Here is a 57,134-nt window from a genome sequence, read left to right as displayed (position 1 = left end):
AGCCAATACAGGCGTTGCTCCCGGGCTTGGCAATAACAGCATGCAGTCCAGCGGTTTCAACAACAATTTCAGCAGTGCCAGCAACCGCTTCGGTTCAAGTGCAGGTTTTGGTGGTAGCTCATCGTTTGGGAATACTGGAACCAACAATAATCAGCAAAATACCATTAATACATCACCTGTAGCGATGGACTTAGGCACCGCAAGGGTGATTGCAGATCCTTTGAACAATGCGATTTTGGTCTGGGGAACACGACCTGAGTTTGAACGCATAGAAGCCACGCTGAAGCGTTTGGACAAGCAACCGGTTCAAGTGCTACTTGAAGCCAGCATTGTGGAAGTCAAATTAACAAACGACTTGCAATATGGATTACGATGGGCGTTCAATGGGGGGGTTGAAGGATACCGAGGAGAAGGAGGCTCACCCAGTTTGGCTGGTCTCGCCCCAGCAGCTGCAGTCCAGCAAAGCTTAGGGGGAGGTGCTTTCACCTATGCCTTATCAAAAGGGGAACGCGTTGCTGCCATGCTCCAAATGCTAGCGTCTCGATCTCTTGCAAAGATGTTATCTAGTCCTTCATTGCTAGTTCTGGACAACCACACTGCAGCCATTAATGTTGGGGATCAGATTCCCGTTGCAGTACAAACAAACCAGTACAACAACACAACCAACGGAAACACCTCTACCAATTACCAGTATCGAGATACAGGTCTTGCGCTACAAATCACTCCATCTGTGAATGCCGGTGATCTGGTAACACTAACTGTCGATCAGAACCTCTCTGATATTGGCTCAAGCAACTATGCTGGAGGCAACCCAAGCTTCACGCAGCGACAAGTCTCAAGTAAAGTGGCTGTTAAGTCTGGCGAACCTATTGTCTTGGGCGGGCTGATTAAAGAAAACACAAACAATAACAACGAAGGTATTCCTGGCCTTGTTGACATTCCGGTTGCGCGCCATGCTTTTGGCTCAACCACCAATAAAAATGAGCGCACAGAACTTTTAGTCATCATCACGCCAACCGTCATTCGCTCTAACGATGAACTGCGTGATGCTGGCAACGAACTACGGGACCGTATGCAAGACTTGATGCGCACCCGGGTTGAAGAAATCAAGCGTGGAGGCCCTGTGCTGCCCGGCGAAGAAGACTTGGTTGATTTGATTCAATCTAAATAATTGACCCGCCCACAGCAATCGATAGCTGCATCATGCACTCTTTATATTGATCCATTTTGGGAGAATCCCATGAAGTTATTTTCAACAAAACATTTAACCGTGGCTACAGCAATCGCAGCAGCCTTATTGGCAGGCTGCACCACTCAGCAAACAGATGACAGACCACCAGAAGACATCGTCAAGACTCGCTCTACCGAGCACTGGCAAGCTTTGATGAATCTAGATTTTGATAAAGCCTACACATACTTGGCGCCCAGCGTCAAAACAGTATTGTCTGCAGATGGTTTCAAACGTCGTTTTTCAATTAACCCTCGTCAAAAAGGCAGTCCTTGGAAAAAAACGGAAGTCCGCTCTGTAACCTGCGCAGATAAAGAAACTTGCCAAGCCAAGGTGTTTGTTGAAGCACAGCCATACATCCCCCAATTCAAAGGCATGTCCACAACCACCGTGACGGATGAACAGTGGGTTTACCAAGACGGCCAATGGTGGCTATATATGAAGTAAGAAAAGTCTATTTTTTAGCCATCTTAGAAACAGGCGATGCTATTTTCACTTGCATCGCCTGTTTTTTTATGATGCCTACATACGATTCACATCAAATGCTCAGATGAGCCAATAATGTGTTCAATCACCATTCCTATACCTTTATTGTGTTTGCTTGACGTCAACAAAACAAAATCATTGCAACATACGCAATGATCAACAACAATTAATTCATTGGACGCACCAATCAAACTTTTGCAGAATGTCTCTTACCACGATAAAGCGATAGGAGACAAACATGACGCAGGTAACACCGCGTCCAGAGACTACGCTGGAAGACAAATACACCGCGCAAGACCAGTGGGTGTATATGACAGGCATGCAGGCGCTGGTGCGTCTGCCTTTGCAGCAGCGCTCTCTTGACGAAGCTAAAGGCTGGCATACCGCTGGCTATATTTCAGGCTATCGCGGCTCCCCCATGGGCCGCTATGACATGGAACTGTGGGCAGCGGAGAAAACCTTGCAAGAAGCGAATGTGGTTTTCCGCCCTGGTTTGAATGAAGATCTAGCGGCTACTGCGATTTGGGGTAGCCAGCAAGTGGGTAATTTTGCTGGTGCGCAAGTTGACGGTGTATTCGGAATTTGGTACGGCAAAGGGCCGGGCGTTGATCGTTCTGGCGATGTATTGAGGCATGCCAACTTGGCAGGTACATCACCAAAAGGGGGCGTAATCTGCCTAGCTGGGGATGACCACGGCGCAAAAAGTTCTACGGTTGCGAACTTCTCCGATCCGATTTTCATGGCCGTAGGGATCCCGATTCTGTATCCCTCCAATACACAAGAGCTACTGGACTATGGGCTGCACGGCATTGCCATGAGTCGCTATAGCGGTTGCTGGGTGGCACTCAAAGTGGTGACCGATGTCGTTGAAGGTGGCGGCACTGTACGCGTGAGTCTGGATCACCCCAACATTCAAATACCAGAACATGCGCCGATGCCTGCTGATGCCCATGGCAAAGGGGTGCATATCCGCGCAGTAGACATGCCTCTACAGCAAGAAGCTCGGCTCTACAACTTCAAAATACGGGCTACGCTGGACTACGCACGCGCCAACGGCCTTAACCGGATTACGGTCCATCCTCAAACTGCACATGCCACGATTGTGGCTGCAGGGAAAGCTTGGCAGGACGTTCAACAAGCCTTAGCCCAACTGGGCTGGAGTGCCTCGGTCTTAGAAAGCGCAGGCATTCGCCTTGTGAAGATTGGCATGATTTGGCCGCTGGATTCAGACATCATCCGCGCGGCAACTGCAGGCGTTAAAACCATCGTCGTGGTCGAGGAAAAGCGGCCGATTTTGGAAGACCAGATACGCACGATTTTGTACGGACAAGCCAGCGCCCCTGTTGTGATTGGCAAGCACTTCTCTGGCAGCGTTTTCGATTCGCAAAGAGGTCCTGTAGCATTTCCTGATATGGGCGAAACATCACCGCCAATGGTGGCCACCGTGTTGGAACAAGTGCTTGCCGCTTATGTCACAAACACTACATCAACACCATCAACGCCACCTCAGTCGCAAACCAGCCCAGCGGAGGCGCACGCATGAACAAACCACAACGCAGCCCCAGTTTTTGCTCAGGCTGCCCCCACAACAGATCCACCAAAGTTCCACAAGGCAGCCGCGCTTTAGCAGGCATTGGCTGCCACACTATGGCGATGTTGGCCGATCCTTTGACCACGACTACCGTGTCGCACATGGGAGCAGAGGGTGTCATGTGGCTAGGGCAACAGCCTTTCACTTCAGAAAAACACGTTTTTGCCAATTTGGGCGATGGCACTTTTTCGCATTCTGGCTTTTTGGCTGTGCGCCAAGCCATTGCTGCCAAGGTCCCCATCACCTACAAAATCCTGTACAACGGATTTGTTTCCATGACTGGGGGACAATCGGTTGAAACAGGTTTAAGTCCGCAGCAAATTCTGGCTGGTCTCGCCGCAGAAGGCATTCAGAAAATGGCCGTTGTGACCGATGAACCAGAGAAATACAAAGAGGTGAACTTGCCTGCAGGTGTCCAAGTGCACCATCGCTCTGAGCTTGATGCGGTTCAGCGCACATTTCGCGAATACCCTGATGTCTCTGTCATTTTGTACGACCAGCCTTGCGCCACGGAACGCCGCCGCTTGCGCAAACGCGGCAAGTGGCATGACCCGGCCAAGCGCAGTTTCATCAATCCAGCTGTGTGCGAAGGCTGCGGCGACTGCGGCAAGGCCTCCAACTGCATGTCCATTGAGCCGCTGGAAACACCGCTGGGTCGTAAGCGCCGCATCAACCAAGGCACATGCAACAAAGACTTCACCTGCATGGAAGGCTTTTGCCCCAGCTTTGTCTCAGTTGAAGGGGGACAGCTCAAGAAAAATGCCTCACAAAAAGCGGCTCCGTCCCTCGCTGTTGGACGCGAATGGCAAGGAGACTTACCACTACCCACCATTACAGCCTTACAGCAACTGCATAGTGTGCTGATTGCCGGTATTGGCGGCACTGGCGTTGTCACCATCGGACAAACACTGGCGATGGCAGCGCACATCGACGGTTATTTCAGCTCGAACCTGGATGTCACAGGGTTAGCTCAAAAATATGGCGCAGTGCATTCACATGTGCGCTGGGCACCAGCCCCCGAGATGCTGCATGCCACGCGCATTGCCAAAGCAGAAGCGCATTCGCTCATCGGTTGCGACTTGATTGTGGCGGCCTCAGATGACTCCATCACCAAGCTCCATCCACAAGCAGGTGCCGCCGTTGTTTGCACCGATGTGATTCCGACTGCTGAATTTGCGCGCAACCCAGATTGGGCCGTCAATACACAGCAATTGAGCCAACTGTTCGATGGGCAGTTTGGAGAACGTGCGTTGCTGCTTGAAGGACAACGTCTGGCAACAACGCTGATGGGAGACCCGATTGCAGCCAATATGTTCATGCTCGGCGCAGCATGGCAACTCGGGCATATTCCGCTGAGCCTGCAGGCCATTGAACGGGCCATCGAACTCAATGGCGTAGCAATCGCGATGAACAAGGAATCCTTCACATGGGGACGCCGCGCTGCGCATGATCTGGCCCAAGTGGAAGCGATTGCGCTATCTAAAACCCCTCGCAACGTGATTCAATTTGTTCCTAGGCAACAGCAAACCTTGGAGCAGACCTTAGCACACCGCCGCGAACACCTGAAAGCGTATGGCTCGCCAGCCTTGCTGCAACGCTACGAAAACATGCTGGCGCAAGTGCAATCTGCTGAAGCTCGCCTAAACATGGGCAATGCTCTGAGTGCGGCAGTAGCGCACAGCTACCACCGCTTATTGGCGGTTAAGGATGAGTGGGAAGTTGCTCGCCTATACAGCCACCCAGACTTCAGCGCAGCATTGAACGCACAATTTGAAGGTGACTATCGACTGAAAATTCAACTGGGTGTATGGCCGTTCGCGCGCCGAAATAAAGCCACCGGCGCCATCGAAAAAGGCGAAGTGGGAGACTGGATCCTGCACGTATTCAAGTGGCTATCTAAAAGCCGTAACCTGCGTGGCTCATGGCTCGACCCTTTCCGCTGGAGTGCTGAGCGCAAGCTCGAACGTGCGTTGCGTGCCGAATACGAAGCAGATATTCAGCGCCTACTTTCTGAGCTTGATGCAGACCGCTTGCCACTGGCTATTCGCATTGCACAGTGGCCAGACGCAGCCCGAGGTTATGGCCATGTCAAGGAAGCACAAGCACGCATTGCACGCAGCAATCGCGAGCAATTCTGGCAACAGTGGCACGCCAATGCACAAACGCAGCCTATAGCAGCCAAAGCGGCATAACACGATTGAGCGGGAGAAAAGCACCAGTAAGCTTCCCTCCCTGCATTGGCCATGATAGGAAAACCGCTGGCGTGATGCCATGTCACCAATGCAGCAGCGGTCCCTGTTGCACGTTGCTGTTTGAGGTTTAAATGACCCGGCCGCACTGTGGGGTGTGCGTTCATGCCAATGAACAGTTCTCAAGACTGAATCGCTTACGCATTTGTGAAAAGAAAAAACAAGGAGACAACCTATGCCCTATGCCAGCATCAACGGCCAACGGCTGTATTTCGAGGATACCGGTGGAGACCAACCTGCGATTATTTTTTCGCATGGTCTGCTCATGGACGGCGATATGTTCGCACCACAAATAAATGCTTTACATGAACAATGGCGCTGTATCACTTGGGATGAGAGAGGCCATGGCAGAACTGCCAACGGCCAATCCGAGCCGTTCACTTACTATGACTCAGCCAATGATGCAGTCGCATTGCTTGATCATCTTGGCATCGAACAAGCCGTCTTTGCAGGTATGTCCCAAGGAGGGTACCTTTCGCTGCGCGCCGCACTGCGTCACCCCTCCCGTGTGCGTGCATTGGTGTTGATTGATACGCAAGCACTCCCAGAAGAAGCCCACAAAATGGTGGGGCACAAAAAGCTGATTGAACAGTGGGCTACAAGTGGCCTCTCAGACCCAGCAGCTCAAACCATTGCGCATCTCATTTTGGGCGATGGCTGGCCCTCTTCTGGGGAATGGATGGACCGCTGGAAACGCATGCAAGTGGGCGATCTTCTGCAGTGTTTTCAAACCTTGGCTGCACGCGATGACATCAGTGACGCCATTCATGCAATCCAAGTACCCGCGCTAGTCATCCATGGCACGCAGGATTTGGCCATCGACATCACCCGTGCGCGCACCATGGCCCAATCGCTCAGAAATGCAGTCTGGGCTCCTATCGAAGGAGGCGGACATGCCCCTAACCTGACGCATCCAGAACCGGTCAACCAAGCCATTTCTGATTTTCTCAAAACACTTTAAAGAAACAGGGGCGGCGCATGCAACCAACCATTGCCATTGCATTCAAAATTCCCGAAGACATTCTCAGTGGCCTGCGCACTTGGGCTCATGTTGTTGAACACCAGGATGCAACAGCATTGCCTGCATCTCAGTGGCAAACGCGCCTCAACCAGGCTGATGGTGTGTTGATCAGTGTATTCAATCCAGTTTCTGCAGATCAGTTGACCCATACTGCGGCTCTGCGAATGATTTCATCTGTAGGCGTGGGCTTGAACCACATCGACCTGAAGGCATGCCAAGAAGCCAAAGTGCATGTCGCCAATACCCCTGGTGTGATCAATCACCCAACAGCAGACCATGCATTTGCACTGCTGCTGGGCGCCTCACGCAATGTCGTTGGAGCCGATCGCCTGGTACGCGCAGGTCAATGGACGCAACCAATCGCCCCCATGATGGGTATGGATGTGCATCATCGTCGCATCGGTATTGTGGGCTTTGGAGGCGTTGGCCAACAAATTGCCCGCCGAGCGATTGGTTTTGATATGCGCGTGCACTATCACCAACGCCATCGCTTACCTACAGCGCAAGAGCAGGCACTTCAAGCCACATACACGCCACTAAGCGAACTACTTCAAATATCTGATTTTGTGGTTCTACAGGTGCCCTACAACCCTTCTACCCATCATATGATCGGCGCGCGCGAACTTGCATTGATGCCAAAGCACGCGATGCTGGTCAACACGGCACGAGGAGGCGTGTTAGATGAAGACGCTCTGGCCGATGCTTTAGAGCAAGGCCGCATTGCTGGAGCGGCATTGGATGTCTTTGAAAATGAACCCCATATCAACCCGCGTTTGCTACAGGCACCCAATCTGTTATTGACCCCCCACTTGGGTAGTGCAACGGCAGCAACCCGTCACGAAATGATCAGCATGGCCGCGAACCATTTGCATCAATTCTTCAACGAGTAATTTCAAATACGCAAAAAAACTACCGGCAAGTACGCGGCAAAACAGTACAAACTGCGCATGTGCAGTGGGGGTGCAGTCTTAATAGCAACCTAGTACCAACATCTACGTAACCTCATGAAGCTGAGTGCAGCAGCCACTTACGCGACAGTTCTCCGATGCGTTTTATGAATTAATTCATGGTTAACCATGCAATTAATTCATAAGCATCCATGCACCCCACCTTAAAAGAACTGCAGCATTTAGTGCTACTAGCCGAAGAGCAGCACTTTGCCAGAGCTGCAAAGCGTGCGTTTTTATCGCAGTCTGCATTCAGCCGCAGCATCAGTGCACTGGAAGAAACGCTCGGTCTCAAACTATTTGACCGTGGTTCACGTCATGTTCAGATTACGGCAGATGGAACCCGAATCGTTGCCATTGCAGCACGTCTGCTGTCCACTGCCAATGATCTCAGCCACGAAGCCGAACTCCTTCGCTCAGGCGAAGGAGGCGACATAGTGTTAGGTGCAGGCCCCTACTCCAGTGTTCTGGTCATGGCCCCTGTATTGGCGCTAGCACAGCAACAGTTGCTGAAAGTGCGCATTCGCTTAGAAGTTGACCACACGCAAGCGTTAGTGCACAAATTGATAGAAGAACAAATTCATTTCTTTGTGTCTGACATCAAAGAGGTTCCCCAAGAAGGCCCCTGTGTAGTGGAACCATTAGGCAGTTACCATGGCGCCATCTTGTGCCGCAGCAACCATCCACTTGCCCAGCAAAAACAGATCACACTGCATCAACTGCTCCATGAGCGACTCGCATCGGTGCACCTTCCTAGCCCCATTCGCACGGCACTAGAAAAAGCCTTCAATGCCGCAACAACAAAACCACTCAATATCGCATTTGAATGTGAAAGCGTGGCGGTCTTGAAGGAAATCACGCTGGCCTCTGACTATCTGCTCATCGCACCACCAGCACTGTTTTCTCGTGAAATAGAAAACGGTGACATTGTCGAATTAAAAGTGGTTGAATTTGAGCAACAAGCAATAAATCCGCTGCAAGTCAATATAGGTCTTGTGCAACTAGCTGCCAGAACGCCCACTTCAGCCATGCGCATGCTTTTGAACATTGTTCAAACCCACGTAAAAGCAACACTTAGTAATGGAGGCCAGCAATCCTTATGATCTGCGCCACAAATCTTGAAGTATTTTCTGCTCAAGCATGCCATTGACTTCACAGCCCGCTTCCTGCATGTGATCATGGCAAAAGAGTATTGAGAGCAAGCTACCCATGGCTGGATTTAGGAGTCATATGACACGCCGAGAACGTTACAAATGGCCGGTCTCAGAAGCAATTACACGCCGCCTTGGAGCGGCCAGTTTTGGTGCACAACGCGCCATCTTTGAAGACGGTCAGTTGCTGCTGGTACTGCACGCACCACCACAGGCAAGCAAAGCCCGAGACCATGAAATATTTTTGCGCCTGCCTGACAATGAACCACAAGGCCAATGGCTCTACAAAGGCCAAAAAGGTGGCCAACGTGTGCTAGAAGAACTGCTATTGCGCTACGAGAAGGAGCTCAGTCGCCTAAGCAATGCGCTCGATATTGCAGAGAATGCAGCCGCGCTTTTTTCGATTATTGGTGACTGCATACCTATAACACGCGCAGCCGTTAACCTGCAAAAGACCATGGAAGCAGGGCGCAATGCAGTAAAAGAAGACCAATGGTTGATCGACCAACGAGACAAAGCAGTAGAAATTGCACGTAACTTCGAGTTGTTGCTTGCCGATGCAAGACTGGATCTCGACTACAAACTCGCACAAGCTGCAGAGCAGCAAACACGGGCTACAGAAGCAGTTATCCGCGCACAGCGAAAGCTCAATACGATTGCTGCACTGACCTTCCCGGTCATGGCACTTGGGGCCGCATGGGGAATGAATTTACAGTCTGGCTTGGAAGCGGCAAACCCAGCGCTGTTCTGGCTGGTCATTGTCATCGGCATTTTATTGGGTCTCGTAGTGCGTCTGTGGATTAAACAAGACGAGAAATAAGCCACATCACACCTGCCAAGAAGATCAGAAACTCACCTTTGGCCCAATAAGCCTGAATCCAATTAATTTGAATTGGAAGACATTAAAAAAGCCCGCTAAAGCGGGCTTTTTTATATTTGGTTGCGCGAGGAGGATTTGAACCTCCGACCTTTGGGTTATGAGCCCAACGAGCTACCAGACTGCTCCATCGCGCGGTAAGCCGTTAGTATAACACTAAATTCAGACTTCAGCGGAAGTTTCTGCTGTATTTTCAGTTTCTGGACGATCAACCAATTCCACCAGGGCCATTGGCGCGTTATCACCAACACGGAAACCCATTTTCAAGATACGTGTGTAGCCACCAGGACGTGTATTGAAACGTGGGCCCAGCACGGTAAAGAGTTTGGTCACGGAATCACGATCACGCAAACGATCGAAAGCCAAACGGCGGTTAGCAACGCTATCAACTTTTGCCAAAGTGATCAGCGGCTCCACCACACGGCGCAGCTCTTTTGCTTTAGGCAAAGTAGTTTTGATCAGTTCATGCTGAATCAAAGAGTTGCTCATGTTGCGCAGCATCGCCAAACGGTGTGAGCTGGTGCGGTTTAATTTACGTAAGCCATTACGGTGTCGCATAGTGTTTCCTTTTTAAAAATAACCACGGGCCGTATCAGGTACCCGCAGGTGCAACAAGAATTGTTTTTTGGTACAAGCGTTGCCTACACCAAAATGTGATTATTCCAAACCAGCTGGTGGCCAGTTTTCTAACTTCATACCCAAAGTCAAACCACGAGAAGCCAAAACTTCTTTGATTTCGTTGAGCGACTTGCGGCCCAAGTTAGGCGTTTTGAGCAACTCGTTGTCAGTGCGTTGAATCAAGTCACCGATGTAATAGATATTCTCTGCCTTCAAGCAATTGGCCGAACGCACAGTCAACTCCAATTCATCAACCGGACGCAACAAAATCGGATCAAAGGCAGCAGCATTGCGACCACTAGATGGCGCTTTGTCAAACTCAGACAAATCGTTGTCATCCAACTGCGCAAACACCGCCAATTGTTCAACCAAAATCTTGGCTGAGGTACGAACAGCATCTTCTGCCGTGATAGCACCATTGGTCTCGATTTCCATGACGAGCTTGTCCAAATCGGTACGCTGCTCAACACGGGCATTCTCAACGGTATAGTTCACGCGCAAGACAGGCGAGAAAGACGCATCTAAAACAATACGGCCAATCGATTTGGTCGACTCATCAGCAAAACGGCGGATAGTACCAGGAACGTAGCCGCGCCCTTTCTCCACCTTGATTTGCATATCCAATTTCGCACCTTGAGACATGTGGGCGATCACATGCTCAGGATTCACAATTTCCACATCATGCGGAGTTTGGATATCAGCGGCAGTAATTACACCTTCGCCTTCTTTACGCAGGCTCAAAGTCACTTCATCACGGTTGTGCAGTTTGAAGACTACACCTTTGAGGTTGAGCAAAATGCTGACAACATCTTCTTGAACACCATCAATGCTCGAGAATTCGTGCAACACCCCAGCGATGGTCACCTCTGTCGGCGCATAACCAACCATAGAGGAGAGCAACACTCGGCGCAACGCATTACCCAAGGTGTGACCGTAACCACGCTCAAAAGGCTCGAGTTCCACTTTCGCGCGATTAGTGGTGATTTGTTCAACGCTGATTGTCTTGGGCTTTAGCAAATTGGTCTGCATATGTACTTCCTATCAATACCCCCGGCTCGTTACACCGGTAAGGCTGGTGAAGCGAATAAACCGCGAGCAAGTCGCGGTTCAATGAGGAGAATGAAAACCCGATCAACGTGAATACAATTCAACGATCAGAGATTCATTGATGTCTGCGCCGTATTCGTCGCGATCAGGAGACTTCTTGAAGGTACCTTCAGCTTTGTCAACAGCCACTTCAACCCAACCTGGGAAGCCAACTTGTTGAGCCAGTTGCAATGCTTCTTGCACACGCGCTTGACCACGTGATTTCTCGCGCACAGCAATAACGTCACCCGCCTTGACTTGGTAAGATGGGATATTGACTTGCTGGCCATTCACCAAAATAGCTTTGTGAGAAACCATTTGACGCGCCTCGGCACGTGTAGAGCCGAAACCCATGCGATAAACCACGTTATCCAAACGCGATTCGAGCAAAGACAACAAGTTAGCGCCTGTATTACCACGGCGACGGTCGGCCTCGGCAAAGTAACGACGGAATTGTTTTTCCAGCACGCCATACATACGACGTACTTTTTGCTTTTCACGCAACTGCAGACCGTAATCAGATGTACGGCTACCTGAGGTACGACCATGCTGACCTGGCTTAGTGTCGAACTTGGCTTTATCAGCGATAGAGCGACGTGCGCTCTTCAAGAACAGATCGGTGCCTTCGCGGCGGGACAGTTTGGCCTTAGGCCCAATATAACGTGCCACTTGATTTCCTTTGATTCAACTACTGCACATTGAAAATGCAGGAGCCGCCGATGTCATACAACACCGGCGGCGGTGGTCTTGCAACGATTAGATACGACGACGCTTTTGAGGGCGGCAGCCGTTGTGAGGAACAGGCGTCACATCTGCAATAGATGTAATGCGAATACCCAACGCACCCAACGCACGAACAGAAGATTCGCGACCTGGGCCTGGACCTTTGATTTCAACGTCCAGATTTTTAATACCATGTTCAATAGCTGCACGACCAGCCACTTCAGACGCTACCTGAGCAGCAAATGGAGTGGATTTACGTGAACCCTTGAAACCCTGACCACCAGAAGAAGCCCAAGACAACGAATTGCCTTGACGATCAGTAATGGTGATGATGGTGTTGTTGAACGACGCATGGATGTGAGCAATACCGTCAGCAATATTCTTGCGAACTTTTTTGCGCACACGCTGCGAGGCGGAAGAACCTTTAGCCATTGTTATCCTTCAATGCCACTTACAGTGATTTATTTGACGCCTTTGCGCGGACCCTTGCGAGTACGAGCATTGGTACGTGTGCGCTGGCCACGCATAGGCAAGCCACGACGATGACGGAAACCGCGGTAGCAACCAATATCCATCAAACGCTTGATGTTCATGGTTGTTTCACGACGCAAATCACCCTCAATCGTAAACAAGGCGATTTGATCGCGGATTTTCTCGAGATCCGCATCAGTCAAATCTTTGACTTTTTTGGAGTACTCAATCCCAGATGCTTCGCAAATCTTGCGAGCACGGGTGCGACCAATACCATAAATTGCCGTCAAGCCAATTTCTGCGTGCTTGTGCGGCGGTACGTTAATACCAGCAATACGTGCCATATACGTCCTTTAATCCTCAACCTTGGCGCTGCTTGTGGCGCAGGTCTGTACAAATCACACGCACGACACCATTGCGGCGAATGACCTTGCAATTTCTACACATCTTCTTTACAGAAGCCGATACTTTCATCACTAACTCCCTAAACTTTCAATACAAACTGTTAGCGCCCCGCAGGCTTGAAATTGGTTTTCTTCAAAACCGACTCATACTGCTGCGACACCACATAGTTCTGTACTTGCGCCATGAAGTCCATAGTTACAACAACCAGGATCAACAACGAAGTGCCACCAAAGTAAAACGGAACGTTGTACTTTAGAGTTAAGAACTCAGGAAACAAACAGACTGCAGTGATATAGATTGCGCCAGCCAATGTCAATCGGGCCAGAATTTTATCAATATATTTTGCAGTTTGCTCACCAGGGCGAATACCCGGCACAAATGCTCCACTTTTCTTCAGGTTATCTGCTGTCTCGCGGCTATTAAAAACCAAAGCGGTATAGAAGAAACAGAAGAAAATAATGGCAGAAGCCAGAAGAAGCACATAGATCGGTTGACCTGGTGTCAACTTCGCTGCGATATCCCGCAACCAACGCATCGAGTCGCCTGTACTGAGCCAACTCACCAAGGTTGCCGGCAACAGGATAATCGATGAAGCAAAGATTGGAGGAATCACCCCCGCCATGTTGAGCTTCAAAGGCAAGTGCGAAGATTGCCCCGCATACACCTTATTCCCAACCTGACGTCGCGCATAGTTAACCAAAATGCGCCGCTGACCTCTCTCGACAAAAACCACAAAGTAAGTCAAGGCCACAACCAGTAAAGCAATAATCAACAAGGTGACAATGCTCATTGCTCCGGTACGAACCAACTCCAAGGTTCCTGACAATGCATTAGGCAAACCAGCAGCAATACCAGCGAAGATCAGTATGGAAATACCATTACCGATACCACGCTCAGTGATTTGCTCACCCAACCACATCATGAACAGTGTGCCAGCAGTCAAAGAAACCATAGTAGTCACTTTGAAACCAAAACCCGGCGTAAAGACCAAGCCTGGCTGACTCTCCAACATGACCGCAATCCCCATGGACTGGAACAAGGCCAAAACCAAGGTCAGATAGCGTGTGTACTGGGTAATCTTACGGCGCCCCGCCTCCCCTTCTTTCTTCAGTGCCACCAAGGTAGGCACTACATAGGTCATTAATTGAATAATGATCGATGCAGAAATATAGGGCATGATCCCCAAGGCCAGCACGGAGAACCGCGACAAAGCACCACCGGAGAACATGTTAAAGAGATCAAGAATACCTTGCCCACCCGAGAACATTTGTTCCAGTTGAGCAGGATTGATCCCTGGGACAGGAATATGCGTGCCGATCCGATAAACCACTAGCGCAAGCAATAAAAAGACAAGCCGGCGACGCAAGTCGCCAAACTTGCCTGACTTTGCCAATTGAGCAGTGTTTGTTGCCAAAATCAAGCCTCATTCACAAAGGTTAGCGGTGCAATTGCATCCATTAATACTTTAAGCCAAGGAGCCGCCAGCAGCCTCAATAGCCGCCTTTGCACCAGCAGTTGCACCAATACCTGTGAGCTTAACCGCTTTGGTCAATTCACCGGATTTGACAACTTTCACGACTTTCGCAATAGAGCGCACCAAGCCTGCTTCCTTCAAAACCAGAAGATCCACTTCAGCCAAACCCAAACGATCGAGCTCAGACAAAGTCACTTCTGCATTGAATTTCAGCGTTGTGGATTTGAAACCACGCTTAGGCATGCGACGCTGCAAAGGCATTTGACCGCCTTCGAAGCCCACTTTGTGGTAGCCGCCTGAGCGAGATTTCTGCCCCTTGTGACCACGACCTGCGGTCTTACCCAAGCCAGAGCCGATACCGCGACCAACGCGGCGTTTAGCGTGCTTGGCACCCTCTGCGGGTTTGATGGTATTGAGTTGCATCATCTACCTCTTACAGAACTCGGACCAGATAGCTGATCTTGTTAATCATGCCACGCACTTCTGGCGTGTCTTGGAGTTCGCTGACGCTATTGAGTTTGCGAAGACCCAGGCCACGAACAGTCGCGCGATGCGATTCCTTCGTACCAATAGGGCTGCGAACCAGTTGGACCTTGACGGTTTGGTTTGTAGACATCTTTACACCTCTCAAGCCAACAGATCTTCTACCGACAGACCGCGCTTAGCAGCGATTTCTGAAGGAGTAGTAGAGCGATTGAGCGCATCCAGAGTTGCACGAACCATGTTGTAAGGATTGGAAGAGCCATGGCTTTTGGCCACGATGTCTGTAATACCAACCACTTCAAACACAGCGCGCATTGGACCGCCGGCGATAATACCAGTCCCCTTGGGAGCTGGAGCCAACATCACGCGAGCTGCGCCATGCTGACCATGTACACCATGGTGCAATGTGCCATTCTTCAAAGACACTTTGATCAGGTTACGACGGGCTTCTTCCATGGATTTCTGCACTGCTGCAGGCACTTCCTTGGATTTGCCTTTGCCCATGCCGATGCGGCCATCGCCATCACCAACCACAGACAGGGCAGCAAAACCCAGAATACGACCACCCTTAACCACTTTTGTGGTACGGTTCACGGAGATCATTTTCTCCTTGAAACCATCGTCACGGGCTTCTTCTTGCGCTCTCGCTTGGTTTTTAGTAGCCATTGTTAGCCTCAATCAGAACTGCAGGCCTGCTTCACGAGCAGCCTCTGCCAATGCTTTAACACGGCCATGATATGCAAAACCTGCACGATCAAACGCCACCTTTTCGACGCCAGCAGCCTTAGCCTTCTCAGCAATACGCTTGCCTACTGCAGATGCACCATCAGCTGTACCGCCTTTGATGGAACCACGCAGTTCGCCTTCCAGCGAAGAAGCGGATGCGACAACTTTGGCGCCATCTTCGGAGATGACAGTCGCGTAAATATGCTGATTGGTACGATGCACAGTCAAACGTGCCACGCCTTGCTTGGCAATGCGGATACGAGTTTGACGGGCACGGCGCAAACGCTGTTCTTTTTTGTTCAACATCTTGCAGCCCCTTATTTCTTCTTGGTTTCCTTGATCGTGACGACCTCATCCGAATAACGGATACCTTTACCTTTGTAAGGCTCAGGAGGACGCACTTCGCGCACAACAGCAGCAAACTGACCCAGAACCTGCTTATTCGCGCCCTTGAGCACGATCTCTGTAGGTGTTGGTGTTGCAGCCGAAACGCCTTCAGGCAATACAAATTCAACAGGGTGAGAGTAGCCAACAGCCAGATTCAACTTGTTGCCACTAACAGCAGCCTTGAAACCCACGCCGACCAAATTGAGCTTACGCTCAAAGCCCTTGGTCACGCCGATCACCATGTTGTTAACCAATTGGCGCAATGTACCTGCCAGAGCATCAGCTTCACGCGAATCATTCGCTGGCGCGAATTTCACTGCACCAGCTTCTTGACTCACAGTAACCAAAGCGTTTTCAGCAATAGCCAGTTGGCCACCAGTACCTTTGACTGCGATCTGACCATCTTTGATGGCCACTTCTACACCAGCGGGAATCACCACTGGCAATTTTGCAACTCGAGACATTTCAGTATTCCTCCAATCCCGAATTACGCAACGAAGCACAAAACTTCACCACCGATACCGGCAGCGCGCGCTTTGCGATCAGTCATTACGCCTTGCGGTGTAGTCACAATAGCCACACCCAAACCATTCATCACTTGAGGAATAGATTTGCTTGGCTTGTACACACGCAGACCAGGTTTACTAACACGTTCGATGCGCTCAATCACAGGACGACCAGCGTAATACTTCAGATCAACACTGATATCTGCTTTAGCACCATCACGCACCACCTCGAAACCGTCGATATAGCCTTCATCCTTCAACACTTGAAGAATCGCCAATTTCAACTTCGAAGAAGGCACAGACACTTTTGCCTTATTGACCATTTGCGCATTGCGAATGCGTGTCAACAAGTCAGCAATAGGATCACTCATACTCATGATTAATATCTCCTACTTGCTTACCAGCTTGCCTTGATGACACCAGGGATGTCACCAGACATGGCCAACTCACGCACTTTTGCACGAGCCAGACCGAATTGACGGAACGTGCCACGTGGACGACCAGTCAACTCGCAACGATTGCGCTGACGAGTTGGATTGGCATTACGAGGCAACTTTTGCAGCTCCAAACGAGCAGCATAGCGCTCTTCTTCACTGCGCTTGGCGTCATCAACGATCGCCTTCAGCTCTGCACGTTTAGCGGCAAACTTGGCCACCAACTTCTCGCGCTTGAGTTCTCTTTCAATCAATGCTTTTTTAGCCACATTGCACCTCAATTCTTGAACGGGAAGCGGAAAGCAGCCAGAAGCGCCTTGGCTTCATCGTCCGATTTCGCTGTTGTGGTGATACTGATATTCAGACCACGCAGAGCATCCACCTTGTCGTACTCGATCTCAGGGAAGATGATCTGTTCTTTGACGCCGACGTTGTAGTTACCACGACCGTCAAAAGATTTGCCAGAAATACCACGAAAGTCACGAACACGAGGCAAAGCCACTGTCACGAAACGATCCAAGAATTCGTACATACGAACACCACGCAGTGTCACCATGCAACCGATTGGCTGACCTTCACGGATTTTAAAACCCGCAATCGCCTTACGTGCCTTAGTGACAACAGGCTTTTGACCAGCAATTTTGGTCAAATCAGCCACAGCGTTGTCCATAATTTTCTTGTCAGCAACCGCCTCACCAACACCCATATTCAGGGTGATCTTGGTAATGCGAGGCACTTCCATTACAGACTTGTAGCCAAATTTTGTTGTCAGATCGCCGACAACTTTCTCACGATAGAAATCTTGAAGACGAGCCATTTATGCCACCTTGATCGCTTCGCCACTAGAGCGGAATACACGCACGCGACGCTGACCTTTGTCAGCAGCGAGATCTACCTTGAAACCTACGCGATCAGCTTTGCCAGTCGCTTGATTGAAGATAGCCACGTTGGATTGATGGATTGGCATGGTCTTGCTGACGATACCGCCAACTTCACCCTTCATTGGATTAGGACGCACGTGCTTTTTCACCACGTTCACACCCTCGATCACCAAGTAATTCTCATCCTTGCGAGACAGAACCACACCACGCTTGCCTTTATCGCGACCGGCCAACACGATGACTTCATCGCCTTTGCGAATCTTGCTACTCATGCCACACCTCAAATCACTTCAGGAGCCAAGGACACAATTTTCATGAAGCGCTCAGTGCGCAATTCACGAGTGACCGGGCCAAAAATACGGGTTCCGATTGGCTCAAGCTTGGCATTGAGCAAAACTGCTGCATTGCCATCAAACTTGATCAGCGAGCCATCTTGACGACGAATGCCCTTGGCAGTACGAACCACCACAGCGCTATACACTTCGCCTTTTTTAACGCGACCACGAGGAGCCGCCTCTTTGATGCTCACTTTAATAATGTCACCGACGCTGGCATAACGGCGCTTGGAACCACCCAACACCTTAATGCACAACACAGACTTAGCACCTGTATTGTCGGCAACCTCTAAACGAGATTCTGTCTGGATCATTTGATTTAATTCCCAACTTAACCTGCGCTCATGAACAACAGCCATTTCAACGTGAACGCCAAAATACCATTGCCACACAGTCAGTCTTGGACCCGTCGCTTTTGCGCGCTCACCCAAAGCAAGCACGCATCCACGTTTGGGCAGAAAACTTCGCCCGATTTAGACGAAGCTGCATATTGTCTACGAGCAAAAGAACAAAGTCAACAAATAATTAGGATGCCTTGTCCCATCTCGGCAACATTCCAATGCATCCTTCCTCAAGAATGCTTCTCTTTTTGCTTTATTGATACCACCAGGTTGACATCGCCCAGACATCAAAACGCACCACATATGCAGGCATAGGGGAATGAAATTGCAATAGTCGAGCGTTGTAGACCGCCCGAAATGTCGCGGCATACCACTGTGGTATCAATATCGCCTCGGCTACAACGATCCGCTCGAGCGCCCTACACCCAGCCAAAAACTCTTCATGTGTTTGCGCACTGCTCATGTGGTTGATTACGGCATCAATGGCGGGATTATTAATCCCTGCAAAATTGTATGACCCCTCCGTAATCGCAGCTCCAGTGCCAAACAAATCAAGATACTCTTGCCCGGGGTTATGCGTCAGGCCACCAAGATTCAATGACGTGATATCAAAATCAAACTGCTGGGTTCGCTGCAAGTACAAAGCATAGTCCACCGCACGGAAGCGCAAAGTAATTCCCAGCTTTTCCAAATTGCGAATCCAAGGGGCAACTGCCCGAATAGAAGAGGCATTGCTATCCATCAACTCCAGTTCAAGCACTTGATTGTCTGCATTACGCAACACTCCTTTAGCATCCAGTCGCCAACCTGCTTGTGCCAGTAGTGCTTGTGCCTGTCGCAAATTAGCCCTGAAGCCGTCTGGTGACGTATCCGTACGAGGAGGAGGCTCAACGGGCTCGAACACCGCAGCCGGCAGGCTCTTACGCCACGGCTGCAGCAACGCCAACTCCTGCGCCGAAGGAGCTCCTTCTGCCTGACACTGCGTGTTTCCAAAGATCCCACGTACGCGCTGATACGAACCAAAAAACAAACGCTGATTGAGCCACTCGTAATCCAGCGCGAGATTCAATGCCTTGCGCACACGGGCATCCTGCAAAAGCGGACGCCTTAAATTTAAAAAATAACTCTGAAACCCTGCAGGGTTATGGTGTTCAAACTCCGCCTTGACCAACTCACCCGAATCAAATTTGCGCCCCTTGGTGCGCCGCGCCCAATCCCCTGCGCTAAAAAACTGCATCGCATCGAACTCCCCCGCCTTTAATGCCTCAAGCCGCGCTGTTGCATCTTGGTAGAGTCGAATGGTGACGCGATCGAAGTTGTAACTGCCCACGTTGACATTCAAATGCGCCCCCCAGTAATTCGGATCACGCACATATGTAATGTCACGACCAAAAACCACCGGGCCGATGGTATAAGGACCACTGCCAATCGGCGTATCCATCACCACTTCATCGAATGGCTTGCGCACACCATCAACAACGCCCCAATCACGACTGAAAACCGGCATTCCACCAACCGTTAATGGCAAGTCACGGTCGGGGCGTTTGAATTCAAAACGCACAACGCGCTCATCCACAACGACCACCCGCTTGACCTGAGCAAAGACAGACGCATACAGTGGAGCAGCCTGAGAACTAATCAAGGTCTCATAACTGTATTTCACATCTTCAGCCAGAACTGGCTTGCCATTATGGAAGCGAGCCTCTTGCCGAATCACAAAGGTGGCAGACAACCGATCTGCAGCCACATCGACACTCTCAGCCAGCAGCCCATATCCCGTGGCGGTCTCATCCATAGACAGCGTCAACAAAGACTCGAACATCAACTCCAGCAAGTTCGACGGCGCAGAACCACGCATGGTAAATGGGTTGTACTTGTCAAAACTCGAACGAGCCAAGCCACTGATAAGCCGAATCTCACCGCCTTTGGGCGCGAGGGGGTTGACGTAATCAAAGTGCGTAAAACTGGATGGATATTTCGGCTCTCCCCACTGCGCATAGGCATGCGCCGCCCAGGATGGTGCAGAGCCAAGCAAACACACCAGCGTGGCAAGCGCTGCAAAAAGCCTAGAGAATGGGGTATGCGTGTCCATGCGACAATTCTGCCTGAGTTGCGCGGCCCGCTCATATTGGTAGCGTATTGAACGCTTAGGGTCAACGCACATTACAAACAACACAAGAAGGAGTGTTTCATGGGTTTTCTCAGTGGCAAAAAGTTGCTGATCACGGGTGTTTTGTCCAACCGCTCTATTGCCTACGGCATTGCCAAAGCCTGCCATGAACAGGGCGCCGAACTGGCGTTCAGCTATGTGGGTGAACGCTTCAAGGATCGCATTAGCGAGTTTGCCGCTGAATTCAACTCCACACTGGTCTTTGATTGCGATGTGGCCGATGATGCGCAAATTGACAAGCTCTTTGCCGATCTGTCTGCACATTGGCCCACATTCGACGGCTTTGTGCACAGCATTGGCTTCGCCCCACGCGAAGCCATTGCCGGCAACTTTCTGGAAGGCCTCTCACGCGAAGGCTTTCGCATCGCGCATGACATCAGCGCTTACAGCTTTCCAGCTTTGGCCAAAGCTGCGATGCCATTTCTGAATGAACGCGCATCACTCATCACCCTGTCGTATCTTGGCGCCATTCGTGCGGTACCGAACTACAACACAATGGGCCTAGCCAAAGCCAGTTTGGAAGCAAGCGTGCGCTATCTGGCAGAAGCCGTTGGGCCACAAGGCATTCGCGTCAACGGCATCAGCGCAGGCCCAATCAAGACATTGGCTGCTAGCGGCATCAAGGACTTCGGCAAGCTGCTCTCCAATTTTGCCGATACATCCCCACTGCGCCGCAATGTCACCATTGAAGACGTGGGCAACGCAGCAGCATTCTTGTTCTCGGACTTGGCCTCCGGCATTACATCGGAGATTTTGTATGTCGACGGCGGGTTTAGCCACACCATTGGCATGCCATCGCCTTCAGCCTAAGCAACTCAACGCCACACTAGCCAAGCGCGTCAGCTGCAATCTGACGCGCGCGCAGTCCCGCCTGCATACCAACGCACACCATGCAAGCCTATCTCATCAAGCGGCTCATCACCTTGCTGCTATCTCTTATAGGCGCCTCGGTATTAGTCATGCTTGCGCTGGAAGTGCTGCCAGGCAATGCAGCCCAAGTCATATTGGGTCCTGATGCGTCACCCGAAGCAGTTCAAGCACTCACTCTTCAATTGGGTTTAGACCACCCGCTGTGGGAGCGCTACGGGCTGTGGATTTTCCACCTTCTCCAAGGCGACATGGGGCAGAGCTATGCCTATGACGTTCCGGCCAGCGGCTTGATTTGGGAAAGCCTGCAACTAACCATTCCGCTGGCTGTGTTGGCGATTGTTCTGACCATTAGCATTGCATTGCTGGCTGGCATTTACGCCGCAGCCAGGCACAACAAAACCGGAGACATCGTCACCATGGGGCTCACCCAGATCGGAATGGCGGTGCCCAATTTTTGGTTTGCTATCTTGCTGGTCATGGTCTTCGCCGTGCATCTGAAATGGTTTTCCGCAGGCGGTTTCCCGGGTTGGGGTGCCGCCGCAGGCGGGGGCTTGTGGCCTGCCATCAAAGCCCTGACCCTACCAGCCTTGTCCCTTGCCATGGTCCAGGCAGCCATGCTGGCACGTATCACCCGATCGGCCATGCTGGAAGTGCTGCGTGAAGACTACATCCGCACCGCACGCGCTAAAGGACTCTCGCACACGCAGGTACTGTTTGGACACGCGCTGCGCAATGCCTTGATCCCAGTGGTGACTGTTGCTGGCCTGCAATTTGCAAACTTGCTCGCTGGCACGATTGTGGTCGAAAGCGTATTCCAACTCCCGGGGCTTGGACGACTAATTTTCCGCGCCATTGAAAACCGCGACATGGTCGTTGTGCGCAATTGCGTACTGCTGCTGGCGGCGCTGGTCATCGTCGTGAATTTTCTGGTGGATGTGCTGTACGCCTGGATCGACCCCCGCATACAAACAGCGCATCTGCGCAATGCCCAAGCTTCGCCATGACGCTCTCAACCCCACGCCAGGCCCCTTTGCCAAGCGCAGGCACCCGCATCTTTCGCTCCCCCACGCTGGTGATTGGAGGGGGTTGCACCGCCCTCTTGCTTGCCTGTGCACTGCTCTCGCTGATCTGGACACCCCATCCACCGGGAGAGCAAAACTTCCGCCTTCGCCAAGCACCACCGAGCATGCAGCACTGGCTTGGCACCGACATGTACGGGCATGACACTTTTTCTCAACTCATGGTCGGTGCCCAAAGTTCTGTATTGGTAGGAATCATTGCCGTCTCTATCGGGCTGCTATGCGGAGTTGCCTTGGGATTGCTAGCTGCTTTGCGCAAAGGGTGGATGGAAGAAATCATCATGCGCGTGTCAGATTTGACTTTTGCATTTCCAGCCATCTTGACAGCCATCATGCTGCGCGCCACCTACGGCACAGGCTTGACCACCAGCATACTGGCCATTGGGATTGCCAGCATCCCGGTCTTTGCGCGGGTCACCCGCGCCTCTGCCAACGCATTGTGGCAGCGCGACTTTGTCATGGCAGCGCGTGCATGCGGTAAAGGCCCCTGGGCTATCACGCGTGAACACATTGTTCCCAACTTGCTACCGATTCTGATCGTGCAAGCCACCATCCAATTTGCCATTGCCATCCTGGCTGAAGCGGCATTGTCCTATTTGGGGCTTGGCACCCAATACCCCACCCCATCTTGGGGCAGGATGCTCAGTGAAGCGCAATCCAAACTGTTTGATGCCCCCATGCTGGCGGTTTATCCTGGACTGGCCATTGCCTTGGCAGTGATGGGGTTGAATCTACTGGGGGACGGTCTACGAGATCGCCTCGATCCTCGCCTGACGGGGAGTGCGCGATGACCTGCACCATCGCGCATGCGCCCTTACTGGTCGTTAACGATCTGTGCGTGGAACTCAAGAACCATCCGCACCAAACACCACTGGTGCAGGATGTGCATTTCATCCTTAAAACAGGGCAAACCTTGGGCCTGGTGGGCGAATCCGGCAGCGGAAAATCCCTTACCGCGCTCGCGCTGCTCGGCCTGCTCTCTCCTAACGTCCAAGCCAGCGGTAGCGTTCGCATGCAAGGGCAGGAATTGATAGGCGTGCGTGACAAAACACTGCAAACACTGCGAGGCAATCGCATCTCTATGGTGTTTCAAGAGCCTATGACAGCACTCAATCCGGTACACACGATTGGTGATCAGGTGGCCGAACCGCTGCGCTTGCACAAACGACTCAGTCGGCAAGAAGCACTCAGTCAAGCAACAGCGCTGCTCGACCGTGTCGGCATTGCGCGTGCGCGTGAGCGCCTATCCGCCTACCCGCACCAATTCTCAGGCGGGCAGCGCCAGCGTATCGTGATTGCCATGGCCCTAGCCTGCCAACCCGCCCTGCTGATTGCCGATGAACCAACCACCGCACTGGATGTAATCGTGCAACAACAAATTCTCGATTTACTCGATGAACTTGTGCGGGAACAAGGCATGGGGTTGCTGCTGATTTCACACGACCTAGCGGTCATTTCAGACTACACCGACCACGTTGCCGTCATGACCGAAGGACGCATTGTCGAACAAGGTCCCACAGCCAGTGTTTTTGCAGCCCCCCAGCATGCGTATACCCAGCAGTTGATGCAATCTCGCCAACGCTTAATGGCCTTTAGCTTGAGCGATGAGGGCAGCCCTGCGCCAGAGGAGAGCCCAGCATGAGTGCTGCCTTCACCGCACGCAGTGCCTTACTGGAGGTGCAGCACATATCACACCACTACAAGCTTCCCCGGCAACGGCTGTTCGGTCCGCCCCCCCAAACGCAGGTGCTCGATGACATTTGCTTTAGTGTTCTTCCTGGTCAAAGCTTGGGTATCGTGGGTGAATCGGGCTCAGGAAAATCCACACTTGCACGCATCATCATGGCCTTAGAACGCCCCAGCAGTGGCCGTGTTCGCCTACTCGGGCGTGACCTGAACGCGATGGAGCCGCACCAACTCCAATTGGCACGTGCAGACTTTCAAATGGTCTTCCAGGATCCATACAGTTCACTCGATCCGCGCCAGCGCATTGAACGCATCGTCACTGAGCCACTGCATGCGCTGGGCCACCGCGATCGTGCCACCCTGCGCGAAAAAGCCGAAAAAATGCTGCAACGGGTTGGCCTGCACAGCCGTGATCTGGACAAATATCCGCACGAATTCTCTGGCGGCCAGCGCCAGCGCATTGCCATTGCGCGTGCCCTGATGACCCACCCGCGTTTGATCGTAGCCGACGAACCTGTCAGCGCATTGGATGTCACCATCCAAGCACAGGTGCTGGATTTGATGCTGGAGCTCAAAACCACCTATGGCATTTCCTTCTTGCTCATCAGCCACGACATGGCCGCCATTCACCATTTGTGTGAAGACATGCTGGTCATGCACCAAGGCAAAGTCGTAGAAAAAGGCAGTCCAAGCAAGCTCTTTCACGAACCCACGCACCCTTACACACAAGCATTGGTCTGCGCCCTTCCCCAGCTCGGGCAAGGCCGCAGGCGCCTGCGTCTTCAACAACAGGCAAAGCGCAGTCAAGCCTCCCCCCTCCCGCCGCCAGTGACAACGACAAACGATGCCTGAAGGACACATTGCACAACCATGACAGCCTCATTCGATTTGTTTGCCAACGAACCGCAGGCCTTGCAACTGCGGCTTGGCCCGCAAGCGATGGTACTGCGCCAGAGGGCTTTGCCCTATGCTCAGCAATTGTTCGAAGGCATTCAATCGGCACTCCTGCAAGCACCGCTATGCCAACTGCAAACACCCGGCGGCCACCGGATGTCGGTGCGCACCAGCAGTTGCGGGCCGCAGGGCTGGGTATCTGATGAAAGGGGCTATCGCTATGCCACTGCACATCCTGACACAAACAAGCCATGGCCTTCCATACCTGTTGCATGGCAGACACTGGCCATCGACGCGGCCAGTGAAGCTGGTTTTAACGGTTTTATGCCTGACTCGTGCTTGATCAACCAATACACGCCCGAAAGCAAGATGTCGCTGCACCAAGACCGCAACGAAAGCGACTTCACACAGCCGATCGTGTCTATCTCGCTCGGAATGAGCGCGGTGTTTTTATGGGGCGGCATGCAGCGCAGTGACCGACCATCACAGGTGCTGCTACACCATGGGGATATAGTGGTCTGGGGCGGGACGGATCGCTTGCGCTTTCATGGTATCAAGCACCTCACTGGCGCGCCCCACAGCGAATGCGGAGCGATGCGCTACAACCTCACGCTGCGCCGGGCGCGGTAAAGCGAACAAAGGGCCGCCCCACGCACAACACCACAACCGCGCCCCACCAACACATCAGTAGGATTTGTATGGCAAGAACTTGCCTGACAGGACCACGTTGACGCGATCTCCATTGGGATTGGATTCGCGCTGGATATCCATGCTGAAATCAATCGCGCTCATAATGCCGTCGCCAAACTCTTCATGGATCAGCTCTTTGATTGTGGAGCCATACACACTCACCACTTCATACCAGCGGTAAATCAGCGGATCAGTGGGAACTGGGCCAGATAAAGATCCTTTGTAAGGCACCACTTGCAACCACTTGGTTTCTTCTTCCGTCAACTCAAACAAACCTGCCACCGCTGCGGCTTGTTCTGCATTGAAAGTCATTTGCCCCAGACATCCTGCGGTCACCCATTCTTTGCTCATACCCACCACCCGAGCGATCTCATCCCACTTCAAACCTTTGCTGACTTTGGCGGTGATGATTTTTTCAGTAACGTCGTTGCGATTCATAGAGTTGCTCCTGTAAAAATAAATGGGCATTACGCCGCATAGAAATAAAACAAAAAAACTGACTGCCCCCATGCCACCAGAGCAGACTGGGGTGCTGCGGCCATTAATGGGGTTTGGCGCGAGAGACCAAAAAATCGACGATGTGGTTACGCAGTGGGTAATAGCCCTCCAAATGGTGCAAAGCGGCGCGCGTGCGCTGCCTTGGCAATGGATTTACCACCACTTCAGCAATACCTCCGGGCACGTAACCTTGTGCCGTGTCAGCACCATTGCTCATCAGCAAAATACGGTCTGCCAACAAAATGGCTTCATCCACATCATGGGTGATCATGAACACCGTTTGCTGCGTTTGCCGCACGATGGCCATCAACTCATCCTGAATCGTGCCGCGCGTGAGCGCATCCAATGCGCCAAAGGGCTCATCCAGCAGCAGCATCTTGGGTTGAATTGCAAAGGCTCTGGCAATCCCAACGCGCTGTTTCATCCCGCCAGAAAGCGCAGAAGGCTTCTTGTCGATTGCGTGGGACAAGCCCACCAAGGCCACATTTTTCTCAACATGGGCATTGATTTGCGCGGCAGTCCAATCGGGGTAGCGTGACTTCACTGCAAAGGCGATGTTTTTACGCACAGTCAACCAAGGCATCAGCGCATGGCTCTGGAACACCACGCCGCGGTCAAGACTGGGCCCGCTGACCTCCCGTCCGGCCATGATCACGTGCCCGCCAGAGGCGGTATCCAAGCCTGCCAATACATTCAAGATGGTGGTTTTCCCACACCCCGAATGGCCAATCACACACACAAACTCCCCACGATCGAGGCTGAAGTTCACATGGTCAAACACCGGCTTATCTTCTTGATAAGCCTTGCGCAAGCCTTCCACTTTCAAAAAGCCTTGATCGCTGCGGCCAAGCGCAGTTGCCCCGCCCTCTATACCCACACCTGATGCGGGCGGCGCAGAGAAATCGCCTTCTACAGTCATTGCATTCATATCTATTGAGCTAAATTGAACAGGGGTGCCATACAAGTGGGATTGACGGCAAACAACAGGTGCCTTGCACTGCTTCTTTTTTATGTCTTGCGCGGCTGGGGCGAGATCGTAAACACGTGCTTAGCTCACTCCACATAGGTGACTTTCTTTTGCAACAGCGCAAAGGCCTGATCGAGCAGCATGCCAACCACCCCAATCATCACAATCGCAAAGAGCACATTGGTCAACGACAGGTTGTTCCATTCGTTCCAAAGGAAGTAGCCAATACCAGTGCCGCCCACCAGCATTTCAGCAGCCACAATCACTAGCCAGGCAATGCCCATGCTGATGCGCATGCCCGTCAAAATGGTGGGTGCAGCTGCAGGCAAAATCACCTGAAACGCTTTGCGTATGGGGTTGACCTCAAGCGTCATGGCCACATTGAGCCATTCGCGCTTGACTGCTGCCACACCAAAAGCGGTATTGACCAACATAGGCCAGACCGAGCAAATGAAGATCACAAACACCCCACTGATGTTGGAGTCCTTGATGGTGTAAAGCGCCAGCGGCATCCATGCCAATGGCGAAATTGGCTTGAGCACCTGGATAAAAGGGTCTAAAGCGCGTCGCAGCAAAGGTGACATGCCAATCACAAATCCCAGTGGAATTGCAACCAAGCAAGCCAGCGCAAAGCCGGCGGCCACACGCATAAGCGACCATCCCAGTTGAATGCCAATGCCTTTGTCATTCGGGCCGTTGTCATAAAACGGGTGACTCAATTGCTGCACAGCGGCATGCCAGAACTGCACAGGTGTGGGAAAGCCGCTGGCATTGCTACCTGCTCCTGTGGCTTGCGTAGGGTCCTGTCCCATCAGTTGCATGTACTCGATTTGTTCGGGCGTGAGATTTGCCGCAGCCGCGCCCCCTGCTGGTGCAGAGGTCGCTGCTGCCCATAGCACCACGATCGCAGCCAAAATGACCAACGAGAGCAGCGCTGCTTTGAATGACAGACGTGGTGCCATGTGCATCCCCTTCCTTACGCGGTTTTGCGAATCGCAAAACTATCAAGGTACGCCTGCGGCTGGCTCGGATCGAACTCCTTGCCCATAATGGTGAACTTGCGTGTGCTCTCATCAGGCACTGGCATACCCAGCTGGGCCATTTGCTTTTTGGCATCTGTGGTCAGAAAAATTTTCTCGGCCAGTTGCTGGTAATTCACATCCTCTTTGATGTAGCCCCAGCGCTTCATCTGCGTGAGAATCCACACCGCCATAGATTGCCATGGCATGGGATCAAAATCCGCGCGATTGGGCACGTTCTGCACATTCCCCAAACCATCTGCAAAGCGGCCTGTTAACACCTGCGCAATCACTATCTCAGGCTGATTCAAATACTGTGCGGGCGCAATGGCTTTGGCAATAGCAGGCCGATTGGCAGGATCACGCGCGAACTGCGACGCCTTGAGCACTGCACGGTACAGCGCCGCAAAGGTATTGGGATTTTCTTGAATGAATTTGGCCGAAGTGCCAAAGGTGCAACAAGGATGGCCGTCCCACAGGTCTTTGGTCAGCAAATGGATAAAACCCACCTCTTCAAAAACGGCGCGCTGGTTGAATGGGTCTGGGCCCAGATACCCATCGATGTTGCCTGCCCGCAAATTGGCCACCATTTCAGGGGGTGGAACCACTCGAATCTGAATATCCGTATCCGGGTTCAACCCCGCTTCTGCCACGTAATAGCGCAGCAAGAAGTTGTGCATGGAAAAATCAAATGGCACCGCGAACTTCATTCCTTTCCAGTTTTTGGGATCGCGGTTGTTCTTGTGCTTGTTGGCCAGCGTGATGGCCTGGCCATTGGTGTTCTGGATCGTGGCCACGCGCATATCAGCTTGCGTGGAACCTACGCCCATGCTCATGGCAATTGGTTGGGGGCTTAGAAACTGTGACGCATCGTGCTCGCCATTGATCATCTTGTCGCGAATCAAGGCCCAATTGGCGGTTTTAATCACATCAACCTGCAACCCCTCAGATTCATAAAACCCCATCGGGTGCGCCATGATCAATGGGGTAGCACAGGTAATCGGAATGAAGCCAATCTTGAGGTTTTTCTTCTCCAGATTTCCCTTTTCCTGAGCCATGGCCTGCATAGCTCCCAAAGGCACAACCGAGGCAATAGCTGCCCGCGCAGCCCCCACGCCAACGGCTTTAAGAAAATTGCGACGCAACTGGTCGTTAGGAAACAGCGCTTTGATCAGGCTGGCTTCCACCATGTCATGACTGGCCTCTTCTGTGCGCGTTTCCAAACTTTGGCAAGCATTCCACTCGCCCTGACTGCTGTGGCTTTGCCCACAACGGCAGTGCAAGGCCAAAGGGCGGTCGGCATCGTAGGCCGCATCGGATTTGGGCGTCGTGGTGCTAGAAAACGGTTTCTTGAACATGGCGTACCTCTGTGTGGATGAACGCCAAACACCATGCAAGCGACGGGCCAAAAATCCCCTTTTGCGTGCCAACTCCACGTGCACCATGCAAATCGCACACCAAGCTTCAACCTCCTTGTAGGGATAGCACTACAAGGGCTATGAATAGCGGCAGTCGGTGCCACGAACAGCCATTACGCAGACACCCCAGCCAGCCTATCGCCATGCACAACGAATTCGAATACAAACGAAAACGCTGCATTCCCATCCCATTCAAACCCGCACAGCGCCTATGCACCCGTACAGTGCAACCACGGCAAGCCGCCTATCCAGTATGTCCATGGCGCTGGGCATACAAGGTCAGTTCCACGTCATTTTTGGTGGCTGTTTTCTCCAGCACGCGCATGCGGTAGGTGCTCACGGTATTGGGCGCCAGTTTGAGTTTGGCACCAATTTCGGTCACCGTCATGCCGCTAATCAGCAAGCGATACACCTGATGTTCACGGTGCGACAGCGCCTCTGTTCCGTCTGTGCGGCCCACCGCCATGGCCAGTGCTTGTGCAGCCTCTGGTGTTACGTATAGCCCGCCTGCAGCCACTTGGCGAACGGCGGCCACCATCTCATCTGGATCGGCACTTTTAGACAAGTATCCCTTCGCCCCTTGGCGTATGCAATGCACCGCATATTGGCTTTCCGCATACGTGCTCAAGACCAACACAGGCAAAGCAGGCCAACGCTGGCGCAATTGCAGCAAGGTCTCCACGCCGTCTAGCTTGGGCATGGCAATATCCAGCAAGACGACGCTCAGCTGCGCATGCATCTGCTCGACCATCGCCAACGCGGCAAAACCGTCATCAGCCTCAGCAACAACCTGAATTTCTGGCGCATCAGCCAAAACCTGCTTGACCCCTTCACGCACAATGCGATGGTCATCCGCAATCAAGACACGAATGCTCTGCGCTACAGGTGCAATCGGCATATTGCTCATGCAATCCTCCCTTTTGGCTGCCCAGCAGGCCCCGCTGTGTGAGTGCAATGCTTCAGTGGCACTACTAATGCGCAGCAAGTTCCTTTGCCCAGTTCAGTCTCCAGCATCAGAGATCCCCCCATGTGCCTGGCGCGCTCGTGCATACCCCGTACACCATACGCGTTGGGCGCCTGAAACACTTGCGGATGGGCACCACGGCCATCATCACAAACCCGTAAATGCAGTTGCACCTGCGTGGCCTGCAAAGCAATGTGAATGCGCGAAGCATGTGCGTGACGCGCAACGTTACTGAGCATTTCCTGAAAGATTCTAAAAACAGCCACCGCTTGGTCATCTTCAGGCGGCTGCGCATCAGGGCTAATGTACGCACTCCATTGCAAATCCATTTCCGTGGATTCCACCAAGGTGCGCGCCTGCCATTCCAATGCGGCCCATAACCCCTGGTGGTCCAAGATGCTGGGACGCAAGTCGGTGATGATGCGCTCGACGTTGTGCACCGCCTCGTCAATATGAAGCCCCATCGTGGCGCATTTTTCCTGCATACGCAGGCGCATGCATTGCGCATCATCGACACTGCGTTCGGCTTGCTCGGACAGGCGCTTCTCCATCCACCGCAGCTCCATTTTCAAGGCCACTAAGAGACTTCCCAACTCATCGTGAATCTCACGGGCAATACGCGTGCGCTCTTCTTCACGTACTCTCTCAAGGTGGGCTGCCAACTCGCGTTGCTGGCGTAGCGCCTCACTCAGGTCCAGCGTACGCTGAGTAACACGCGCCTCCAACTCTTCGTTGGTACGTTGCAAGGCCAACGCAGCCTCTCTGCGTTCGGTGATATCTACAAAGGTAACGACTGCGCCACGCAAAACACCGCGATCCATGATGGGGTGGCTGGTGTACTCAACCGGAAAGGCACGGCCATCGGCACGCCAAAACACCTCCGTATCAATACGACAAGGCTGCGCGCGACGGAACGCATTGAAGATGGGGCACTCGTTGTCAGAGTAAGGTCTGCCATTCGCGTGGCTGTGGTGCGTCAACACATGCATGTTGCGACCCAGTATCTGATGCGGCGGCAAACCAATCATCTGCGCGCCAGCTGTATTGATGTAATTGCAATTGCCAAAATTGTCTACACCAAACACGCCCGAACCCGTCGACTCCAGCAACAAAGACAGATGCTGTTGCCATAAGATAGGCGGCGAAGGTGGCAAAGCCGCCGATGGTTGGCTTTGCCCTGGCTTGGAATGAAAGAACATGTTCAAGATTGAGCAAACTGCATGCCAATTTGCACCAACTTGGACCTATCGCGACGCAGCGCCCTTTCTGCGCAGCCTTTTGGATTGACGTCTATATGAACACCACCGCACATGATTGGCTACGTACCTTAGTAGCGTTTGACACCACCAGCAGAAACTCCAACCTCCATCTGATTGAAACGGTGCGCGATGCGCTGAACCAGCATGGTCTGCCCAGCACCTTGTACTACAGCAGCGATCGCACCAAAGCCAACTTGTTCGCAACGCTACCCGCCCAAAACGGGGGCACACAGGGAGGTATCGTGCTGTCAGGCCACACCGATGTGGTGCCTGTGGATGGACAAGACTGGCACAGCGATCCGTTCACACTGACAGAAAAAGACGGCGCCTGGTATGGCCGTGGCACAGCCGACATGAAAGGCTTTATCGCCACGGCCTTGTCATTGGTGCCAGAGTTCTTGGCCATGCCGCGCCAAAAGCCACTGCACCTGGCGCTTTCTTATGATGAAGAGGTCGGGTGTCTAGGCGCACCTGTCATGCTCAAAGCCCTGCAGGAGCAAGGGCAGCATATCGATGGCTGCGTAGTCGGTGAGCCCACAGGCATGCAAGTGGTTGTGGCACACAAAGGCATCAATGCCTACCAGTGCCATGTGCACGGGCACGCGGCCCATTCCTCACTCACTCCACAAGGCTGCAACGCCATTGAGTATGCCGCCCAGTTGATTTGCCGTATTCGCGAGATTGCCGAGCAATTCAAACAGCAAGGCCCCTACGACCGCGCCTTTGATGTGCCCTACACCACCATGACCACCAACATGATTGCTGGCGGCATTGCTCTCAACACGATTCCCGATACATGCCAGTTCTCTTACGAATTCCGCAACTTACCTGGCATGCGAGCACAAACCATCGCCGAGCAAGTCGAACACTATGTTCAAGAGGTGCTTTTGCCACGCATGCGAAGCGAATACCAAGATGCCCGCATTGAAATCACCAGCCTAGCCAGTGCGCCGGCACTTGAAGCCAGCGAGCAAGACGCCATTACGGCATTGGCACGCGCACTGACAAAAGACACCACCACACGCAAAGTAGCCTACGCCACAGAAGCGGGCCTGTTTCAGCAAGCGGGCATCCCCAGCATCATTTGCGGTCCTGGGCATATCCAAGTGGCACACAAAGCTAATGAATATGTGGAAATGGCGCAAATACAAGCTTGTGCGGTGTTCCTGCGCCAATTAAGCCACTCACTATGCCCTACTGCATAGCGCCAAAACGCGTTAGCGTTTGCGCCACAAAAGCAAACCGACAGTCACTGCAACCAATAGCACCGCAGCGGCGCAGCTGACCACCACGAAAGCGTGGTCAAAAGCATCTGAGGCCAGTGCAATCAGTTGCACTGCCTGCTCTGTCGGAAGTTGCTCCGCAATCAAACGCGCCTCATCCAGGCTATCCAAGGCTTGCGGGTAGGCCATCAAGGTCGCGGGCAACTCAAGGTGACTTGCATACACAGCAGTCATCAAGCTTCCCATCAGGGCCACTCCAAATGAGCCGCCCAACTCATAAGACACCTCCTCGACCGAGGCGGCCATACCGGCCTTGTCTTGGGGTGCATTGAACATGATGGCAGAGGAAGAGCCGGTGACGGCCACACCAAAACCGGCGCCAAACAACACCAGAAAAGCCAGCAGTGCCCAGCCCATCGGCTGGTACGTCAGTACAACGCCCACCAGTCCAATAATTGCCATCCCCATACCAGTCAGAATGACTGCACGCGTGCCAGCCCGCTCAATCCAAGAACCCGCCAGCGGGCCTGACACGAACGAGGCCAATGCAATCGGCATGACCTGCAAACCCGCTTGCAGTGGTGTCAATTCCCGCACCAATTGCAGCCATTGGCTGAACACCAGTTGAAAACCGATAAAAGCGATTGAGCAAGACACAGCCGCAATCACGCCCACGCTAAAAGACTGGTCGCGCAGCAAGTCAAAATCGAGCAAGGGGTGCTCGATGCGTCGCTGCCGTCGCACAAACAGCGCCAAGAAGAAAAAACCAGCCACGGCAGCCAGCACAACCTGACCCCAATCAGCGCGGGCCTGGGCAGCTGCTTTCACGGCATAGGTCGTACCAATTAAGCCCAGCAGGATCCAGATAGAGCCCAAGGCATCCCATCGTCGCGTCGCGTCGCCTGGCCGAGGAGCAATCAACACCAGCACCAACACGATGCTGACTAAGACCACCGGCACATTGATCAAAAACACGGATCCCCACCAGAATTGGGTCAGCAGCAGACCTCCCAGGACAGGACCCAACGCAGCCCCCCCAGAGGCCACTGCAGCCCAAATACCGATCGCAATGCCACGCTCACGCCCCTGCGTAAACGTCTGGCGAATAATGGCCAATGTTGCTGGCATCATCAATGCGGCTCCAACAGCCAAGGCTGCACGGGCTGCAATCAACGCATTGGCGCTGGGCGAGTACGCGGCCCATAGCGAGGCCAGTCCGAACACCACCAAGCCAGCCAAAAAAGTACGCCGATGGCCGTAACGATCACCCAACGTACCGGCACCGGGCAAGATGCCTGCCACCACCAACGGATACATATTGACGATCCACAACTTCTGCTTGGCAGTTGCATGCAGTTCATGCGTGAGCACGGGCAGTGCGGTATAGAGTACCGTCATGTCGATCACAATCAACAACAACGCCGCAGACACCACGGCCAGTACCAGCCAGCGATTAGCTGGTGGTTCCCCTGCGTCATGAGGATTTGAAACAGATTCCACAAACATTACTTTCCTCACTCAATCCATTCAAAATAAAAATGGCTGCCCCTGCAGCCAGCCAGTCAGTCAGTCAGTCAACCTTCATCATTAATGGCACAGGCCTGCGTCTTTTCACAGATGCATTACTGAAATTACGCGCCCAACACGCACCAGCTTGGTGCCGTCATTATCCTTATCAGGACAATTCCTTTGCCTGCAACAGGCCATGGCATAGACCACTGAGCCCTGCGCCATTTCCTTGAAACTCAAGAAAAAGACTTGACCTTCCCATCATGGCAAGGTTCATCATGCAGCCTTCTGTCACAGTCAATACCTGTTCTTGTTGACCCTGTTCTCAAGCAGGCCCGGAGTCTTTTATGCAAGTGCAACCGATCACCTCTTCTCCTAACGCAACAGACGCCTTGCCTACTGCAGCGCCGACCTCAATAGCCGATGATGGAAGCATGCGGCTGTCGCTGGATGGTCTGCATTGCGCTTCATGCGTCGCGCGAGCGGAAAAGGCTTTACAAAAAGTCGCAGGTGTTGGCTCAGCGCAGATCAATCTTGTCACCCAAGAGGCGTTGATTCGCCCCCAAGAGGCTAAAACAACGATCGATCGTGCAGCATTGGTGCAAGCCATTGAGAACGCAGGCTATACGGTGCTTGACCCTATCCCCCCGCAGCCAAGCAATAGCATGGAGTTACTGGTTGAAGGTATGACCTGCGCTTCTTGCGTGGGCAGAGTCGAGCGCGCGTTACAGCGGGTGCCTGGCGTGCAGAGTGCTCAAGTGAATCTGGCTACAGAGCGTGCCAACATTGTCGGTGCAGCCCGTGCACCTGAGCTGCTGGCGGCCATTGAACAAGCAGGCTACAAAGCCAGTGTGGTTACACAAGACCAAACGACCCATGCAGTGGAGCAAACCCAGACCCGAGCACGACAGGAGCAGCAGACCCTTCGGCGTGACTTGCTGATAGCCGCAGCACTGGCCCTGCCAGTTTTCGTTTTGGAAATGGGCGCGCACCTCATTCCGGGCATGCACCATTGGATTGCGTGCACCATAGGTACACACACCAGTTGGTTGATTCAATGGGCTCTTACTACGTTAGTGCTGCTGGGCCCGGGCTTGCGTTTTTACCGCCATGGCATCCCTGCCTTGCTGCGCGGAGCGCCCGACATGCACTCGTTAGTTGCCGTAGGTACCCTGGCAGCCTACGGTTATTCACTGGTCGCGACATTCACTCCACAAGTGCTGCCTGCGCATACCGTCAACGTGTACTACGAAGCGGCAGCAGTCATTGTGGCTTTGGTGTTACTGGGCCGGTATCTGGAAGCTCGCGCCAAAGGTCGCACCTCTGCAGCAATCCAACATTTAGTCGGGTTACAAGCCAAAACAGCACGGGTCGAACGCGGAACATCGATCGAGGAAATTGCCATCGGCGAGGTTGCAGTTGGCGACGTTGTACACGTGCGTCCAGGTGAGCGCATTCCTGTAGATGGAGAGATTCAACAAGGCAGCAGCTATATCGATGAGTCGATGATTTCAGGCGAGCCCATCCCCGTGCAAAAACAGCCAAACGACAAGGTGATTGGTGGCACCATTAACCAAACCGGGGCGTTCAGCTATCGAGCCACCGCCGTGGGTTCTTCTACCGTATTGGCACAAATCATCCGCATGGTGCAAGAAGCCCAAGGCGCCAAACTGCCCATTCAGACCTTGGTAGACAAAATTACCCTGTGGTTCGTACCAGCAGTCATGGCTGCTGCCTTGCTCACCTTTGCCGTGTGGATGGCATGGGGCCCTGAGCCGGCCTTGACGTTGGCTTTGGTCAATGCCGTTGCCGTGCTCATCATCGCCTGCCCATGTGCCATGGGGCTGGCCACGCCAACCTCCATCATGGTCGGTACTGGGCGCGGCGCTGAATTGGGCATTTTGTTTCGAAAGGGACAGGCACTGCAGTTACTCAGGGATGCGCGCGTTGTGGCTGTGGACAAAACCGGCACTCTCACTGAAGGCAAACCGGTTTTGACAGACTTAGAGATCACCGCAGGTTTCGACCACGACACCGTGTTGTCTGCCATGGCAGCTGTTGAATCGCACTCAGAACACCCCATCGCCCGTGCCATTGTGCAAGCGGCACAGGCAACGCAATTTCCCATGCCAGCGCTGGAGGCATTTGAATCGGTGACTGGATATGGCGTGCGGGCCATTGTGCGTAGCACTGAAAAGCCCGATCGTGCTTCAAGGCCGCTACGCGTTGAAGTTGGTGCAGACCGTTTCATGGCAAAAATCGGCGTATCGGTCGCCCCTTTTGCAGAAACCGCCTCTCGCCTTGGACAAGAAGGAAAAACTCCTTTGTACGCTGCCCTTGACGGCCAACTAGCAGCCATCGTGGCGGTAGCAGACCCCATCAAACCCAGCACGCCCGCAGCCATTGCCGCGCTGCATGCGCTAGGACTGAAAGTAGCCATGCTCACCGGCGACAATGCACAAACCGCACAGGCTATTGCCAATCAGCTAGGTATTGACGAAGTGAAAGCCGAAGTGCTCCCAGAGGGTAAAGTGCAGGCGCTTAAACTGTTGCGACAAACGCATGGGCCTGTTGCATTTGTAGGCGATGGCATCAACGATGCCCCTGCATTGGCCGAGGCAGATGTAGGGTTGGCCATTGGCACTGGTACGGACATTGCGGTCGAGACAGCTGACGTAGTGCTCATGTCAGGCAATTTGCAAGGCATTCCCAATGCGATTGCGCTGTCCAAAGCGACGATAGGCAATATCCGGCAAAACCTGTTCTGGGCATTTGCCTACAACACCGCGTTGATTCCAGTTGCCGCAGGCGTGCTGTACCCAGCTTGGGGCCTACTGCTCTCGCCCGTATTTGCAGCCGGTGCGATGGCGCTATCGAGCGTCTTTGTCTTAGGCAATGCCTTGCGTTTGCGCCGCTTCGCGCCAGCAGCGCATTAACGCAAACGAAAAATGCAGGTGCATGCTTGAAAGGGGCTCTTGGATGACGATGACTATCGGCCAGGCAGCAAAAGCCAGCGGTGTTTCAGCCAAAATGATTCGCTATTACGAGGACAGCGGTTTGCTGCCAGCAGCCATCCGCAGCCAAGCGGGCTATCGCCACTATATGGATGCAGACATTCACCGACTGCAATTCATCCGCAGAGCTCGTGATTTGGGCTTTTCAATGCAGGAAACAGGCAACTTGCTCAGCCTCTGGGCAGACCGCAGTCGCCAAAGCGCTGACGTCAAACGCATTGCACAGGAGCACATTCGCGCACTGGAGCTGAAAATCATGGATCTGCAGCAAATGGCGCAAACACTGCAATCACTCGTACACGCCTGCCACGGCGATGGCAGGCCAGACTGCCCCATCCTGGCTTCATTGGCGGACAACAAAACCGCTCACACAGAGCCTGAGCAACGTGCCTGCCCGCATTGCCCATGATGGAGACACAAGGTCAATTCAACGGGCATTAAAAATCAGCGGCAAAACGGTTACCAGCCAGGCAAATTCCCCACACCAGCTCCACCAGTGCCAGACTATTTAACAGCGGCTCACCAGCAATAGCCAGCCAATAGCCCGCCCCATCAACCCAGATCGGCACAAAGGACCAGCTTGGCAGCAACAGATGGGGGTCGTCGTAAAACGAGACATAGCGGTTGGCACCTTGCCAACCACGACGCGACTGGCGTTTGGCGTATTCAGAAAAATCGGCGGCAGCAGCACTGACTGCTTCGGCTTCATCCTGCTCAACACCAACGCGGTCTAGGCAAAATCCCGAATCCGAAGCCAATACGGCCTGGCGTTGGCCTGACAATGGAGCAATCACATGGCGGATAAAGTCAGATAAACGAGTATCAGGCCCAGACACCGCACTGGACATCAATTGAACCCATTGCCGCTCTTGCGCCTGCTGCAAATTGGCATTTTCCAGGTTGGAACGGCCCCATTCACTTTTACTGACAGCCTGTTCATTGCGCAGCAATGCTTGCAAGGCCTTTTGTTGTGCATCAGGCTCAGGAGAGCCAAAGGCATACAGAACCCCCTGAGGGGTCAGCGTGTACCAAGTCTCAAAAAGACCTGAAGATCCCTGGCGCTGGCCAGAACGTGTAGTAGACGTATTCATGAACGTTTAAGTGATGACGAGACATCAATGAAAAGAGGCACATCAAGCAACCCCATGCCCAATCAGGTGCTGGACATGGCTTCTTGCTCCAACTTCAGGGCCACAGCCTGCCATTGTGGATTCAACTCAGGATGGTTGCGCAGCCATTCTCTTCGCGCAAGCATGAATGCCAATCGATCATGACAAGCCAGACAATGGGCCAAAAATTCCTGTTCCACCAGCTCAGCCGTCTGGCCTCCTTCTTGTAGCGCCGCCAATACGCGTTGCGCCAGCCGGCGCGACTCATCTCCACTGGCACGGCGCATCCGCGCAGGCACAGCAGCGGAGGGTTGCACCAAGACACTCCAGCGCGTGGCCAGCACATGGATGGACTCAATCGCATCGCCTTGCGCAAATTGTTGCAAAAAGGCTTGTGCCACATGGGGCTGTAACTGTGCGCTGGCCATGTCACATGCCTGCTCAAACAGCGGTGTGGCATGGCGCGGCTCAATAGCGTGAAACAAGTCCACCAAACAACCTTGCAATGGCTCATCACCAGCAATGCCCATCGCCGCCTCTAAACGTTTGCGGTGGGTTGTTGTATGGCGTGGCTGCGCCATGACTCTGCGGCTCAACTGCCGTAACCGCTGCCGCGCCTGCCAGGCTTGATCAAGCACCGAGCCAGCCGGTGTTGTATTGTGTTCAAGGCGACTCATGCGCACTTTCCTTGTGTTTGGATATTGCCCTTCTTTTCAGCCGGCAACATACACGGCATTCAGTCACGCAATGTGTCCATCAAGTCGATCATGAACTCCGCATCTTCTTGTTCCATGCCTTCGAGCCCTTCATCCAACCCCATGGCCTGCAGCACATCGGCATCACCGGCCTGCGCCCCAACTCCAAGCATGGCCGTCTTAATCACGGCGATGTCATTAGCAACGCGCGGATGTGCGATCAGCACGTGAGAGATATTTTTGAGAGAGCTCTCAATCAAAGGCTTGAGCTGGCTCTTAGTGAGCTTGGATAAAGAGTGGTAGGCCGTTGCCAAGAAAAAACCCGCATCGACTTTGCCTTGAATCACTAAGCGCGCCGCCGCTTGGTAACTGTCCACCAATTCCCACTGCACATCTTGCTCAGTCACATCTGCCGGCTCAAGCAACCGCAGCCCAATCAGCTTGACATCATGGTTGGCTGTTAAAGCGATCTGTACGCCCGACTTGAGGTCCTCGACGGTATTGACCTGATCAGCCTTTGCCGAAGTGGCGATCACCATCTCATTGGAGCGATTGACAGGCCTGGCAAACGGGATAAAGCCTTGGTCGCGAATCAGCTCGGCGGCATCAAAAGGGTTGGCATAAAGCACATCCACAGCACCACTGGCCAATTGTTCTGACTGCTCCGTCGCATTTTGTGGCATCAGTAAATGCAAGCGCAGGCCAGAACGCTTTTGCAACACCGTATTGAACATGTGCCAACCCGCAAAGTTTTGCGGCGGGAAATCTGGTGCCACCAAAAAATTCAATGTCATGCGGCACTCCCTTGCTCAGCCAACCATGTTGTGTACAACGCAACAACCTCCTCAATGCGCTTGCGCGATGGCTTGCGCCGCACTGATGTGTAGCCCACCACCTCACCATGCCGAATGTTGGGCACGACCGTGGCATACACCCAGTAAAAACTGCCATCCTTGCGCAGGTTTTTGACATAACCATGCCATTTGCGTTTGGCCTGCGCATCACCCCACAGACTGGCAAAAGCTTTGGCCGGCATTTCAGGGTGGCGCAAGATGTAGTGCGGCGCGCCGAGCAACTCCTCGCGCGTGTAGCCACTCATCAACACAAACGCATCGTTGGCGTGGGTAATGATGCCTTGCAAATCGGTACGAGAGACGATCAATTGCCCTTCAGGAAACGAGACCTCTTCGTCTGTCCAGTAGACCTGCCTAGAGCTGCCATCGAAATAGTGAAGGCGGCACGATTGGCTGGCCCCTTGCGGTGCAGTCATATCTGGCATTGCCATAACCGGACTCCTTACAACTGGCTGGCCAAAGTTTGGGCCGCACGTTTGATATCCAAAAACAACAATCCCAGTTTGGCATTGGCCTTGGCAGTGACTGTGAGTACAGCCTCCTCGCCTGCAGACGTCATGATGATGCTGCCTTGTTCGCCCTGAATGAGCACTCGCTCCAAAGCGCCTCTGGCCAATTCACGCGTCACTCGTTCGCCCATCGACAAAATGGCGGCAGACATTGCCCCCACACGGTCTTCATCCATGCCAGCAGGCATGGCAGATGCCACCAAAAGGCCGTCGATAGAAATCAACGCGGATGCTTCAATATCTGCGGTGGAGCCATTGAGCTCCTTGAGGGTGTTTACCAGTTCATCAATTCGCATTGCAATTCCATACTCGGGCTAAAAACTGTGAGAAACAGTCGACTTATTCACCCAAAACTATTATTTTCAACAAAATGTTAATTGCTGTAGACAGGTTATAGCAAACCCTTAAGCCATAAGCTGACGAAAATGCACAACCATCATCCCAATCATTCACCCAATAGGTTAGGAGAAACACAGGATCTGAGTGGGTAGCGTACATGCTACGATTGCCGGCCTTTATCGCATGGCATATTCAACCTGGCCGCTTGCACGCATCCCTCCACCGATCCAGCAAGTGATAACACGCATGCCTCAAAGGCCTGCATTTTCCACCATTTAAAACTCACCTAGTGCGGCCAAACCCCTCGTTTTGCTCGCCTTCTGTTCAAACACCATGTCCACTACACTTCCGTCCACCTTAACGATTGCCACCCGTAAAAGCCGCTTGGCCTTATGGCAAGCTGATCATATTCAGCAGCGACTCCAAGCGCTGGGACACACAGTGACGTTGTTGGGATTAAGTACTGTTGGCGACCAAATTCTCGATCGAAGTCTGAGCAAGGTTGGTGGTAAGGGCTTATTCGTTAAAGAGCTGGAAAGTGCTTTAGCCGATAGCAAGGCCCACTTGGCGGTTCACTCGCTCAAAGATGTTCCTATGCAGTTGCCCGAAGGCTTTGTGCTGGCTTGCGTGCCCGAGCGCGGCAACCCACACGATGCCTTTGTGTCCAACGACTATCTGCGTCTTGAGGATTTACCCCCTGGCGCGGTGGTCGGCACGTCCAGCTTGCGCCGGCAAGTCTTACTGCACCATCTGCGCCCCGACCTCACCATCAAGCCTCTGCGCGGCAATATCGACACCCGTTTACGCAAGCTTGATGAGGGCGAATTCAGCGCCATCGTTCTGGCAGCAGCAGGCTTAGAGCGACTGGGCCTGCAAGCGCGCATCCGCATGCAGTTCACGGCAGAGCAAATGCTCCCTGCCGCCGGGCAAGGCGCACTGGGCATTGAAGTGCAAACACAAGAATCGGCTTTGATTGCTACTTTGCAAGCACTCGCACATCCGCCGACCTGGTTGGCAACGGCGGCCGAGCGTGCCGTCAGCCGCAATTTAGGGGGCAGTTGCTCGGTCCCGCTAGCCGCACACGCAGTTTGGTCAGCAGAAGCACCAGGAGAACTACTGCTGCGCGCAGCATGGGGCGACCCAAGCGGGCAGCAAGCATTGATTCAGGTCAGCGCCTGCAAAGCAGTGGCGCAAATCGACCAGGCCGAACAACTTGGCGCAGAAGTAGCACAACAACTGCTCGATGCCGGAGCGCACGTGCAGCCTGAAACCGAACAAAGCCCCAATGGAATCCATCAATAGGCGATCAAAAGCCGATCAAAAGCCCCAATAGCCATGAGATGCCCCTTATCCCTCAATGGGGGGCCATTGCAAGACTAACTTGCTTTCAAAATGGCAAGCGTGCCCGCTCACTGGATCTAACCAATCCAGTGAACGCGCTAACAGTTGCAAAGGGCGGCTGTAATCGCCTTCAGGTGGATCCACGATGTCAGGATAAAAAGGATCGTGGCGAATCGGCACCCCTAAAGCTGCCATATGCACACGCAGCTGATGTTTTTTTCCAGTGATGGGACGCAATCGGTACAAGCCCCAGCGGCCCTGCTGCTGCACAAGCTCAATATGCGTATGGCTATTGGCCTGTCCGGTCACTTCCTGCATCGTAAAAAAACGCGCCCCGCCAGGCATTAAACAGCTTTGATGGCGCAATCCCGGACTCAGGCGCGCATCCGCCAGCGCCACAGCCTCGTAGGTTTTTTGTATCGCATGCGTGCGAAACAGCGCGTGGTAGGCGTCTCGTGAATTCGGATTGACCGAAAACAGTACTAGCCCCGCCGTATCTTTGTCGAGTCGGTGCAAAGGTGCCAATTGCGGCAAGTCCAACTGCTGCTGCAACCGCGTCAAAAGCGTCTGCACGACATACTCCCCACCCGGGGCAACGGGCAGGAAATGTGGCTTGTCGGCCACCAGAATGTGGGCATCACGGTAGAGCACCTGAGCCTCAAAAGGAATAGCGCGCTCGCGCTGTGGATGGCGTGGATACACGATATGCTGGACGCCCTCGATGGCTCCCTCAGCGACCAATACCCGCCCATTTCCATCACAGACAGAGCGTTGCGCAAAACGCTCCAACCACAGTGCTTGGGGCACATGTGCAAAACGCTTCAGGAGAAAATCCAATACGCACCCCTTTGCCGAAGCCGGCACGCCCACACGCGCCCAGCCCGAGGGAAGTGGTGCACGCTGTGAAGTGGCGTCTTGGTACATACGAGAAAGGTTTTGTCGAAAGCATGGATTGTGCCGCAGCATGCGCAATGTCAATCCCAGCCATTGAGCCGCATGTCAGCGCGCACAATACGCTCGTCTTCCAACTCTAGTTCGCGCAAACTCTCACGCACCCCGACCACATGCGCGCGCGCTGCAAATTGTGCACTTTGCGGATTACGTGCCTCAATCGCCTCAAACAAAGCGGCATGCTGCGCATCAATGCTGGCTTTGGTCTCAGGACGAACGTACAAATGGCGCACGGAAGCATAAACCGTGCTGAGCATCAGTTCGCTGAGAGACTCCAGCATATGCACCAGCACGGGATTGTGCGAAGCCTCGTTGATGGCCCGGTGGAAAGCGTGGTCGCGTCGGGCATGTTCATTGGCCGTCGCGGTAGATGCAGGGTTTCCCTGCGCGTGCTGCCAAGCAGCATACTGCCTGCGAATCATGATGAGATCAGCGGATGTGGCACGCATCGCGGCCAAGCGTGCTGCCTCTGCTTCTAATAAAACGCGCACTTCAAGCAAATCAAACAATGTGCGTGGTTGTGAAGAAAACAAGTGCATCAATGGGCCAGCATCGCCCAAAGCATCAATAGGCTGCACATACGAACCTTTGCCATGCTCCGTACGAATCACACCCTTACCACGCAAAATACGCAAGCCCTCACGTAAGGCGGTGCGCGAACACCCCAGTTTGTCCATCAAGCGCCGCTCAGAAGGCAACAACTGCCCGACTTTCAGCACGCTATTGACGATCAAGCGCTCAATATGTGCGGCCACTTGGTCGGCAATGTGCATGCCCACATCGGACGCGACCGCACTACCAGAAGACTCACCCCGCATATCAGGCATTGCATGCAGCGGATCGGCATAAAGCGTCTCTTGCCTACGTCCAGGGGTACTTCTTTTAACCATGTTTGAAGTCCTTCACCACCACGTTTAGCCTGCAAACCAGCGAAAAAGCAGCGGCATCAGCGTCGAAGCCACCAACACCTGAATTCCCAACGCCAACCCGGCATAAGCGCCCGCATCCGGGTTGACCTGCAAAGCGCGTGCAGCGCCAATACCATGCGAAGCCGTCCCCAATGCAAACCCTCTCACGACCATGCCTGAGGTCTGTGTGGAAATGCCCAAGCCATCAAACACATATTTCCCTGAGATTGCCCCGACCATCCCGGTCAGCACCGCAAACACGGCAGCCAGCGCAGGCACTCCGCCCATCGCATCGGCAATGCCCATGGCCACAGGCGCAGTCACCGATTTGGGCGCCATCGACACAATGACATCTCCAGGCAAGCCAAACAGCCATGCCAAACCAACTGCACTCAATGATGCCGCACTGCCCCCCACAACGGCTGCGGTCACAAGCGCAATGCCGCGCTTGCGCAATTCATTGCGCCGCTGCCACATGGGATAGGCCAAGGCCACTACCGCAGGCCCCAACAAAAAGTGGATAAATTGCGCACCCGCAAAATAGGTTTGATAGGGCACATGGCTTGCAATCAACACCGTGGCCAACACCACCACACTCCATAGCACAGGGTTGGCCCAGGGGGCTGCGCCTAAACGGATGTACACCGCATAGATTGCCAGATAGACCACCAATGTCGCCGTAAGACCAAAAAGCGGAGTGGTGGACAAATACAGCCACAGCTCAACAAAATCATTCATCGCCAGGCTCCTTTCGCAACAGCGCACGCAACAGCCAGGCCGTTACCCACAGCCCGATCCAAGTCGATACAACCAAAACCAAAACAATCCGCACCCCATACGACTGCAGCAGCCCTAAATGCGTCATCACGCCAACCCCCACAGGGACAAACAACAGCGACAAATGGCTCAGCAGCAAGCCAGCGCAAGCACTGACCGCCACACGTACAGTGCGCCACTGCAATGCTGGTAACAGCAGCAACATTCCCAACACAGGCCCCGGCACAGGCAAGCTGGCCACGCGCGCCAGTACCTCGCCAACAACCTGAAACACCAACAACCACGCCAAGCCTTGCAAACCATTCAATCCGGGGCTCTTCTCCATTGCCTATCCTTTCACCATGGGGTCTATTTCATGTTCTTTGGCCATTGTATTTTTAACTGGTATTACCAGATAGTCGCATCCGTCAGCAAACCAACGCATCAGTTCAATCCACTGCAGTATTAGCGAACCCGCATAAAACGAATGAGATACGTTCTCAGAAAATCAAGCAAACCAAAGTATCCATTCCAATGCAATTGCCATTCACGGCCAATGGACGCGCACCACAAACTGGTCATACCAGTCATTCAAATGATTGAATAGGCACGCAGGCATTTGGATAATGCGCAACAAACGACTTGTGCGCCTTGGCGCCCCAACACGATGAACATCCTCTACGACGAACGCATCGACGGCGCCTTGCCCGATGTTGACAAAGCAGGACTGCTCGCTGCCTTGCAACAGGCAGAGCCGCAATTGAACATCCTGCATGAAGCCGAGCGCTTGCGCCCCTACGAATGCGATGGCCTGTCGATGTACCGCACACAACCGCTGCTGGTCGTCCTGCCTGAACATATCCATCAGGTCGCATCGGTACTGCGTATCTGCAAAGAACGCAAAGTACCCGTAGTGGCACGGGGCGCCGGCACGGGTTTGTCTGGTGGTGCGTTGCCGCTTGAAAAAGGCGTGTTGCTGGTGATGGCCAAGTTCAAACGCATTTTGGAAGTCAACCCAGAAGGCCGTTTTGCCCGCGTGCAGCCAGGTGTGCGCAACCTGGCTATCTCACAAGCAGCTGCGCCACACGAGCTGTACTACGCGCCTGACCCTTCTTCGCAAATTGCCTGCTCAATTGGTGGCAATGTGGCCGAGAATGCTGGTGGCGTGCATTGTCTGAAATACGGTTTAACAGTGCACAACGTGCTCAAAGTGGAGATGCTCACCATTGATGCCGAGCCCGTCACATTGGGCAGCGATGCATTGGACGCACCAGGCTTTGATTTATTAGCCTTGTTCACCGGCTCTGAAGGTATGCTGGGCGTGGTCACTGAAGTGACCGTGCGTTTGCTGCCCAAACCCGTGGTCGCAAAAGTGCTGATGGCCAGCTTTGACGATGTCGAAAAAGCGGGCCGTGCCGTTGGCGACATCATTGCCGCAGGCATTATCCCCGGCGGTTTGGAGATGATGGACAAGCTCTCCATCCACGCAGCCGAAGACTTTATTCACGCAGGCTACCCACTTGATGCTGAAGCGATCTTGCTATGCGAATTGGATGGCGTGGAGTCAGACGTTGATGAAGACTGCGCCTTAGTGCGCGAGGTACTCATTAAAGCCGGCGCCACCAACGTGCAGCAAGCCAAGGATGAGGCCGAGCGCGCCAAATTCTGGGCTGGCCGTAAAAACGCCTTCCCAGCCGTGGGCCGCATTTCACCCGATTACTACTGCATGGATGGCACCATTCCACGCCGCCATTTACCTAAAGTGCTGCATGGCATCACCGCCCTATCAGAGCACTATGGTTTGCGCGTCGCCAACGTCTTTCACGCAGGCGATGGCAACATGCACCCGCTGATTTTGTTTGATGCAAATACCCCTGGCGAGTTGGAACGCGCCGAAACATTGGGTGGAAAAATTCTTGAGCTGTGTGTGGAAGTGGGCGGAAGCATCACAGGAGAACACGGTGTTGGGCGCGAAAAAATCAACCAAATGTGTTCGCAATTCAACAGCGATGAAATCACCTTCTTCCATGCTGTAAAGGCTGCTTTCGATGAAGAAGGCCTGCTCAACCCAGGCAAGAACATTCCCACCTTGCACCGCTGTGCCGAGTTTGGTGCCATGCACATTCACCACGGCCAATTGCCACACCCTGAGCTGGAGCGTTTTTGATGAGCACGCCTGTTTTGTTTGATTCCGCCGCAGGACAAGACCAAAGCGAGGCCCTGCTAGCCCAAGTGCAAGAGGCCATCGCCAAACGCCAGCCCTTGCGCATTGCAGGCAGCGGCAGCAAAGCCTTTTACGGCCGACCTATTGCCGCTCACTTACCAGTGTTGGATGTCACGGGCCACCGCGGCATCGTCTCATACGACCCGACCGAGCTAATCATCACCGCCCGCGCAGGCACCACACTGCAAGAGCTCAATGCCACACTCGACAAAGGCGGGCAAATGCTCGCCTGCGAAGCACCTGCATTCGGCCCTCATGCCACAGTAGGCGGTATGGTGGCCACGGGCTTGTCTGGCCCACGCCGACCTTGGGCAGGCTCTGTGCGTGACTTTGTATTAGGCACACGTTTGATCAGTGGGCTGGGCACGCACCTTCGCTTTGGTGGAGAAGTGATGAAAAATGTGGCTGGCTACGATATTTCTCGCCTGCTTACAGGCAGCTTAGGGTGTTTGGGCGTCATCACCGAAGCCTCCTTCAAAGTGCTGCCCAAGCCGCGCTGCAGCATCAGTGTGCAACAGGCCATTCCTGTCGAGCGCGCACTGGCACGCCTGCGCGAATGGGGGCAACAGCCTCTGCCCATCAGTGCGGCAGCCCACGATGGCCAGACGTTCTACCTGCGCTTTGAAGGCAACGAAGGGTCTGTGCGCGCCGCGCATGATCGCATTGGCGGTGAGCTGATGGATGCCGCTTATTGGGGAGCCTTGCGCGAACAACAATTGCCTTTTTTTGAACAGGTACATGATCGGCGTGCCTTATGGCGCTTGTCAGTCCCCTCATGGGCAGAGCCGCTTGCTATTGAAGGCGACCAACTCATCGATTGGGGCGGAGCCCAGCGCTGGCTGCGCAGTGACGCATCAGCCCAAACAATCCGCACCGTCGCCGAGCAAGCCGGGGGCCATGCCTGCTGCTTCAGCCCAGCTGCGACGCAGAGCCCATTGCATCCGCTCACCCCTGCCATTTTGCGCTTGCACCTCAACCTAAAAGCCAAGATAGACCCACAAGGCATCTTCAACCCCGGCCGCATGTTTGCGGATTTCTGAAGCTCCAGCCATTTCTCTTAGCCACGAGACTCGACCATGCAAACCAACTTCAGCAAGTCTGCCAAACAACTGGAACATGCCGCCGAGGCAGAACGCATTCTGCGCAGTTGCGTGCACTGCGGCTTTTGCAATGCCACCTGCCCCACATACCAAGAATTGGGCAATGAACTCGATGGGCCACGCGGGCGCATTTACCTCATCAAGCAGTTCCTGGAAAAAGACGAAGTCACTGCGGCCACGCAGGAACACCTGGATCGCTGCTTGACTTGCCGCAATTGCGAAACCACTTGCCCTTCCGGTGTGGAATACCACAAACTTCTGGAGATTGGGCGCCCTGCTGTGGAAGCGCGCGTACCACGCCCTGCCAAAGAACGTTTGCTGCGTGAAGGCTTGCGCCAAGTCCTGCCTCGCCCAGCTGTGTTCAACACCTTATTCAAAACCGGGCAAATTCTCAAACCGTTGTTGCCGCAACGCTTGAGCAGCAAAATGCCCCGTGCCATTGCCCCTGCTGGCACGCGCCCTGCTGCGCGCCATGCGCGCCGTATGCTGATGCTCGAAGGCTGCGTGCAACCCACCCTTTCGCCCAACACCAACGCTGCCGCCGCGCGTGTATTGGATCGCCTGGGAATCAGCATTGATACCGTTAACGAAGCAGGATGCTGCGGCGCAGTGGATTACCACATGAGTGCCGCCAGAGATGGGCTAGACCGCGCTCGCCGTAACATCGATGCATGGTGGCCCCACTTACAAGCAGGTGCCGAAGCCATCATCCAAACGGCCAGTGGATGTGGCGCATTCATCAAAGAGTATGGCTACGTACTGCGCGATGACCCTGCTTATGCAGACAAGGCCAAAGTAGTAAGTGACAAAGCCAAGGACTTGATTGAAGTGCTGGCGGCCGAAGACTTGGAAGAGATTCGGATCGAATCAGACCAAAAGACCGCCTTCCACTGCCCTTGTACCTTGCAGCATGCTCAAAAGTTGGGGGGCGTAGCACAAAGCGTGCTCACTCGCCTGGGCTTTAATCTGACGGCCGTGCCTGATGCTCATCTGTGCTGTGGTTCAGCGGGCACCTATTCCGTCACCCAACCTACCCTTTCTAAAAAACTGCGAGACAACAAACTTGATGCGTTGGAATCAGGTCGTCCTGATCAAATCGTCACGGCCAATATCGGCTGCCAGACTCACTTGGATGGAGCAGGCAGAACATCGGTGAAACACTGGATAGAAATGGTCGATGCCGCACTAGCCTCCTCCTTGACGCCTGCTCAATAACACTTGCTCCGCCCTCTTTCAAAGCGCCGCAATGGCTTTCATTGCGGCGCTTTTTTTATGCTCATTTTTTAAGCATTACAGAGCATTAAAGAGGCTGTCAACCGGGATGACCAGAGCCGTGCTGCATAGGTGACAAAAGCGGGGAAAACCATAACTGTGCAGGTATAGCCATCAAGGCCCGCTCTATCCCAAAATGAACTTGCTTCGCTTTATTAACAAACTGGCACATTCATAACACGCCAGAACAGGAGACACAATGAAAGCAAAACTCACGCTTGGCATGCTGGCCATTGGCGCGGCATTTCCGCTGATGGCCCAATCCAATGTCCAGCTCTATGGCATTGTTGATGCGGCCATTCGGCACACCACCAACGAGGGACCGGCAGGCAACAAAGGCTCTTCACAGACGAAAATGATTCCAGGCGGCATGTCTCAAAGTCGCTTGGGCATCAACGTGAGCGAGGACTTAGGCAATGGCCTTAGCGCACTGGCCAACTTCGAGCAGCGTATTCTCACCACTGATGGCAGCGTGGTAGGCAATAACTTCCAACATGCCTGGGTCGGGTTGCGCAGCAAGCAGTGGGGCCAGCTCATTATGGGGCGTCACTGGAACGTGATGTTCGATCTCTACACGTCCACGTATGCGTCTTACCCATACTCACCCTACATGGAAGCATTCAAACCTGAGGTGGGCATGTCCATGGGAGCGCGCAGCAACGAGCTGATCAAATACATTGGGCAATTGGGCAATTTCCGCTTCGCCGTGCAAACTACGCTCAAAGGTGAAGGTGCGACAACAGTCAACGGGGCAACCTATTCTTCCGGGGGCAAGTCAACAGGCGGCTATCTGCGCTGGGCAGATGGCGGCTGGGCCGTTGGTGCTGGTTACCTCCAACGCAAATTTGGCAGCGCAGACAAAAAGCTTGAGTCGTACGCCATCGGCGGCTCCTACCGCACGGGCCCGTGGTACTTCAACACTGCCTACGGTGAAAACAAACACAACCTGGATGGCCAAGCCAATTGCGGTGCAAATATCCAATGCAATGTGGATTATTCGGTGCTCAGTTCACTCTGGTCAGGGACATCGAATGGTGGCTTCAGCGGTGCCGCATTCACCGCAGCAAACAAACGCAAAATGGCAACTGTAGGCTTTGGTTACCAAGTCACGCCACAGTTGAACTGGGGCGTGCACTACTGGTACGCGAAGCAATCGGGGCGCACAGCAATGGCAGACGGCAAGGCGCACTTTGCATCAACCGTACTGGACTACGCTTTCTCCAAGCGCACGGATGCGTACTTTAGCGTGGACTACACCAAGCTCAGCGGAGAACATGTATCGCTGACCGACACAAGCGGTGCAGCCAATGGCGCCAAGAACCGCACTGGAGTGACTATCGGTATTCGCCATCGCTTCTAAGAACCATTTAGTTTCCAAGGTGACTCATTTGACAGGGTGCGCAAGCACCCTTTTTTTGTTGCACGGATTTGATTGCCTATTGCACATGCACGCTTAAGTCGTCTCAATGCATGCTCGTGCGCAACGTCCATATGAACGGCCTGATGACTGCTCTGTGTTTGCGCTCTATAGAGGAACTGAGGGCAAAGGCAACTCCAGCCCCACTTTGATACGACGCAGCACGACAGACGTGGTGAAGCGCTTGACGTTGTCGTCATCATCAAACAACCGCCGAGTCAACGCGACAAAATCATCCATGTTGGGCGCAGCCACCAACAGCCAATAATCTGCCTGCCCTGTCACAAAATAGCATTGCTGCACAGCGGGCTCCTGCGCGATGCGCATCTCCAACGGGGTCAGATGTGCACGCTTTTCATTATGGATCTGCACCTCAATCATCAGCAGCATTGGGCTGCCGACTTTGCTTGGATTGAGAACTGCAACATGCGCCGCAATCACCCCGGTATCTTCCAAACGTTTAATGCGCCGCTGAACCGCAGGCGCAGAGAGGTGAATACGTTCAGCGATTTCCCGCTGCGAGAGATGACTCTCACGCTGCAATATGCTGAGAATAGCGATATCGAAAGCATCGAGTGCAATAGACGTTTGGTGGCGGTTCATAGAGCGAATCATGCACAAACATAAGTAAAAGAGAAGCAAATACTCTCACGCCACGCAATATAGTTGCGCACCATGCACAACAGTACTTCTTCTATAGCGCTTCCCCCTTTGTTGCTCCCCGTTTTGGCCGTAGTGACTGCCGTTTGCTCACTGGCCATCGGCACGTCTTATGCCAAGCAACTCTTTCCACTCATTGGTGCGCAAGGCACTAGTGCCTTGCGGGTTGGCATGTCAGCTTTGGTATTGCTGGTCTTCTGGCGGCCTTGGCGCTGGCCCATTTCACGCATTGATCGCTATGCCGTGTTGCGCTATGGCTTGGCGTTGGGTTGCATGAACCTGATGTTTTACATGGCTCTGCAAACCATCCCGTTTGGCATTGCAGTGGCCATTGAATTTATTGGGCCACTTGGAGTGGCTTTGTACTACTCACAGCGCAAACTCGACTATGTATGGATTGCCCTAGTGGTACTAGGACTAGCCCTGCTATTGCCATTCAAACAAGATGCCTCTGCCTTAGATCCAACCGGGGTTGCATGGGCCTTTGGTGCCGCTGCGGCATGGGCGACCTACATCATTTTTGGCAAGCGTGCAGGGCACTTGCATGCAGGCCAGTCCGTCTCGCTAGGCCTGCTGGCTGCCTCACTGATTGTCGTACCCGTTGGGGTTGCCCATACTGGTCTGGACTTACTGCACCCACAACTGCTGCTGTTCGGGCTGGCCGTGGCGATCGTGTCCAGCGCCATTCCTATTTCCTTAGAAATGTACGCCCTCAAACGGTTGCCACGCGAGACCTTTGGCGTCATGCTGAGCATTGAGCCAGTCGTCGCAGCACTGGCAGGAATGCTTTTTCTGCATGAGTTACTTGCCCCAAGCCAATGGCTGGCCATTGGCTGCATCATGGCAGCTTCAATCGGCAGCATTGCCTCTGCGGGCCGCAAGTCTCGCCCGCCAAAGCCGCATTGACCAACAACAGGTTTGCAAGTTCAAAAATGGTCTTTCCATTCACGCAAAGCCGCAAACCATTGCTCATCCAAGTCACAAGACTGATCTGCGTGTGCCTGAATGGCTTTTCGCACATTTGGCAAACGACTGCGCAAAAAGGGGTTGATCGCCAACTCAAGGTCAAGTGAACTAGGCAATGTCGGTGCACCTTGTGCACGCAGTTGCTGTGCTTGTCGCAGCGCTGCCTGCAAATCCCGATTGTCAGGCTCTACCACCGCTGCGAAACGCATGTTCGACAAGGTGTACTCATGCGCAGCATAGACTCGCGTCGCGTGGGGCAGCGCAGCCAAGGCATCCAATGCATTCAGCATTTGCGCAGGGGTTCCCTCAAACAATCGCCCACAACCCGCACTGAACAGCGTGTCACCACAAAATAGTACGGGCGCAGCCCCGTCATCCAAAGCGACTTCAGGCAAATAGTAGGCAATATGCCCAGCCGTATGCCCTGGCACCGCAATGACTTGGCTTGTGTGCCCCAACAAGCTGAAGGTATCGCCGCCTCGCAAATGCACATCCACATCTGCAATGACTTCTCCAGCAGGGCCATAGACAGTCGCCCCGAAGTGCGATTTCAAGGCACTGACACCTCCAGTATGGTCAGCATGATGATGCGTCACTACAATGCTTTGCAGCACTAAACCAAGCTCTTGCAAAACAGCTTGCACAGGTGCTGCATCCCCAGGATCGACCACCACCGCTTGGTGGCCATCATCCATCATCCAAATATAGTTGTCTGAAAATGCAGAAATAGGACGCAGGTGCATGGGATTGACCATTGAAAATGAGAACAATGCGTTTAACCAGTGGCTGCTACATGCAGCAGCTGGGCAATACGTTTGCCACTGGCAACAGCAGCATTATGACCACGCTGTTGCCGACTACTTTGGTTACTATGCGCTGCAAATTGGCGCCTCAGCCATCCATGCCTTGCACAACAGTCGTATTCAACATTGTTGGCAGCTACAAGACTATGCAGGCACGACTGCATCAGCACATCTTTGTGCTCATGCCGAAGCCTTGCCCTTCGAAACGGAGCAATTTGATTTACTTGTCATGCCGCATGGTTTAGAGCTATGCCATCAACCGCACGCGGCATTGCGAGAAGCTTGCAGGGTGTTGCGCCCAGAAGGAAGGCTAATCATCAGTGGCTTCAATCCAGTGCGGTTACTTGGCCGCACACGCCCCGCCCTGTCTCAACAGCAACTGGGCACGCCCATTGGTTACCTGCGGCTGCGTGACTGGCTTCACTTACTCAATCTAGAGGTTCAGGATGCATCCTTTGGTTGCTTTCTGCCCAGTTTTAAAAATACGCACTGGTACAGCAGCATGGCATGGGTGGATCGTATCGCCACCCCGTTCCTGCCATTTTTAGGCAACATGTACTGGCTTGTTGCCACCAAAAAGGTCCATGGTGCCTATATTCTGGCGCCGAATTGGAAACGTTGGCGCGTGCAGCCGCATCGGTGCACTGCCATCGCCAGTCCGAACAAACAGCACTAGGCGAAATACGTAATGCGGCAGCCTTGGTGACGGCGCGAATTAACGGGCAGCATTACCAGTGAATTCGATTGTCGGCTCGACAATGGCGCTGTCTCTTGCCACTGACATCAAGATACCGAGCGCTAAACCCAATGTAACCATGGCTGTACCGCCATAGCTAATAAACGGTAAAGGTACGCCCACGACAGGCAAAATCCCCATCACCATCCCCATATTGACGAAAGCATAAGTAAAGAAAATCATGCCCACGGCTGATGCCATCAGACGCCCAAACAAGCTTCGCGCACGGATGGCAATGATTAGCGCACGGTAAATCAAAAATAAGAAACCAAGCAATAAGGCAACGGTTCCAACCAGTCCAAACTCCTCTGCAAAGGCAGCATAAATAAAGTCGGTTGTCCGTTCTGGAATGAATTCCAAATGTGTTTGCGTTCCCGCCATAAATCCCTTGCCCCACACTCCCCCAGAGCCAATGGCAATCATGCCTTGAATAATATGAAAACCACGACCTAACGGGTCGTTGTAAGGGTCAAGCAACGTGCACACACGCGTTTTCTGGTAGTCATGCAGCACCACCCAGTCGACGCCATCCTGGCACAAACGCGGCTCAAACACGACAATCAGCACAATTCCAATTACACCCAAAATGACAGGAGGAACGATCAGTTTCCAGGGCAATCCCGCAAAGAAAATTACAGAAAGTCCAGCGGCCAAAACCAGCAGTGATGTACCCAAGTCTGGTTGATGAAGAATCAAGGCTACCGGCACCGCCAACAAAACAGCAGCAACTATAAAATCGGTCGCTCGAAAAGGCGCCTGCCGCAATTGGAACCACCACGCCAATATCAATGGCGCCGCAATTTTCATAATCTCACTCGGCTGAATTACTACACCTATATTGACCCAACGCTGCGCACCTTTGCGCGTAATTCCTAAAAATTCAACGCCTAGCAGCAACACAACACCACCCACATACAAAGGCACCGCCAACAGCAACATCTTTTGCGGAGGCACTTGAGCCACCATAAACAGAATGCATGCTGCCAGCAGCATGTTGCGCATATGCAAGTCATAGCGTGTGCCATGGTCGAAACCTGCCGAATACATGGCAATCAAACCCAGCGCAGCCAAGAAAAGAATGGCAAGAATCAACCACCCATCAAAGCGCAAAAACAGCCCAATGAAGTGGTGGTGCCAAGGAGTTTTGTTCAGTGTCACAGCCATTGCCGTATTATCAGCGCACACCATGCCAATACATCAGTCAGCATGCAATTCTCAAGTCCTTCGGCATTTGATCTAAGCCGCTATTGACACCATTTAGTTCTCAACCTTGTGCCTGAGAAAATCCTGAGCATACATTTGCTCTACCCGTATCGTATTCATGAACACACCGAGCCCATTTCTATTAGCCCCCAATTCAATACAAGCGGTTTTACTCGACCTAGATGGCACATTAATTAATACGCTTGATGAGTTTGTTGCCGCCCTCAACTTTATGAGTGATGCAATGCAACTCCCCCACGCATCACCCCAATTCGTCGCGCAAACGATTGGCAAGGGCTCAGAGCATCTCGTCAGGGTTGTTCTACAAATGCTCCTTCTAGAAGCAAAGCAGCCCCATGATGCCCAGTCCATTGAGCATATGTTTGAACAAGCGATGCATTTATATTTCACAGGATATGAAGCTGCGGGCACTTCACATGTAAAAGTCTACCCAGGTGTACGAGAAGGGCTTGAACAAATACGAGCAAAAGGCTATCCGATGGGCATAGTCACCAATAAACCGACGCGACTTGCCATGCCATTACTACACGATACGGGCTTGGCAAGGTACGCAGAGTTTCTCATTGCTGGCGATACCTACGCAAAACGTAAACCTGATCCTTATCCTCTGATACAAGCGTGCACTCGACTTCAGACTATGCCTGCACACACGTTGATGATTGGCGACTCCGCCAATGACGCTGCAGCAGCCAGAGCAGCGCAGTGCCCCATCGCCATTTTGCGTTACGGCTTCAACCATGGCAATCCTGTCGAAACGATTGATGCAGATGGGTATTTTGACTCAATAGAAGAGATTGCTAGATTACTCCCTAGTATCGGATAAGAAGCATAAGGAAACTATCCATGCCACATTCAGAGTCAGCAACAACATTGGCAGCGAACGATTTCGGAAGAACAATTGGCGAAGCCCCCTCTTTACCCACCGTCTTAGTACCAGGCTTGGCATGCTCACCTGAACTTTTCGCAGGTCAACTGTCTACTTTATGGAGATTTGGCCCAATTACCATTGCTAACACACTTGGCAATAGCACGATCAAAGCAATAGCTGAGGAAATTCTTGCAACTGCCCCTCCTCGTTTCGTTCTCATCGGTTTATCGATGGGGGGCTACATCGCATTTGAAATCATGCGCCTAGCGCCCAAAAGAGTGATCGCCTTGGCCATTTTGAATTCTTCTGCGCGACCAGACAACGATGAGGCCATAGAAAATAGAAAAAGAATGATTACATTAGCGCAGCAAGGCAAACTACCACTGGTCACCGAGATGAACTTTCCACGCTCAGTTCACCCGGTACAGCAACACAATCAAAAGCTTTTACAAAGCGTACTTGCCATGGCACAAACCACCGGTGTGGCTCATTACATCCAACAGCAATACGCCATCATGGGTCGAGTTGACTCTCGCCCCACGCTCCTCAATATTTCCTGTCCAACACTTGTTCTGGTCGGCGAGCATGACCAACTCACCCCCCCAGAATTAGCCATAGAAATGGCAGCAGAAATCCCTTCCTGCGAGCTCGAAATCGTAGCTGAATGCGGACACCTCAGCACACTTGAACAACCCGGAATCATCAATCGACTACTGCACAAT

Annotated in this window: 62 protein-coding genes, 1 tRNA gene and 1 pseudogene (1 of these 64 running past the window's edge); 26 read left to right on the top strand and 38 right to left on the bottom strand. The window is 53.2% G+C overall.

From position 1 onward, the window contains the following. The 8 genes from gspD to E9531_RS09615 all read left to right on the top strand — a co-directional run. Positions 1-1,171, top strand: partial view of a type II secretion system secretin GspD gene (gene gspD, locus E9531_RS09645; protein WP_158291753.1) — the 3' end only. Its footprint begins 1,265 nt before the window's first position; 1,171 of the gene's 2,436 nt are visible here — the last part of the coding sequence; the start codon falls outside the window, past its left edge; its stop codon occupies positions 1,169-1,171. A 69-nt stretch (positions 1,172-1,240) separates the two neighbouring features. Then, the gene (locus E9531_RS09640) at positions 1,241-1,675 is read left to right on the top strand and encodes a hypothetical protein (protein ID WP_136573549.1); all 435 of its coding nucleotides are present in this window, start codon (positions 1,241-1,243) and stop codon (positions 1,673-1,675) included. Between the two features lie 277 nt (positions 1,676-1,952). After that, positions 1,953-3,257, top strand: coding sequence for a hypothetical protein (locus E9531_RS17780; protein WP_244610061.1), 1,305 nt, complete (start codon positions 1,953-1,955; stop codon positions 3,255-3,257). Further along, the gene (locus tag E9531_RS17775) at positions 3,254-5,497 is read left to right on the top strand and encodes an indolepyruvate ferredoxin oxidoreductase family protein (protein WP_244610060.1); all 2,244 of its coding nucleotides are present in this window, start codon (positions 3,254-3,256) and stop codon (positions 5,495-5,497) included. Before E9531_RS17780 ends, E9531_RS17775 begins: the two co-directional genes overlap by 4 nt. A 232-nt stretch (positions 5,498-5,729) precedes the next feature. Further along, complete coding sequence (locus E9531_RS09630) at positions 5,730-6,515, top strand: alpha/beta fold hydrolase (protein ID WP_136573548.1); 786 nt, start codon at positions 5,730-5,732, stop codon at positions 6,513-6,515. Positions 6,516-6,532: 17 nt separating this feature from the next. After that, a complete protein-coding gene (locus E9531_RS09625; protein WP_136573547.1) occupies positions 6,533-7,465 on the top strand; it encodes a 2-hydroxyacid dehydrogenase in 933 nt (310 codons plus the stop codon). A gap of 209 nt (positions 7,466-7,674) precedes the next feature. Further along, positions 7,675-8,625 (top strand): LysR family transcriptional regulator, encoded by a 951-nt coding sequence (locus tag E9531_RS09620; protein ID WP_136573546.1) that lies wholly within the window; start codon positions 7,675-7,677, stop codon positions 8,623-8,625. A gap of 127 nt (positions 8,626-8,752) precedes the next feature. Continuing rightward, positions 8,753-9,493, top strand: coding sequence for a magnesium transporter CorA family protein (locus E9531_RS09615; RefSeq protein WP_136573545.1), 741 nt, complete (start codon positions 8,753-8,755; stop codon positions 9,491-9,493). Between the two features lie 117 nt (positions 9,494-9,610). Here the strand turns inward: E9531_RS09615 and E9531_RS09610 are convergent. From E9531_RS09610 to E9531_RS09520, 19 genes are all read right to left on the bottom strand, one after another. Next, positions 9,611-9,687 (bottom strand) — tRNA-Met (locus tag E9531_RS09610). Positions 9,688-9,712: 25 nt separating this feature from the next. Further along, the gene (gene rplQ, locus E9531_RS09605) at positions 9,713-10,108 is read right to left on the bottom strand and encodes a 50S ribosomal protein L17 (protein ID WP_136573544.1); all 396 of its coding nucleotides are present in this window, start codon (positions 10,106-10,108) and stop codon (positions 9,713-9,715) included. A 99-nt stretch (positions 10,109-10,207) separates the two neighbouring features. Continuing rightward, the gene (locus tag E9531_RS09600) at positions 10,208-11,197 is read right to left on the bottom strand and encodes a DNA-directed RNA polymerase subunit alpha (RefSeq protein ID WP_136573543.1); all 990 of its coding nucleotides are present in this window, start codon (positions 11,195-11,197) and stop codon (positions 10,208-10,210) included. Between the two features lie 102 nt (positions 11,198-11,299). Beyond that, positions 11,300-11,923, bottom strand: a complete 624-nt coding sequence (rpsD, locus tag E9531_RS09595; RefSeq protein ID WP_136573542.1) for a 30S ribosomal protein S4 — start codon at positions 11,921-11,923, stop codon at positions 11,300-11,302. 87 nt (positions 11,924-12,010) lie between these two features. Then, entirely contained in the window at positions 12,011-12,409 is a 399-nt protein-coding gene (rpsK, locus tag E9531_RS09590) for a 30S ribosomal protein S11 (protein WP_136407822.1), read from the bottom strand. A gap of 29 nt (positions 12,410-12,438) precedes the next feature. Beyond that, positions 12,439-12,792 (bottom strand): 30S ribosomal protein S13, encoded by a 354-nt coding sequence (gene rpsM, locus E9531_RS09585; protein ID WP_136573541.1) that lies wholly within the window; start codon positions 12,790-12,792, stop codon positions 12,439-12,441. 16 nt (positions 12,793-12,808) lie between these two features. Next, positions 12,809-12,922 carry a 50S ribosomal protein L36 gene (rpmJ, locus tag E9531_RS09580; RefSeq protein WP_136407824.1) on the bottom strand — a complete coding sequence of 38 codons (114 nt, stop codon included), beginning with the start codon at positions 12,920-12,922 and terminating at the stop codon, positions 12,809-12,811. 31 nt (positions 12,923-12,953) lie between these two features. Further along, positions 12,954-14,267 carry a preprotein translocase subunit SecY gene (secY, locus tag E9531_RS09575; RefSeq protein WP_136573540.1) on the bottom strand — a complete coding sequence of 438 codons (1,314 nt, stop codon included), beginning with the start codon at positions 14,265-14,267 and terminating at the stop codon, positions 12,954-12,956. A 51-nt stretch (positions 14,268-14,318) separates the two neighbouring features. Next, a complete protein-coding gene (rplO, locus tag E9531_RS09570; RefSeq protein ID WP_136573539.1) occupies positions 14,319-14,750 on the bottom strand; it encodes a 50S ribosomal protein L15 in 432 nt (143 codons plus the stop codon). Positions 14,751-14,760: 10 nt separating this feature from the next. Next, a complete protein-coding gene (rpmD, locus tag E9531_RS09565) occupies positions 14,761-14,943 on the bottom strand; it encodes a 50S ribosomal protein L30 (RefSeq protein ID WP_136407825.1) in 183 nt (60 codons plus the stop codon). 11 nt (positions 14,944-14,954) lie between these two features. Beyond that, on the bottom strand, positions 14,955-15,476 hold the full coding sequence (rpsE, locus tag E9531_RS09560) for a 30S ribosomal protein S5 (RefSeq protein ID WP_136573538.1): 522 nt from the start codon (positions 15,474-15,476) through the stop codon (positions 14,955-14,957). Positions 15,477-15,488: 12 nt separating this feature from the next. Further along, positions 15,489-15,842 carry a 50S ribosomal protein L18 gene (gene rplR / locus E9531_RS09555; protein WP_136573537.1) on the bottom strand — a complete coding sequence of 118 codons (354 nt, stop codon included), beginning with the start codon at positions 15,840-15,842 and terminating at the stop codon, positions 15,489-15,491. 11 nt (positions 15,843-15,853) lie between these two features. After that, positions 15,854-16,387 (bottom strand): 50S ribosomal protein L6, encoded by a 534-nt coding sequence (rplF, locus tag E9531_RS09550; protein ID WP_136573536.1) that lies wholly within the window; start codon positions 16,385-16,387, stop codon positions 15,854-15,856. A gap of 23 nt (positions 16,388-16,410) precedes the next feature. Further along, positions 16,411-16,806, bottom strand: coding sequence for a 30S ribosomal protein S8 (gene rpsH / locus E9531_RS09545; RefSeq protein ID WP_136407829.1), 396 nt, complete (start codon positions 16,804-16,806; stop codon positions 16,411-16,413). A gap of 20 nt (positions 16,807-16,826) precedes the next feature. After that, positions 16,827-17,132: a 30S ribosomal protein S14 gene (rpsN, locus tag E9531_RS09540; protein ID WP_136573535.1), complete on the bottom strand. Its 306-nt coding sequence runs from the start codon at positions 17,130-17,132 to the stop codon at positions 16,827-16,829. 8 nt (positions 17,133-17,140) lie between these two features. Continuing rightward, entirely contained in the window at positions 17,141-17,680 is a 540-nt protein-coding gene (gene rplE, locus E9531_RS09535; protein WP_136573534.1) for a 50S ribosomal protein L5, read from the bottom strand. Beyond that, a complete protein-coding gene (rplX, locus tag E9531_RS09530; protein ID WP_136573533.1) occupies positions 17,681-18,016 on the bottom strand; it encodes a 50S ribosomal protein L24 in 336 nt (111 codons plus the stop codon). Between the two features lie 8 nt (positions 18,017-18,024). Next, entirely contained in the window at positions 18,025-18,393 is a 369-nt protein-coding gene (gene rplN, locus E9531_RS09525) for a 50S ribosomal protein L14 (protein ID WP_136407833.1), read from the bottom strand. 280 nt (positions 18,394-18,673) lie between these two features. After that, complete coding sequence (locus tag E9531_RS09520; protein WP_136573532.1) at positions 18,674-20,512, bottom strand: extracellular solute-binding protein; 1,839 nt, start codon at positions 20,510-20,512, stop codon at positions 18,674-18,676. Between the two features lie 99 nt (positions 20,513-20,611). On the opposite strand from E9531_RS09520, the gene fabI reads away from it, so the two are divergent. From fabI to alkB, 6 genes and pseudogenes are all read left to right on the top strand, one after another. Beyond that, a complete protein-coding gene (gene fabI, locus E9531_RS09515) occupies positions 20,612-21,400 on the top strand; it encodes an enoyl-ACP reductase FabI (protein ID WP_136573531.1) in 789 nt (262 codons plus the stop codon). 80 nt (positions 21,401-21,480) lie between these two features. Then, positions 21,481-22,464: an ABC transporter permease gene (locus E9531_RS09510; protein ID WP_136573530.1), complete on the top strand. Its 984-nt coding sequence runs from the start codon at positions 21,481-21,483 to the stop codon at positions 22,462-22,464. Then, positions 22,461-23,330, top strand: coding sequence for an ABC transporter permease (locus tag E9531_RS09505; RefSeq protein ID WP_136573529.1), 870 nt, complete (start codon positions 22,461-22,463; stop codon positions 23,328-23,330). The genes E9531_RS09510 and E9531_RS09505 overlap by 4 nt, the downstream gene beginning before the upstream one ends. Beyond that, positions 23,327-24,130 (top strand): annotated as a pseudogene (locus tag E9531_RS09500) (ATP-binding cassette domain-containing protein); the annotation flags it as partial. The gene E9531_RS09505 and the pseudogene E9531_RS09500, both read left to right, overlap by 4 nt. Before the next feature lie 47 nt (positions 24,131-24,177). Beyond that, positions 24,178-25,077: an ATP-binding cassette domain-containing protein gene (locus E9531_RS09495; protein ID WP_136573527.1), complete on the top strand. Its 900-nt coding sequence runs from the start codon at positions 24,178-24,180 to the stop codon at positions 25,075-25,077. Between the two features lie 18 nt (positions 25,078-25,095). Next, positions 25,096-25,749 (top strand): DNA oxidative demethylase AlkB, encoded by a 654-nt coding sequence (gene alkB, locus E9531_RS09490; RefSeq protein WP_136573526.1) that lies wholly within the window; start codon positions 25,096-25,098, stop codon positions 25,747-25,749. A 54-nt stretch (positions 25,750-25,803) separates the two neighbouring features. On the opposite strand, the gene cynS is transcribed toward alkB, so the two are convergent. The 6 genes from cynS to E9531_RS09460 form a co-directional block, all read right to left on the bottom strand. Beyond that, positions 25,804-26,247: a cyanase gene (gene cynS / locus E9531_RS09485; protein WP_136573525.1), complete on the bottom strand. Its 444-nt coding sequence runs from the start codon at positions 26,245-26,247 to the stop codon at positions 25,804-25,806. Between the two features lie 103 nt (positions 26,248-26,350). Beyond that, positions 26,351-27,235 carry an ABC transporter ATP-binding protein gene (locus E9531_RS09480; RefSeq protein ID WP_136573524.1) on the bottom strand — a complete coding sequence of 295 codons (885 nt, stop codon included), beginning with the start codon at positions 27,233-27,235 and terminating at the stop codon, positions 26,351-26,353. A gap of 125 nt (positions 27,236-27,360) precedes the next feature. Next, complete coding sequence (ntrB, locus tag E9531_RS09475) at positions 27,361-28,242, bottom strand: nitrate ABC transporter permease (RefSeq protein ID WP_136573523.1); 882 nt, start codon at positions 28,240-28,242, stop codon at positions 27,361-27,363. Between the two features lie 8 nt (positions 28,243-28,250). Further along, a complete protein-coding gene (locus E9531_RS09470) occupies positions 28,251-29,651 on the bottom strand; it encodes a CmpA/NrtA family ABC transporter substrate-binding protein (protein ID WP_136573522.1) in 1,401 nt (466 codons plus the stop codon). A gap of 304 nt (positions 29,652-29,955) precedes the next feature. Next, complete coding sequence (locus E9531_RS09465; RefSeq protein WP_244610059.1) at positions 29,956-30,618, bottom strand: response regulator; 663 nt, start codon at positions 30,616-30,618, stop codon at positions 29,956-29,958. Continuing rightward, positions 30,615-31,874 carry a sensor histidine kinase gene (locus tag E9531_RS09460; RefSeq protein WP_136573521.1) on the bottom strand — a complete coding sequence of 420 codons (1,260 nt, stop codon included), beginning with the start codon at positions 31,872-31,874 and terminating at the stop codon, positions 30,615-30,617. Before E9531_RS09460 ends, E9531_RS09465 begins: the two co-directional genes overlap by 4 nt. A 95-nt stretch (positions 31,875-31,969) precedes the next feature. Between E9531_RS09460 and argE the strand changes: the two genes are divergently transcribed. Beyond that, a complete protein-coding gene (gene argE / locus E9531_RS09455; protein ID WP_136573520.1) occupies positions 31,970-33,139 on the top strand; it encodes an acetylornithine deacetylase in 1,170 nt (389 codons plus the stop codon). 12 nt (positions 33,140-33,151) lie between these two features. Here the strand turns inward: argE and E9531_RS09450 are convergent, their stop codons facing one another. Then, positions 33,152-34,663, bottom strand: coding sequence for an MFS transporter (locus E9531_RS09450; protein ID WP_136573519.1), 1,512 nt, complete (start codon positions 34,661-34,663; stop codon positions 33,152-33,154). 437 nt (positions 34,664-35,100) lie between these two features. Between E9531_RS09450 and E9531_RS09445 the strand changes: the two genes are divergently transcribed. Continuing rightward, complete coding sequence (locus tag E9531_RS09445) at positions 35,101-37,602, top strand: heavy metal translocating P-type ATPase (protein ID WP_136573610.1); 2,502 nt, start codon at positions 35,101-35,103, stop codon at positions 37,600-37,602. Between the two features lie 49 nt (positions 37,603-37,651). Further along, positions 37,652-38,089 carry a Cu(I)-responsive transcriptional regulator gene (gene cueR / locus E9531_RS09440; RefSeq protein ID WP_136573609.1) on the top strand — a complete coding sequence of 146 codons (438 nt, stop codon included), beginning with the start codon at positions 37,652-37,654 and terminating at the stop codon, positions 38,087-38,089. A gap of 28 nt (positions 38,090-38,117) precedes the next feature. Here cueR and E9531_RS09435 read toward each other — a convergent pair whose 3' ends face one another. The 5 genes from E9531_RS09435 to E9531_RS09415 form a co-directional block, all read right to left on the bottom strand. Next, positions 38,118-38,771, bottom strand: coding sequence for a hypothetical protein (locus E9531_RS09435; protein ID WP_211343408.1), 654 nt, complete (start codon positions 38,769-38,771; stop codon positions 38,118-38,120). 62 nt (positions 38,772-38,833) lie between these two features. Continuing rightward, positions 38,834-39,466, bottom strand: coding sequence for a hypothetical protein (locus E9531_RS09430; protein ID WP_136573518.1), 633 nt, complete (start codon positions 39,464-39,466; stop codon positions 38,834-38,836). A 59-nt stretch (positions 39,467-39,525) separates the two neighbouring features. Beyond that, entirely contained in the window at positions 39,526-40,278 is a 753-nt protein-coding gene (locus E9531_RS09425; protein ID WP_136573517.1) for a PhnD/SsuA/transferrin family substrate-binding protein, read from the bottom strand. Then, positions 40,275-40,769 (bottom strand): PAS domain-containing protein, encoded by a 495-nt coding sequence (locus E9531_RS09420; RefSeq protein ID WP_136573516.1) that lies wholly within the window; start codon positions 40,767-40,769, stop codon positions 40,275-40,277. Before E9531_RS09420 ends, E9531_RS09425 begins: the two co-directional genes overlap by 4 nt. A gap of 11 nt (positions 40,770-40,780) precedes the next feature. Then, the gene (locus tag E9531_RS09415) at positions 40,781-41,143 is read right to left on the bottom strand and encodes a roadblock/LC7 domain-containing protein (RefSeq protein ID WP_136573515.1); all 363 of its coding nucleotides are present in this window, start codon (positions 41,141-41,143) and stop codon (positions 40,781-40,783) included. A 376-nt stretch (positions 41,144-41,519) separates the two neighbouring features. On the opposite strand from E9531_RS09415, the gene hemC reads away from it, so the two are divergent. After that, positions 41,520-42,488, top strand: a complete 969-nt coding sequence (hemC, locus tag E9531_RS09410; RefSeq protein WP_136573514.1) for a hydroxymethylbilane synthase — start codon at positions 41,520-41,522, stop codon at positions 42,486-42,488. Between the two features lie 45 nt (positions 42,489-42,533). Here the strand turns inward: hemC and E9531_RS09405 are convergent, their stop codons facing one another. The 4 genes from E9531_RS09405 to E9531_RS09390 all read right to left on the bottom strand — a co-directional run bounded on the left by E9531_RS09405 (position 42,534) and on the right by E9531_RS09390 (position 45,470). After that, on the bottom strand, positions 42,534-43,451 hold the full coding sequence (locus tag E9531_RS09405) for a pseudouridine synthase (protein WP_136573513.1): 918 nt from the start codon (positions 43,449-43,451) through the stop codon (positions 42,534-42,536). 50 nt (positions 43,452-43,501) lie between these two features. Continuing rightward, positions 43,502-44,251: a transcriptional regulator GlcC gene (glcC, locus tag E9531_RS09400; RefSeq protein WP_136573607.1), complete on the bottom strand. Its 750-nt coding sequence runs from the start codon at positions 44,249-44,251 to the stop codon at positions 43,502-43,504. A 141-nt stretch (positions 44,252-44,392) separates the two neighbouring features. Further along, complete coding sequence (locus E9531_RS09395; protein WP_136573512.1) at positions 44,393-45,124, bottom strand: LrgB family protein; 732 nt, start codon at positions 45,122-45,124, stop codon at positions 44,393-44,395. Further along, entirely contained in the window at positions 45,117-45,470 is a 354-nt protein-coding gene (locus E9531_RS09390; protein WP_136573606.1) for a CidA/LrgA family protein, read from the bottom strand. Before E9531_RS09390 ends, E9531_RS09395 begins: the two co-directional genes overlap by 8 nt. Before the next feature lie 339 nt (positions 45,471-45,809). Between E9531_RS09390 and glcD the strand changes: the two genes are divergently transcribed. The 4 genes from glcD to E9531_RS09370 all read left to right on the top strand — a co-directional run bounded on the left by glcD (position 45,810) and on the right by E9531_RS09370 (position 51,098). Continuing rightward, positions 45,810-47,309, top strand: a complete 1,500-nt coding sequence (gene glcD / locus E9531_RS09385) for a glycolate oxidase subunit GlcD (RefSeq protein ID WP_136573511.1) — start codon at positions 45,810-45,812, stop codon at positions 47,307-47,309. Next, entirely contained in the window at positions 47,309-48,406 is a 1,098-nt protein-coding gene (glcE, locus tag E9531_RS09380; protein WP_136573510.1) for a glycolate oxidase subunit GlcE, read from the top strand. Before glcD ends, glcE begins: the two co-directional genes overlap by 1 nt. 36 nt (positions 48,407-48,442) lie before the next feature. Further along, the gene (glcF, locus tag E9531_RS09375) at positions 48,443-49,681 is read left to right on the top strand and encodes a glycolate oxidase subunit GlcF (protein ID WP_136573509.1); all 1,239 of its coding nucleotides are present in this window, start codon (positions 48,443-48,445) and stop codon (positions 49,679-49,681) included. A 256-nt stretch (positions 49,682-49,937) separates the two neighbouring features. Beyond that, a complete protein-coding gene (locus E9531_RS09370; protein ID WP_136573508.1) occupies positions 49,938-51,098 on the top strand; it encodes a porin in 1,161 nt (386 codons plus the stop codon). Between the two features lie 165 nt (positions 51,099-51,263). Here E9531_RS09370 and E9531_RS09365 read toward each other — a convergent pair whose 3' ends face one another. After that, entirely contained in the window at positions 51,264-51,758 is a 495-nt protein-coding gene (locus E9531_RS09365) for an Lrp/AsnC family transcriptional regulator (RefSeq protein WP_136573507.1), read from the bottom strand. 72 nt (positions 51,759-51,830) lie between these two features. Here E9531_RS09365 and E9531_RS09360 point away from each other — a divergent pair, with 72 nt between their 5' ends. After that, a complete protein-coding gene (locus E9531_RS09360) occupies positions 51,831-52,721 on the top strand; it encodes an EamA family transporter (RefSeq protein ID WP_136573506.1) in 891 nt (296 codons plus the stop codon). 20 nt (positions 52,722-52,741) lie between these two features. Here E9531_RS09360 and gloB read toward each other — a convergent pair whose 3' ends face one another. After that, positions 52,742-53,524 carry a hydroxyacylglutathione hydrolase gene (gene gloB / locus E9531_RS09355; RefSeq protein WP_136573505.1) on the bottom strand — a complete coding sequence of 261 codons (783 nt, stop codon included), beginning with the start codon at positions 53,522-53,524 and terminating at the stop codon, positions 52,742-52,744. Here gloB and E9531_RS09350 point away from each other — a divergent pair. Then, positions 53,523-54,260 (top strand): class I SAM-dependent methyltransferase, encoded by a 738-nt coding sequence (locus E9531_RS09350; protein WP_136573504.1) that lies wholly within the window; start codon positions 53,523-53,525, stop codon positions 54,258-54,260. The two genes, gloB and E9531_RS09350, sit on opposite strands and share 2 nt — an antisense overlap. 39 nt (positions 54,261-54,299) lie before the next feature. Here E9531_RS09350 and rodA read toward each other — a convergent pair whose 3' ends face one another. Further along, complete coding sequence (gene rodA / locus E9531_RS09345; RefSeq protein WP_136573503.1) at positions 54,300-55,484, bottom strand: rod shape-determining protein RodA; 1,185 nt, start codon at positions 55,482-55,484, stop codon at positions 54,300-54,302. Between the two features lie 157 nt (positions 55,485-55,641). Here rodA and gph point away from each other — a divergent pair, with 157 nt between their 5' ends. Further along, positions 55,642-56,367 (top strand): phosphoglycolate phosphatase, encoded by a 726-nt coding sequence (gene gph / locus E9531_RS09340; protein ID WP_136573502.1) that lies wholly within the window; start codon positions 55,642-55,644, stop codon positions 56,365-56,367. A gap of 20 nt (positions 56,368-56,387) precedes the next feature. Beyond that, on the top strand, positions 56,388-57,134 hold a 747-nt coding region (locus E9531_RS09335), incomplete at its 3' end, for an alpha/beta fold hydrolase (protein ID WP_136573501.1).

It is taken from the genome of Lampropedia puyangensis, from assembly GCF_004833285.1.
Taxonomy (GTDB): Bacteria; Pseudomonadota; Gammaproteobacteria; order Burkholderiales; family Burkholderiaceae_C; genus Lampropedia; species Lampropedia puyangensis.
The sequence above is the reverse complement of the archived record's forward strand: the minus strand, read 5'-3'. Positions and strand labels throughout refer to the sequence as shown.

Coding starts and splice junctions, on each gene's coding strand:
- E9531_RS09460 (WP_136573521.1), bottom strand. CDS start 31,874: ATGTTCTTTCATTCCAAGCCAGGGCAAAGCCAACCATCGGCGGCTTTG.
- rplE (WP_136573534.1), bottom strand. CDS start 17,680: ATGGCTCGTCTTCAAGATTTCTATCGTGAGAAAGTTGTCGGCGATCTG.
- E9531_RS09615 (WP_136573545.1), top strand. CDS start 8,753: ATGACACGCCGAGAACGTTACAAATGGCCGGTCTCAGAAGCAATTACA.
- E9531_RS09395 (WP_136573512.1), bottom strand. CDS start 45,124: ATGAATGATTTTGTTGAGCTGTGGCTGTATTTGTCCACCACTCCGCTT.
- E9531_RS09640 (WP_136573549.1), top strand. CDS start 1,241: ATGAAGTTATTTTCAACAAAACATTTAACCGTGGCTACAGCAATCGCA.
- rplN (WP_136407833.1), bottom strand. CDS start 18,393: ATGATCCAGACAGAATCTCGTTTAGAGGTTGCCGACAATACAGGTGCT.
- glcE (WP_136573510.1), top strand. CDS start 47,309: ATGAGCACGCCTGTTTTGTTTGATTCCGCCGCAGGACAAGACCAAAGC.
- rpsE (WP_136573538.1), bottom strand. CDS start 15,476: ATGGCTACTAAAAACCAAGCGAGAGCGCAAGAAGAAGCCCGTGACGAT.
- E9531_RS09520 (WP_136573532.1), bottom strand. CDS start 20,512: ATGGACACGCATACCCCATTCTCTAGGCTTTTTGCAGCGCTTGCCACG.
- rplF (WP_136573536.1), bottom strand. CDS start 16,387: ATGTCTCGAGTTGCAAAATTGCCAGTGGTGATTCCCGCTGGTGTAGAA.
- rplX (WP_136573533.1), bottom strand. CDS start 18,016: ATGAGTAGCAAGATTCGCAAAGGCGATGAAGTCATCGTGTTGGCCGGT.
- E9531_RS09480 (WP_136573524.1), bottom strand. CDS start 27,235: ATGAATGCAATGACTGTAGAAGGCGATTTCTCTGCGCCGCCCGCATCA.
- E9531_RS09405 (WP_136573513.1), bottom strand. CDS start 43,451: ATGTACCAAGACGCCACTTCACAGCGTGCACCACTTCCCTCGGGCTGG.
- E9531_RS09365 (WP_136573507.1), bottom strand. CDS start 51,758: ATGAACCGCCACCAAACGTCTATTGCACTCGATGCTTTCGATATCGCT.
- E9531_RS09450 (WP_136573519.1), bottom strand. CDS start 34,663: ATGTTTGTGGAATCTGTTTCAAATCCTCATGACGCAGGGGAACCACCA.
- cueR (WP_136573609.1), top strand. CDS start 37,652: ATGACTATCGGCCAGGCAGCAAAAGCCAGCGGTGTTTCAGCCAAAATG.
- E9531_RS09470 (WP_136573522.1), bottom strand. CDS start 29,651: ATGTTCAAGAAACCGTTTTCTAGCACCACGACGCCCAAATCCGATGCG.
- gloB (WP_136573505.1), bottom strand. CDS start 53,524: ATGCACCTGCGTCCTATTTCTGCATTTTCAGACAACTATATTTGGATG.
- E9531_RS09425 (WP_136573517.1), bottom strand. CDS start 40,278: ATGACATTGAATTTTTTGGTGGCACCAGATTTCCCGCCGCAAAACTTT.
- glcD (WP_136573511.1), top strand. CDS start 45,810: ATGAACATCCTCTACGACGAACGCATCGACGGCGCCTTGCCCGATGTT.
- glcF (WP_136573509.1), top strand. CDS start 48,443: ATGCAAACCAACTTCAGCAAGTCTGCCAAACAACTGGAACATGCCGCC.
- E9531_RS09505 (WP_136573529.1), top strand. CDS start 22,461: ATGACGCTCTCAACCCCACGCCAGGCCCCTTTGCCAAGCGCAGGCACC.
- E9531_RS09465 (WP_244610059.1), bottom strand. CDS start 30,618: ATGAGCAATATGCCGATTGCACCTGTAGCGCAGAGCATTCGTGTCTTG.
- E9531_RS09350 (WP_136573504.1), top strand. CDS start 53,523: ATGGGATTGACCATTGAAAATGAGAACAATGCGTTTAACCAGTGGCTG.
- E9531_RS09430 (WP_136573518.1), bottom strand. CDS start 39,466: ATGAGTCGCCTTGAACACAATACAACACCGGCTGGCTCGGTGCTTGAT.
- rpsH (WP_136407829.1), bottom strand. CDS start 16,806: ATGAGTATGAGTGATCCTATTGCTGACTTGTTGACACGCATTCGCAAT.
- E9531_RS09415 (WP_136573515.1), bottom strand. CDS start 41,143: ATGCGAATTGATGAACTGGTAAACACCCTCAAGGAGCTCAATGGCTCC.
- rpsK (WP_136407822.1), bottom strand. CDS start 12,409: ATGGCTAAAGGTTCTTCCGCCTCGCAGCGTGTGCGCAAAAAAGTTCGC.
- rodA (WP_136573503.1), bottom strand. CDS start 55,484: ATGGCTGTGACACTGAACAAAACTCCTTGGCACCACCACTTCATTGGG.
- E9531_RS09435 (WP_211343408.1), bottom strand. CDS start 38,771: ATGAATACGTCTACTACACGTTCTGGCCAGCGCCAGGGATCTTCAGGT.
- E9531_RS09370 (WP_136573508.1), top strand. CDS start 49,938: ATGAAAGCAAAACTCACGCTTGGCATGCTGGCCATTGGCGCGGCATTT.
- E9531_RS09420 (WP_136573516.1), bottom strand. CDS start 40,769: ATGGCAATGCCAGATATGACTGCACCGCAAGGGGCCAGCCAATCGTGC.
- fabI (WP_136573531.1), top strand. CDS start 20,612: ATGGGTTTTCTCAGTGGCAAAAAGTTGCTGATCACGGGTGTTTTGTCC.
- E9531_RS09625 (WP_136573547.1), top strand. CDS start 6,533: ATGCAACCAACCATTGCCATTGCATTCAAAATTCCCGAAGACATTCTC.
- rplO (WP_136573539.1), bottom strand. CDS start 14,750: ATGCAACTCAATACCATCAAACCCGCAGAGGGTGCCAAGCACGCTAAA.
- argE (WP_136573520.1), top strand. CDS start 31,970: ATGAACACCACCGCACATGATTGGCTACGTACCTTAGTAGCGTTTGAC.
- E9531_RS17780 (WP_244610061.1), top strand. CDS start 1,953: ATGACGCAGGTAACACCGCGTCCAGAGACTACGCTGGAAGACAAATAC.
- E9531_RS09600 (WP_136573543.1), bottom strand. CDS start 11,197: ATGCAGACCAATTTGCTAAAGCCCAAGACAATCAGCGTTGAACAAATC.
- E9531_RS09445 (WP_136573610.1), top strand. CDS start 35,101: ATGCGGCTGTCGCTGGATGGTCTGCATTGCGCTTCATGCGTCGCGCGA.
- E9531_RS09510 (WP_136573530.1), top strand. CDS start 21,481: ATGCAAGCCTATCTCATCAAGCGGCTCATCACCTTGCTGCTATCTCTT.
- glcC (WP_136573607.1), bottom strand. CDS start 44,251: ATGCACATTGCCGACCAAGTGGCCGCACATATTGAGCGCTTGATCGTC.
- E9531_RS09630 (WP_136573548.1), top strand. CDS start 5,730: ATGCCCTATGCCAGCATCAACGGCCAACGGCTGTATTTCGAGGATACC.
- hemC (WP_136573514.1), top strand. CDS start 41,520: ATGTCCACTACACTTCCGTCCACCTTAACGATTGCCACCCGTAAAAGC.
- gph (WP_136573502.1), top strand. CDS start 55,642: ATGAACACACCGAGCCCATTTCTATTAGCCCCCAATTCAATACAAGCG.
- rpmD (WP_136407825.1), bottom strand. CDS start 14,943: ATGTCTACAAACCAAACCGTCAAGGTCCAACTGGTTCGCAGCCCTATT.
- E9531_RS17775 (WP_244610060.1), top strand. CDS start 3,254: ATGAACAAACCACAACGCAGCCCCAGTTTTTGCTCAGGCTGCCCCCAC.
- rpmJ (WP_136407824.1), bottom strand. CDS start 12,922: ATGAAAGTATCGGCTTCTGTAAAGAAGATGTGTAGAAATTGCAAGGTC.
- rplR (WP_136573537.1), bottom strand. CDS start 15,842: ATGTTGAACAAAAAAGAACAGCGTTTGCGCCGTGCCCGTCAAACTCGT.
- E9531_RS09360 (WP_136573506.1), top strand. CDS start 51,831: ATGCACAACAGTACTTCTTCTATAGCGCTTCCCCCTTTGTTGCTCCCC.
- cynS (WP_136573525.1), bottom strand. CDS start 26,247: ATGAATCGCAACGACGTTACTGAAAAAATCATCACCGCCAAAGTCAGC.
- E9531_RS09620 (WP_136573546.1), top strand. CDS start 7,675: ATGCACCCCACCTTAAAAGAACTGCAGCATTTAGTGCTACTAGCCGAA.
- rpsM (WP_136573541.1), bottom strand. CDS start 12,792: ATGGCACGTATTGCTGGTATTAACGTACCGCCGCACAAGCACGCAGAA.
- ntrB (WP_136573523.1), bottom strand. CDS start 28,242: ATGCACATGGCACCACGTCTGTCATTCAAAGCAGCGCTGCTCTCGTTG.
- alkB (WP_136573526.1), top strand. CDS start 25,096: ATGACAGCCTCATTCGATTTGTTTGCCAACGAACCGCAGGCCTTGCAA.
- rplQ (WP_136573544.1), bottom strand. CDS start 10,108: ATGCGACACCGTAATGGCTTACGTAAATTAAACCGCACCAGCTCACAC.
- E9531_RS09495 (WP_136573527.1), top strand. CDS start 24,178: ATGAGTGCTGCCTTCACCGCACGCAGTGCCTTACTGGAGGTGCAGCAC.